This is a genomic window from Bradyrhizobium sp. SZCCHNR1098, assembly GCF_032489375.1.
Taxonomy (GTDB): Bacteria; Pseudomonadota; Alphaproteobacteria; order Rhizobiales; family Xanthobacteraceae; genus Bradyrhizobium.
On record NZ_JAUEXY010000009.1, the window covers coordinates 222,876 to 278,185 of the forward strand.

Here is a 55,310-nt window from a genome sequence, read left to right on the forward strand (position 1 = left end):
ATACCTATCCGTTCGGCCTTTAGATAGGGAGTGGCTCGATGAGCTTGGTGAAGATTCCACACAATGCCTTTGTGTTCGTGGGGGATGGCCGCAAGGCTCTCTTTCTGAGGAACGAAGGCGATGAAATGTATCCGAACCTGAAGACGGAAAATGTCTTCGAGGACGTCAATCCACCAACGCACGAGCAGGGAAGCGAACGGCCCGGACGCGTGAGCAAGGCGCAGCATTCGGGCCAACGCGGCGCGGTCGAGCCCGTCGACTGGCACGACATCGAAGAGCACCGCTTCGCCAAGCATGTCGCTGCCAAAATGGAGCAGGTAGTCCGTCAACGAAAGGTACCCGCTCTCGTCGTCGTGGCGCCGCCCAGAACACTTGCCGATCTCAGAAACGCCTTCCATTCCGACGTTCGGGCGCTCATCGTTGCCGAGATCAACAAGGATCTTACCAGGCACCCGATCGGTGAAATCGAGAGACACCTGACCGGCGCATCGGCCGCTTGATTGGGCTTGACGGAAGGCTGCCAGATCAGTGGCGCTTACTCATCGAGCAAGTCAAGGATGCGGCGGCGTTCTTGCCGGAGCTGAGCCAAGGTAGTGCGCATCGTGATGAGGGCGGCCTTCATCTCGGCGGTATCTTGGCCGCCTACCTCCATCTTCGTGATCAGATTTTCCTGACGCACAAGCTGGACTTCGCCATCAGCAATCTGCTGTTCGAATAGAAGCAGCTTTTGCAAGAGCGCATCTCGATCCATGCAGCGCTATTGGTTAGGGCTGCGAGTTTGCGGAGCAGCAGCGACAGGTGCCTCTCTGGCTTCTTCTTCTGCCAGGAGCTTTCTTATCGTCTCACGCTCGGCCTCGCCGGTATTTGGATCGGCAAGCTTTTGATTATAAAGCTTCAGGTTTTGATTGTGAATGAACCGTTCCATGGGACTGCCCTCCCGACGCAGGAGCAGTTTGTCTTCTACCACGGCGAGCAAGGGGATTTACGTATGTTGGTGAAATATATTGCTCACGTCGTCCTGTAACGGCCGCAGGCTCGCCGTCCGATTCTGAATGAATTGCAGAGGCTTACGCCTGGCGCCGGCTGAATTCCACTTGCCGAAGTTTGAGGGAAGGCAGACCAGCGTCCGCTAAGCCCCACATCCTTACATGCCCATTTCGGGCTCCGGCATCCGCTCCCTCTTTGGTTCGGGAATTTCCGTCATGGTCGCCTCGGTCAGCAGCAGTACGCTTGCGACCGAGACAGCGTTCTCAAGTGCAATCCTCACCACCTTGGCCGGGTCGACAATGCCTGCCTCGACGAGGTCGACATATTCCTTGCGCGAGGCGTCAAAGCCGACATTGCCCTCGCTGGCCAGCATGCGCGCGACCACCACGCCGCCGTCGGTCGCAGAGTTCTCCGCGATCTGGCGGGCAGGGGCCTCGAGCGCACGCTTGAGGATCTGGACTCCCGTCCTTTCGTCGCCTTCACTGGCCCCTTCTTCCTTGCTGACGGCATCCACGCATCTAAGCAGGGCAAGCCCGCCACCCGGCACGATGCCTTCGGCCACGGCGGCCTTGGTCGAGCTGATGGCGTCGTCCAGCGCCTCCTTCTTGGACTTCATTTCGGCTTCTGTCGGAGCGCCCACCCGGATTACCGCCACGCCTCCGGACATCTTTGCCAGCCGCTCCTCGAGCTTCTCCTTGTCATACTGGCTGGTGGTCTTCTCGATCTCGTGGCGTATCTGCTGCACGCGCGCCTTGATCTGGACGCTATCGCCTTTGCCGCCGATGATGGTGGTGTTTTCCTTGTCGGCAACGATGCGTGAGGCCTGGCCTAGCTGCGCCAACGTTGCGTTTTCCAGCTTCAGGCCGACATCGCCGGAGATCACCTGGCCACCGGTCAGGATCGCAATGTCCTCCAGCATGGACTTGCGCCGATCGCCGAAGCCTGGCGCTTTGACCGCGCATACCTTGAGGACGCCGCGCAGCCGGTTGACGATCAGCGTGGCAAGAGCCTCGCCTTCGATGTCCTCCGCAACGACCAGCAATGGCCGGCCTGCCTTCGCGATGTCTTCGAGCAGCGGGACGAGGTCTCGCAGCGCATTGACCTTCTGGTCGCACAGCAGAATGAGGGGATCCTCGAGAACCGACTCCATCCTTTCCGCATCGGTGACGAAGTAGGGTGACAGGAAGCCGCGGTCGAACTTCAGGCCTTCGACGACATCGAGCACGGTTTCGGTTGTCTTCGACTCCTCGACAGAGATGACGCCTTCGCCTCCCACCTTTTCCAGGGCGTCCGCAACCAGGCCACCGATGGACGGGTCGTTATGGGCCGAGATCGTGGCGACCTGCGCCTTTTCCGCCTTGGTCTTGACGGGCCGCGCCATCGCATGAAGTGCAGCCGTCGCCGCCCGCGCGCCGCGATCCAGGCCGCGCTTCAGATCGATCGCGCTAGCGCCGGCGACGACATTCCTGATGCCGTCCGCCAGCATGGCGTGCGCAAGAATGGTCGAGGTGCTGGTGCCGTCACCGACGACATCGCCGGTCTTTTCGGCCGCCTGCCTGAGCACTTGGGCGCCCAGGTTCTCCTCAGGATCCTTCAGATCGAATTCCTTCGCGATGGTGACACCATCGTTGCAGACGATCGGGGTACCCCAGCTCTTCTGAATCAGCACGGATTTGGACTTCGGGCCCAGCGTGACCCGCACGGCATCCGCGAGCAGGGTGGCCCCGCGCAAGACCTTTTCGCGTGCGGCGGAGTGAAACAGGACTTGCTTGTGAGGCATTGCTGGCGTCCCCCGGGAAAAAATGCGGCCCCGCCATCGAAGGACGGCGAGGCCGGTGCATGCACTACTTGGTCGTGATCGGGATAACCGTCTGCTTCTTCTTGGCTTCCTCGGATTTTGGGAGCTTCACGGTGAGAACGCCGCTCTTGTAAGTGGCCTCGATCTTGGCTGGATCGACGCTGGAGGGAAGTTGAAGGGAGCGGCGGAAGGAGCCGTAACGCCGCTCGGATACATATCGATCCTTGGTCTTCTCTTCTTTTTCTTCATTCTTCTCGCCTTTGATGGTCAGGACATCGTCCGAGAGGCTGAGCTCGATGTTCTTGGCGTCGAGTCCGGGGATCTCCGCGGTGAGTTCGAACGTAGTGTCCTTTTCGACGACGTCGACGGCCGGCGTCACCGGGAATCCGAGGTCACGGCGCCAGAATGTATCGATGTCGCGATAGAGCGGCGATTGCAGAAATCCGTGCTCGAAATCGCGGAACAGGCGGTCGACCTGATTTCGCAAGGTATCGAACGGCCGCCATTCCTGGACGCGCGTTGAGGGTGTCGTCTGAGACGGCTCGTTCTTCACCGGCAGCTTCGTTGCAGCTTCCGCCATCGGATATCTCCTTGTTGGAATGAATGGCGGGCGAAGAATAGAAGCGTGCTCGGATCGCCAATTGATTTTCATCAAACAACGCATCCCTGCCTGCCGATAGTTCTGCAACAACCGGTGGGCATTGAGACCAATCAACGACCGTCGGGTCGGCGGCGCGCTGATACTTGGGCTACGGATCGATGATGTCGCGCCAGCCTTGTTCCTGGTTAGGTCTGCCCTGCTTACATTTTCTCCATCCAGGGAAGCGCTTCCGGGACCCAGATCGGCACACGCACGTGCGGTGACGTGGAACCGATGCGCCGTGATCGGATGCGAAGCAGCGACAGGTTGACAAGCGCAAACGTCGTCAACGTGGCGAGTGAAGTTCCTTCTGCGAGCATTTCGATCTGAAAGGCGAGGGCAAGGAAAGCAACAGACAATAGTACGGCAATGGTAGCGGTCAATGGTGTGCCGGTTCGTGAATGAACTTCCGAGAAGTGTACGGGGAGATCGCCCTGCCGTGAGACTCAGCGGCGCTGAGGATGCGGCGAGCTCGCGTGACGGTACGATGGTCACGGATATGGCGGCTATCAGGACGTAGAGCACGGAGGTCAAGATAAGCGTCAGCGTCATCGCCCAGGAATGTTCCTGTGCGGGACTTTGGCTTCTTCCACTACATTGGCGAGGTCTTCAAAACCGACAAATGCGAAGAATGCGAGCAGGCTGGCAAAGCAGATGCCCGAAAGATTCCCCATGTCCAGCGGTGGGTGGATTGCTGGCCTACTCGGTGGACCTATCGGACGCGCTGCGGCAGATCGCGCGACAAATCGTCAGCATCTTCCACGGTACAAGACCTGGCGACATTCCCGTGTTCCAACCGACAAGATTCCAGCTCGTCGCCAACCTCAAGGCGGCAAAGCAATTCGATTGACGCCGCCGGCGACTCTGCTGTCCCGTGCAGACGAGGTTATCGAATGAGGCGGCGTGACCTCGGCATGTGGCCATAGCTGTCTTTGCGGCCAATCGGCCGGATGTCATCTTTACGTCGGCCGCTGGCCTGAGCCTATTTTGAACGCGGTAGGCAGGTTCAATCCATTGTCAGTCTTGTAGGCCCTGGCGCGACGCTCGAAGGCGGCTCGGATCGAGCTTTGAGTGGCCGAATCTTGCTGTCTGATAGCAGCGCCGGTTAGAACAAGACTTCCTAATTCGCCTCGCCAAAGGGTTTCCGTATCGGGGACAAAAAGAGTCGTGGTGTGCTCGGCAACTGCTACCTCGGTGAGCCCAGCCCCCTCCAGCAACCGTAGGAATTCTCCTGAATTGGAGAAGCGGAAAACGTTGTGGCCTTGTGGCAAGTCCAAAGCTACCGATGCGCCGATCTCGGCAATAGCTTCACGGAAAATGCCTTGGATTCGCTGGCGAGATGGATCATCCCACCAAGCGAATGCAATACGTCCACCGGGTAGTAAGGTTCGCACGCACTCTGCGACCGCAAGTTCTGGCCGGGGAAAATGTCCGAGGCCGAACGCGCAGACAACCGCATCAAACGTATGATTGGAAAATGGGAGATGCTCTACGTCTGCCTCGCAAAATTCGATGGCAGGGTATAGTCGCCGGGCAAGTTCTATCATCTTCGGCGATAGGTCAACGCCGACTTGCTACTTGAGGCGTAGTCAACTGTCCGCGACGTTTCGAACGCAGCGCATTCCGCATCGAATGGCTTGGTGATCCTGCTCGCTACCGCGGCGATGCCGAAAAGAAGCGAACTCACCGGCTCCATTGGTCCTTCCTGCTTTACGATGCTGCCGACATGGATGTCGTCGTAATGGCTCGGCCGAGTCTCTTGATTGGCGCCAACATCGCGGCGGCCGCAGGAGGGTGGGCCATGGCGAGCCATTTTTCATCAACCGAGCCGAGGTGCCCCTATTGTGCCCGAGCTTTTCTGGGGCACGGCTTTAGGGAATTGATTTGCTAAATCATTGATGTGACGGCTGAACTGGTGGACGCACAAGGGATCGAACCTTGGACCTCTCCCGTGAGAAGCATGCCCGCCGGGTAGCTGCGGCGCTCCAATAGGGCGAGCAACCATTTTGCCGGGACATTGTATGATGGTGGCGCCGAACGTGCGCCCCTTTCGAATTTCCGCGAATTTGCCCCTTTCGCCGGATACTGAGGTTCGCGGCCCTCCAAGCCACGTAGCTTAGAGCGTAAGAGCCGGGCTTGCTGCCGCCAACATGAACTGCCTCATGCAAAGGATTGGATGAGATATCGCAGGTTTGGTTGGTGTGGGGAAAGGCGGTAGCGGCCCCCCGCTACCACGCGTGACCCACTATTGTAGCGGGCCTCTGGGAACACATCTCCCCGAGCAATGCGGCCAGCTTTCCCTTGACTTCAATCTCAAAGCCCTCCCGGGGTCCCTTCGGGTGAACCGCGACGCCATGCACGAGGGCCCGGAAATCGTCGAACAGGGTGCCTCGGTCGTCGTCGGCACTGGCGTGGCCCGCCATCCTTTCCGCCAGCGCCGTCGACGGTCGCGACATGGCGATCCAAGGTTGCCGGATGCAGGGCCACAGGGATGGGGACTTCCTCAAGCGCGGCCCGTTCCGCCTCGACACGCTGTCGTCCCCCGTTCAGCTCTGCAATGCGTTGCCGGGCATCTTCCTCCGAACTGACATAGCTGATCACAAGATCGATGTTGCGCTGCCGCTCGCCCTCGATCCGATCGCGCTTCGCCTCCAGTCGCGTGCGCGTTGCGGCCGCGTCTCCGGCAAGCCGCTCTCTTTCACGATTGTAGTTGCGCACGTAGATTTCGATCAGCCGAGGATCCTTCAATCCTCGGCCATGCCGCTTAGGACCAGATTCTCGACGTCCCGAACGTACAAGATCCTGCGGTTCGAACAGCTGCCGCTTTCGCGCACGGCCGAACAGCGGACCCGGGTCTTAGCAATCGCGCGATTTCCGGGTACGAACCTCCTCCGTGCGCAACAGCGCACGGACGCAACGGCGTAGCGCTCCATGCGCGGCGTCCACACGCATTGCGTTGCGTCGCGCCCAATCCTCAAGCCCAAGGATCACGCACAATGTTGCTGCGCTGATTGTGGTTCTTGATGTGCAACTCATGCATTGCGTACGATGTACGAGATAAGTGACCTGTTACTTGGAGCGCGAACAAATTCAAACTTGCCACTCACCGCAGTGCCTTCGATGGACGTTAGCACCAATCGATGTCGATCTATTCGGTAGAGCACAGGCGTAGGAGATATCGTTCGCGATCGGCGATAGTGGGCATCGTTCTCAAATTGTAAGGCTTGGCCGCGTATCTTAAATTTAGAATGAGGCATATTCGACTTGATGAAACTGATTGAGGTCAAGTCAAGCATTCAAGACCGGTAAGCGGGCGCTGTGCTATTTCGAAAGAATGCGATCAGGCACCTCGGAGGCCGTTCCTGATCGGTCGACGGGGAGGCGCTTCGCGTCGATTGGGACGAACCCGATCGAAATGAAAGCCAGTAGCATCGTTGATCCAGATCAATAGCAGTCGGCTGTAACGGCGCGATCTTTTTACAAAAGAGGTGCACCATGTCCGTGCAGTCGCCTTTGACTGACTCACCGGGACCTTCGAGCCGAGACGAACGCACTCGCCAGATCGATTCAGCAGCCTGGGCGGTGTTCTTCATCTGGGTCGGTGTCGTCATGCTCGCCGACCTGCCCTGGGCTTGGTTCCTTGTAGGAGTCGGCGTCCTCATTGTAGGCGCGCAGATCGTGCGACAGCAACGGGGCCTGAAGGTCGAGATGTTTGGTGTAATCGTGGGGCTCATCATGCTCGCGGCCGGCATCTGGGATCTTGTTGCTCTGCCCTTGCCGCTTATGCCCATTATCTTGATCGTGCTCGGCGGCTATCTGCTTTGGAAGACGCTTTCGCGAAGGGCTGAATCTTCGTAGGCGCGTGGTAGTGCGCGGCGCAGGGAGGCCGGGATGACTTGGATGACCAAATTGGTCGTGCTGGGGTTGGCCGCAGTTGGCGGCGTGGTCGCGCTCCGGTGTCTTCCGGTCGAGCCGCGGCATCGCTTGACGCGCACAGCAGGTGATTGGGTGAACAAGAAGATGCTCGCCCACATGGGGCGGATAATGGCGAGCCTTCCGGAAGGCGCCCCACCCAAGCTGGTTATGTCTGTCCTGCCCAAGCTCCAGGCGCAGAATGAAGAGATACTCGAGCTGCTACGCGTGCAGAATGAGCTTCTTCGGCGAGGGCAGAACATCAGCGAGTTAAGTTTGGACGCCTGACGCTCCCTAAGCACCCGGAATGACAATATCCGCCGGTCCCCCCATTCGCGCTAACGTTTGTCGCGCAGGATTCTGGACCATGCTGGTCGTAGCCGCTGCCTTCGCCAGTGCGGCGGATGCGCGGCAGGCGCACCGGATGCCGATCTCCGGCCGGGGTGACGGTTACGACGGATATTGAAATGGTCTCATCATCACTGACGCCGGCACGTGCGATCGCACCTACAGCCTTCCCGTCCATATCGCAGGTGGACATGTGCTGTCCGGAGGAATGGCCGAGGTTGCTGGCAGTGTCCCTCGCAGCGGTGATCCCAGTCTCGCTGGTCCATCATTCGGTTCAGACGATGAGTGTCCTTTCGCCTACTTCATCTTTGGGTTCAGTCGAGAGTCCGCTAAACCATTGTGGGCGCAAGTTCCAGGCACATTGGGCCGGTCGTGACGATCGGCGTCTCGCACGCGACTATCTATGATACAGGCCGACCAGAGTGGCCTCGGCAAGGGTGACCTTGCGCGCCTCGCGTTCGACGTCGCGGCACGAAGCATTCGCCCGTAGATTCAGATGATCCGCCGAGAGCGCAAGGAGCCGGAAATGATAGTGGTGGACGCCACGTCCCGGCGGAGGACACGGTCCTCCATAGCCAATCTTCCGGAAATCGTTGGCGGCCTGCTTCAGCCCGGGCTTCTGTGCTGCGCCATCCACAAGGCCGGTTTGCGTGGGTGGGATGTCGTAGACCGCCCAATGATGCCAGGTGCCGCTTGGGGCATCGGGATCGTCACAGAGCAGGACATAACTGCGGGTTCCCTCGGGTGCGTTGGCCCACTGCAGGTGCGGGGACAGGTTTTCGCCGTCGCAGGTGAAGCGTCGCGGAATAGTCGATCGGTCGACAAAAGCGCCGGACAGGAGTTCCATGGTTCTCTCCTAGCTTGAGGTGGGGACAGGCGCTGGTGTGCGCAGATATCGCTCGAACCACTGGCTGGCATGGTCGATGACGGTGTTCATTGCGCCCGGCTCTGGAAACAGGTGCGTCGCGCCGGGAATGATTTCCAGTTCCGTTGGCCCGCCAAGCCGGGTGAGCGCCTCCTCGTTCAGCTCGATCACGCCGGAGTCGGCGCCGCCCACGATCAGCAGGGTTGGCGCATGGACATGAGGCAAGGCCTCGCCAGCCAAATCCGGACGGCCGCCGCGGGAGACTACGGCGGCAATTCGATGAGGCAATTGAGCCGCGGCAACAAGGGCGGCCGCGGCGCCGGTGCTGGCGCCGAACAATCCAACCGGGAGGCCGGCAATCGCCGGTTTAAGGCCTTGAAGCCAGTCGATGGCTGCGACCAGCCGCTTTCCAAGCATTCCGATATTGAAAACGTTCGAGCGGTCATGCTCTTCTTGCTGTGTGAGAAGATCGAATAGCAGCGTCGCAAAGCCGCGCTCATTCAGCCCCTGCGCGACCGCAATGTTCCGGATACTGAATCGGCTTGAGCCGCTGCCGTGTGCAAAGACGACCAGGCCGCGTGCATTTTCCGGCAGGGTCAGCGTTCCTGCCAGCCCGAATGGCGGAATGCGAACGTCGAACGTTTGATCGATCTTCATGACGCATCCGCAGCCCTTCTGGATCAGCCCTGGAGGTTTCTGAGTTGGGCCGGAAGATGGGCCATCAATTTCTCGAATTCGCCGGGATCCAGCTTTTCCCATAGCACTTCGTAGATTCCACGCGCGGCCGTGAGGGGATCGATGGGAAATTGCGGCGGAAGCTCTCGGCCAACATGCGCTACAAATTCGTCGATGTGCCGCTCCTTGGTCGGAGTCGCCGCCATATGCCAGCCCTCGTAGTAGATGCCGCGCACGATGATCGGTAGCTGCGCGCCGAGCTTGGCTGCGACCTCCGGCGGCAGACGGTCGCGCAGCGCGTGCAGGACGGCTCGCAACGCATTGTAGGCATGGTGGCGGCTTTCCAGGGCCAACTGCTCATCGATCGCTTTGAGCCAAACATTGGTTTCCTGAACCGAATGATCCAATGCAGTCACACCCGTTGTTGTGCTCATGGTCTCGCTCCCAGGACAGAGACAGATGGTCAATTAGTCGCAGCCTGTCCTCGGCCTGCTTTGACCTGCCGCAAAGTTCCCCGAAGGAGGGCAACAAAATGAGCGCCGCCGGGCGTTCTGGACCGGCGGCGAGTTACCTGGTTGAGGGCGTCGGGCCGGGTTGATTTCGCGCAAGGCCGTGCGCGGGCGGCGTGCTCAGATCGGTCGCCTTTTCTGAGGAGCAAGATCATGCAAACCCCGGCTCAAATCGAATTCGAGAATCTGACGCCGTCTCCTGAGCTGCAAGCTGCGATCAGCCAGCACATTTCCGAGCTGGAAAAGCGCTTCGGTCGAGCGACCGCAGGTCGCGTCATCGTGCGAGGCCCAGGCGAGCGTCACAAGACGGGCGGTCAGTACCAGGTAAACATCCGGCTCGTTCTTCCCGACGGGCGCGAAGTCAACGTGGGCCGGACGCCCAAGGAGGATGAAAGGTATGCCGACCCGACCTTTGCAGTGGACGACGCTTTCAAGCGGGCGCGGCGGCAACTGCAGGATCAGGTGCTTGTGATGCACCGCGAGACGAAGCACCACCAAGGAGAGCCGGTTGGCACCGTGCTACGGATCGATCCTAGCGGCGAATTCGGGTTCCTCGAGGCGGACGACGGCCACGAGGTTTATTTCAATTGCAACAGTGTTCTGGAAGGCCGCGCGAACATCGCCGTCGGCGCGCGTGTCGGCTATGTCGAGGAGCTCGGAGAAAAGGGGCCTCAGGCCAGCACGGTCAGGCTCCTGAGCAAACACGGCATGCGGACGTAGGTGGTTCCTCATCTCAATTGGTGGTGTGCTCACAATGGACAGTAGCTGGACGCCTCGTACCGCACGGACGCGGAGCGATCGGTTGCGCCTTTTTGCCTTGAATGGCAGCACGGAGCTGGGCGAGCGGATTGCGTCCTCATTGGGCTGCAAGCTGGCGGCCCACGAAGAGCGCAGCTTTGAAGACGGCGAGCACAAGGTCCGGCCACTCGATACGGTTGCCGGGTGCGATGTCTTTGTCGTTCACAGTCTTCATGGAGGTCCGATTGAGAGTCCGAACGACAAGCTTTGTCGTCTGTTGTTCATGATCGGCGCACTGAAAGACGCAGGTGCCACGAGCGTGACCGCAGTCACGCCATATCTTTGCTACGCGCGAAAGGATCGCAGAACGAAAGAGAATGACCCCGTGACGATCCGTTACCTGGCGTCGTTGTTCGAGGCGGTCGGCACGGCCAGGATGGTGACGCTCGATGTGCATAACGAGGCTGCCTTCGAGAATGCATTCCGCTGTCCTTCGATTGCACTCACCACGGCGCCGCTGCTGATCGGAAGGATAAAATCAATCGCCGGCGACAGGCCGATCAGCGTCGTCTCTCCCGATCTCGGTGGTGGCAAGCGGGCCGATCTGTTGCGGGAGGCATTGCAAAAGGCCTTGCAGAGACCCATAGGCAAGGCCTTCGTCGAGAAACATCGCAGCTCCGGCCGGGTGTCCGGCGACCTCTTTGCCGGCGACGTGGCTGATGCGTTCTGCGTCGTCGTCGACGATCTCATCAGCAGTGGCGGAACCCTGGTGCGTGCGGCGAAAGCGGCGCGCGCGCACGGCGCAGGAAGTGTCATTGCGTGCGTCGCTCACGGCCTGTTCATGCCGGGGGCGGAAACGGCACTTGCGGACGCGTCTATCGATCACATTATCGCGACGGACACCGTTCCGCCGTTTCGGCTGCGCCCGGGTCCGGTTCTTGCCAAGCTTGAGGTGATCTCGGCGGCTCCGCTGCTGGCAGAAGCCATCAGACGGCTGCATCAGAACGAGTCGCTGGCCGATTTGATGATGTATCAGGCCTGACGAAGCTTTGCTCGATCATCGGGCGAGCAGCCGTTCTAGCCGCTTTGCATCGGCTTCGGCCAGGGCGAGATAGTGGTGCGCGACGCGAGGCCATTTTTCCGGCGTGCGCGGCTGGGCATCGAGCAAATGCGCGATGGACAAGCGCGCCCGTAGCATCGCGCGACCAACTCGATAAAACAGGAATACGCCGCTTGCCGGATCATCGTGCAGCGTGCGTGCCAGCCCTTGTCGGATCGTGTCGCCGAACCATCGGCTGCCAAGCCGTTCGCATTCCAGGTGCAGAAACGCGATCTCGTCCAGTGCATCGCTGGCCCGCAAACGCGAATTGAACTCGAGACAGTCGATGATCGGATGGGCAGGCGTGAGCCAGATGTGCTCTGGTCTCAGGTCGCCGTGACCATCGACGATAAGCCTTTGCGAGACCCGATCGATGAGGATCCGGGCGTTCTGCTTGAGAAATCGTCGTTGAACGGATGCAACGCGCAAGATCGTGCCGTGCGGCAGGGCGAAGCGTCGATTCAGCAGGACTTGCAAATCGAGGACGGCGGCTTCGTACAACGAAGCCAAATAGGTCTCTGGGTCGATCAGGACCCGCGAAGCATGCGAATAGAACCCGGCGAGAACCGCTGCGAGCTGGTCGGCATCGGTCTGGCGAGCCGTGCCGTTGCGCAGCATGGCCTCGAGCGTTTCGTCCTCGTTCAGTCGGCGCATGACGACGAGCCAGTCAGCCACCGGACCGGAGCCGCCGATCGCGTACCCCGAAGCAGTCTCGGTCAGCGGAACGACGCCGAGATAGACGTCGGGTGCCAGCCGGTGGTTGAGGCTGGCTTCTGCCAGGCAGGCCGTCCTGCGGCGAGCCAGAGTCGAAAAATCGAGATAGGCAAAACGGACCGGCTTCTTGAGCTTGTAGACCCGCCCGCCATTCATGAAGACCCAGGACATGTGGGTCTCGCGCGTCTGAAGGCGGTCGGGAACGGGAGTGTAGCCCTCGGGGCGGCTCAGGAATGCGACCTTGCCGGAAAGGGCAGAAACGCTGACGTTCTCGGCACCGTCCGTCGTGAGCTCGTTCTGGCGGTCCAGCATGACAATCACTTGCCAAACGAAGACCGAGACAGTTTGACACCGATCAACGATCCCGGGCGCCGGAGCAATAATCTGGCAAAAATTCAAGCGGATCTGCGGACATGTTGTTTCAGGACCGGGAAGACGCCGGCCGTCAGCTGGCAAAAACCTTGCTGAAGTACAAGAGCCGCCATCCCGTGATTCTGGCGTTGCCTCGCGGCGGCGTTCCCGTGGCCGCTGAGGTGGCCGAACGGTTGGAAGCGCCGCTCGATCTGGTTCTGGTGCGCAAGATCGGCGCGCCCATGCAGCCGGAGCTCGCGATCGGGGCGGTGGTGGACGGAGACGATCCGATCATTGTTCGCAATCAGGACGTCATCGATCTGACCGGCGTGAGCGAGAAGACGTTCGACGCCATCTGCGCCGGTGAGCTTGCCGAGATCGACAGGCGGCGCGAACTTTATCTTGGCGGTCGCCTGCGGTCCGACGTCAAAGGGCAGGTCGCGATCATCGTCGACGACGGCATTGCGACGGGGGCGACGACGCTCGCAGCGATCCGCGCGCTGCGAAGGCGAGAGCCGAAGGAGTTGGTCCTAGCCGTCCCGGTCGCGCCGCTCGAGACCTTGCAGCGGTTGCACACGGAGGTCGATGCAGTCGTTTGCCTGGACACGCCGCGAGACTTTGGCGCGATCGGCTACTATTATCGTGACTTCGGCCAAGTCAGCGATGACGAGGTCATCGCAACCTTAAAGCGGTTCCCGGCGAAGACGACGACGACACCGGCCTCCTGATCTCGGGGTTGCTCATGAATACGTCGTCAAGCGCGCTCCTGACGGACCTGTACCAACTGAACATGGTGCAGGCGTATCTGGAAGCGGGCCAGACGCAGACCGCCGTCTTCGAATTCTTCGTCCGGAAGCTGCCGCCCCAGCGCAACTTCCTGGTGGCGGCCGGTCTGGAGCAGGCGCTCGAGTTCCTGCGAGGTCTGCGCTTTTCCGACGACGAACTGAGCTGGCTGGTACGAAGCGGCCGGTTCAGCGCGAGCCTGATCCGTTATATCGCGGATTTCCGCTTCAGCGGTGACGTCCACGCCATGCCGGAGGGCACGGTATTTTTCGCCAACGAACCTATCCTCCGCGTCACGGCGCCTCTCCCCGAGGCTCAGCTCGTCGAGACCCGCTTGATCAATCTGTTGCATTTCCAGTCGCTGATCGCGTCCAAGGCCGCCCGCATGGCGCTGCTCGCGCCGAACAAGCTGTTGGTCGATTTCGGGCTGCGCCGGGCTCATGGCGCGGAAGCCGGTCTTTTGGCAGCCCGCGCCAGCTATATCGGGGGCTTTGCCGGGACTGCGACCGTTCTCGCCGAGAAATGCTTTGGAATCCCTTCCTATGGCACGATGGCGCATTCGTTCGTCCAATCGTTCGATGACGAGACGGCAGCGTTTGAAGCTTTTGCGCGGGCAATACCGAAGGATCTCGTGCTGTTGATCGACACCTACGACACGGAGATGGCGGCCAGAAAGGTGGTGGCCTTGGCTCCCCGGCTGCGGGCCCTTGGCATTTCCATCCGTGGAGTACGGATCGACAGTGGTGACCTGGTGGCGCTCTCGAGAAGCGTCCGGCGGATCCTTGATGAGGGCGATCTCGAGGACGTGACCATTTTCGTCAGCGGCGGCATCGACGAAGAAGCACTGTTTTCCTTTGCTTGCGAAGCCGCCCCCATCGACGGTGTCGGGATCGGCACCAGCCTGGCGACATCCTCCGATGCCCCCGCCCTCGACTGCGCCTATAAGCTACAAGAGTATGCAGGCACGCCGCGGCGAAAGCGTTCGACCGGCAAAGCGACTTGGCCGGGCCGCAAGCAGGTGTGGCGTCGCTATGATCCCGACGGCCACATGGCATCCGACGTGCTCTCGACGGAAGATGATGTCCGAGAGGGAGAGGCCCTGATCGTCCCTGTCTTGCAACAAGGGCGTCCGGTCACGCATCAGCCCTCGCTCCAGGATATCCGCGCCTACGCCCGGACTCAATTGGGGCGACTGCCGAGAGCTCTTGAGGGACTCCAGGTCGGCTCGTCCTATCCGGTCCATGTGGCGGCACGGCTCCGAGAATTGGCCGCTGCTGTCGACTTGAAGACGAAGTAGGTTGCTGCGGCTAATTCTCGTCATCGGTATCAAGAGCGGAACGCCCGGTGTGCGCCTAGAAGGCGTGGAGAGCGCCTATGCCGGTTCAGAATGCCGAAATTGCCAAGATGTTCGACCAGGCCGCGGAGCTCCTGGAGATCAAGGGCCGTTCTCGCGCGTATCGTAACGCAGCCCGCCTGATCGAGTGCCTGCCCAAGAGCATCACCGGCCTGCTGAAGGCAGGCGAGGATCTCTCCGAGCTACCTGGGATCGGCAAGGACCTCGCGGGCAAGATCGAGGCCATCGTAGCGGCCTTGCCGTGTTTCCTTTGGTGCTGCTCTGGTTCGGAGGTCCGATCGTCTGGACTGCCCTGCGAACTGGGCGGCTGCTTGGTCGTGGCGCCGTCTACGATCGTGACGTGCAGCCCAAGATGTACTTTTTTGGCTTGGTGTTCTGGCTTTGCATATTTCTCGTTGTGGCAGGGAATAGCGTAATAGTGCTCATGCATGTCGACGATTGGCTGTTCAATTGAACGCCACCTGCGCCATTCCACCGCGCTATCGCGCTTCGCCCTGGAATGGCAGCGAGGGGCCGACAAAAAAACGGCGGCCGGGGGGCCGCCGTTGGAGTCGAGACCACGCGAAGCGCGGCGTGGTGCTCAGGAGGTTCGGAGCTGGACGCGCTGGATGTTGCCGACGATCAGCAAGTAGGCACACGCCGCGACCAGGGCGTTGAGGCCGACGAACACCAGCGCGCCGTTGAACGAGCCGGTGGCCGACAGGATGTAGCCGATCACGATCGGGGTGGTGATGCTGGAGAGGTTGCCGAAGGTGTTGAACAGGCCGCCGGAGATGCCGCCGGCTTCCTTCGGCGAGGTGTCGGAGACGACCGCCCAGCCGAGCGCGCCGATGCCCTTGCCGAAGAAGGCCAGCGCCATCAGGCCGACCACCAGCGCCTGGACGTCGACATAGTTGCAGCCGATGATCGCCATCGACAGCAGCATGCCGCCGACGATCGGGATCTTGCGGGCGAGCGTCAGCGATCCCGTCTTGCGCAGGATGGCGTCAGAGATGAAACCGCCGAGCACGCCGCCGATGAAGCCGCACAGCGCCGGCAGGGTGGCGATGAAGCCGGCCTGCAGGATCGACAGGCCGCGCTCCTTGACCAGATAGACCGGGAACCAGGTCAGGAAGAAATAGGTCAGCGTGTTGATGCAGTACTGGCCGATATAGACGCCGAGCATCATGCGGTTCGACAGCAACTGTCCGATGTGCGACCAGGTCGGACCACCGGAGGCGGCCTTGGCATCTTTCGCGCCCTCCATGTCGACCAGCGCGCCGCCGTCCTTGATGTAGTCGAGCTCGGCCTGGTTGACGCTCGCGTGCTCCTTCGGTCCGTACATGGTCCTGATCCAGATCAGGCCCATGAGGATGCCGAGCGCGCCCATCACGGTGAAGACGTGGCGCCAGCCGAACGCGTGCGCGATCCAGCCCATCAGCGGCGCGAAGATCACGGTCGCGAAATACTGCCCCGAGTTGAAGAAGGCCGACGCCGTGCCGCGTTCGCTGCTCGGAAACCAGGCGGCGACGATGCGGGCATTGGCCGGGAAGCTCGGTGCCTCGGCGAGACCGACCATGAAGCGCAGCGTGAACAGCGCGGTGACGGCGGCGGCGCCGGAGAAGAAGCCGATCCAGCCCTGCATCATGGTGAAGATCGACCAGATCACGATGCTGCAGGCATAGACCCAGCGCGAACCGAAGCGATCGAGCAGCCAGCCGCCCGGCACCTGCGCGAGCACATAGGACCAGCCGAAGGCGGAGAACACATAGCCCATCGCCACGGGATCGAGATGCAGCTCCTTGGACAGCGAAGGTCCTGCGATCGACAAGGTCGCGCGGTCGGCATAGTTCACGGTCGTGACCAGGAACAGCATGGTCACGATAAGCAGCCGCACGCGCGATCGGCGCAGTTCGGCCGTGGTTACGATTGCGCTCATGCGCGCCACCTCTCTTGTCACGTTCCTCGAGAACTGTCCTAGAGGAGAGGGAGGGCCGCGGTCCAAACCGAAGCCTGTATCGATCGATCCAAATTTTGGATCAATCCCGGGGTCTCCATGCCGGGCAAAGGCTTCTCTCCTGACCATACGCGCAGGAGCCGATCAGGATTGCCCGTCGAGTTTTTCAGATTTCGTGGCGCATTCCGACGGCCGTCGCGGCAACCGCCAGCATGGCGGGCGGATCTCTCCTCACATCCACCGCGCCTCACGCGCCGGATCGCCTGGATCCCGGCAAATTCGCTGCCGACAAGATGCGAAGCGCAGCGGTCCGTTCCGCCGGTTGGAAGCCGCCCACGGACCAATGGACGTACGAGCCATCTGTGCTTGTATCGGCTGCTACTGCGTGCACAATCGTCGGTGCAAGCGAACAGGAGCCATTGCGCGTGAAGGCCGTCTACACCGAGCTGCATCGCAGCCATGATCCGCAATTCTATCTGGTGCGCGGTGTCGTCAAGCGCACCACCGAGCAGCCCGAGCGGGCGGATCGTCTGCTTGCGGGATTGAAGGCCGGCCATCACGAGTTGGTCGCGCCGATTCATTTCGGCCAGGAAGCTCGCGCGCGCGTGCACAGTCCAGAATACCTCAGTTTCCTGGAAGAGGCATGGGACGCGTGGGCCGCGCTCGGCGATGCCGGTGCGGAGATGATTCCGAACATCCATCCCGTTCGCAATGCCGCCACCTATCCGACGCACATCGTCGGGCGGCTGGGCTGGCACACGACCGATACCTCGGCGCCGATCGGGCCGGGGACGTGGGAAGGCGCCTGCGCCGCGACCGACGTGGCTGCGACCGCGGCGCAACTGCTGCTCGATGGCGAGGATGCGGCGTATGCGCTGTGCCGGCCGCCGGGCCACCATGCCTATCGGGACATGGCCTCGGGCTTCTGCTTCATGAACAACTCCGCCATTGCAGCCGCGCATCTGCGTCAGCGCCACGAGCGGGTCGCCATCCTCGACGTCGACGTCCACCACGGCAACGGCACGCAGGGCATCTTCTACGAGCGGCCCGACGTGCTCACCATCTCGATCCACGCCGACCCCACGCATTACTACCCATTCGTCTGGGGCTATGCGCATGAGCGCGGCGCAGGCGCGGGCCTTGGCGCCAACCTCAACATTCCGCTGCCGCTGAAGAGCGGCGACGACACCTATCTCAAGGCGTTCGAGACCGCGGCCAAGACGATCCATGCGTTCGCGCCCGGCGCGCTCGTGGTCGCGCTCGGTCTCGATGCCTCCGAGCACGATCCGCTCAAGGGGCTCTCCGTGACGACGCCGGGTTTCCGCCGCATCGGCGGCGCGATCGCGCGGCTCGGCCTGCCCACGGTGTTCGTGCAGGAGGGGGGCTACCTCTCGGACATTCTCGGCCAGAACCTGACCGCAGTGCTCGGAGGTTTCGAAGCGGCGCGGTAAGCCTTCATCTCCTCCTCGTGATCTCTTCCTGGTGTGCGCCGAGAACGGCATCGCAAATCATTCGCATGGCTACGCTTGACGTGCGGAGGCGAGCCGCGACGCGGACGCTTCAGGCTCGACAGTGCGGGCGACTGTTCGAAACATTCAGGTCCGATTGCTGCACCATTTAACAAGTGCTAGGCTTTGCGAACTACCCTCGGCTGTAGTCGGCTCGGAGGGACGTGATGAAGCGGCGAATGATCGGCCTGGATACCCCGGTCGCGGGACCCGAAGAGGCGTTGGCCCGGCCGATGGCCAAACTGACCGGGCCGGAGCTCGGCTCTGCAGCCTTGGCCGGCCGGCCATCCCGCCGAAGGCTGCTGGCCTCAGCCGGCCTCGGCCTCGGCGCTGCGGCCGTATCGTTCTCAGCCGGCCCGGCGATCGCGCAACCACGTGACGGCGCAAGCCTCGGCCGGCCGGTGCGCGTCAGCAAGGACCGGCTCGATGCGCTCGCAGCGAAGCTCCACGCCGTCTTCAATGAGCACAATATCTTGCCGCCATTCTCGGCCGAGAAGCACGGGGCGCGGGTCGACGTCGAACTGCGCCGGCTGACGACCTACACGCGCGTCCCCGAGACCGGTGAGCGCGTCAAGGTCAGCGGCCTGCTCGCGCTGCCCGCCGATCACAAGGGCGCACTGCCGGTCGTGTCGTGGCAGCACGGCACCATCCTGTCGTTCGATCAGGTCCCGTCCAATCTCGTCAGACTGGCCGATCCGAACTACGAACCGCGCGACAATGTCGATTCGATCGAGACGCTGTTCAACGTCCAGCGCCTGGTCGGCAACGGCTTTGCATTGATCGCGGCCGACTATCTCGGCAAGGGACCGTATCGCCAGGGGCGAGGCGAGGCCTATGCGGTGAAGGACGCGACCGTGCAGTGCTGCCTGGACGTGCTGAACGCGGGCCTGCTCGCGCTCGATCATCTCGGCCTGCGAAAGACCGGGCTGTTCCTGAACGGCTGGTCGCAGGGTGCCTTGAACACGCAATGGCTGGGCCAGGAGCTGCAGCGGCGGCGCGTCGCGGTGGCGGCGAGCGCAACGCAAAGTCCGTTCAATAATCTTGCGGATTCGATGCGCTATTGGGTGTCGGCCGAACCGGGCAGCGCGTCGACTGACAGCAGCTATCCGAAGCAGCCGATTTGGATCACGCCGTGCGTCATCGTCCTCCTGGGCAGCTATCGCCAGTATTACCGGCTCGGCGACCTGTTCAAGACCGCGATCAAGCCGCAACACCTCGCGCTGGCCGAGAAATACTGGGCCGACTACAGCATGGACGAGACGTTCAGCAAGTCGGTGCCGCAGCCCTCGGACCTGCTGGTCGACGGCTTCTTCGAGCGCTTCACCCACGAGACCAACAGCCGCTTCCTCCGCCGCCTGGCCGGCAACAGCTCGACCTATTGGGATTATGACGCCCCGATGCGGTTCTACTACGGCCTTCTCGACGAGGCGCTGCCGCCGAGCCTGGTCAAGATGCCGCTGGCGGCCGACGGCCGCTTTGCGCAAGGCACAGCGGTCACCGGCGCCAGCCATCGCGGCACGTTCCTGGCAAGCCTCTATGGCGGCGGCGACGTCATGGGCGGCGCTTCGACCGTGCTGGACTTCTTCAAGACCAGCTCTTGAGCTTCGGCCATGATCAGCTCGCCAGCGCCTGCGGCGTGCGCGAGGCAAGCTCCCGCTCCGCAGTGCGGACGATCTCCATGGTGCGCACGACGCTCGCCGGATTGACGCTGATCGAATCGATACCGAGTTCGGCCAGATAGCGCGCCACTTCGGGATAGTTGGCCGGCGCCTCGCCGCAGATGCCGACATGGCGACGGTTGCGATGCGCGCCTTCGACCGCCATCCTCAGCATCGCCAGCATGCCGGGATCGCGCTCGTCGAAATCGAACGCGACGATGTCGGAATCGCGGTCGACGCCGAGCGTGAGCTGGGTGAGATCATTGGAGCCGATCGAGAAGCCGTCGAAATGTTTGGCGAACTCGTCGATCAGGATCACGTTGTTCGGGATCTCGCACATCATGTAGATCTCGAGCCCGTTCTCGCCACGCACCAAGCCGTGCCCGGCCATCGCCGCGATCACCTTGCGCGCCTCCTCGACGCGGCGGCAGAACGGGATCATGATCTTCAGATTGGCGAGCCCCATCGTGTCGCGCACGCGCTTCAACGCCGCGCATTCCAGCGCGAAGCCGGCGGCGTAGGCGGGATGCGCATAGCGCGAGGCGCCGCGGAAGCCGAGCATGGGGTTCTCTTCCTTCGGCTCGAAATCGGAGCCACCGATCAGGCTGGCATATTCGTTGGTCTTGAAGTCTGAGAGGCGCACGATCACCGGTCGTGGGTAGAACGCCGCGGCGATGGTGCCGACGCCTTCCGACAGCCGCTCGACGAAGAAGTCGGCGGGCTTCTTGTAGCGCGCAGTCAGGCGCTTGATCGTCGCGCGGTCCTTTGCCGCGGTCACCTTTGCGGGCGTCGCCAGCGCCATCGGGTGGATGCCGATCGCCTGGTTGATGATGAACTCCATGCGGGCGAGGCCGACGCCATCGTTCGGCAGCAGCGCGGTCTTGAAGGCCAGTTCGGGATTGCCGAGATTGACCATGATCTCCGTGCGCGGCTTCTCCAGGCTGTCGATCGCCAGGCGCTCGACATCGAACGGCAGTGCGCCGTCGTAGACATGGCCGGCATCGCCCTCCGCACAGCAGACGGTGACGGTCGTTCCGGTCTTCGCGCGCTTGCTGAAATCCTCCGTGCCGACCACGGCCGGCACGCCGAGCTCGCGGGCGATGATCGCGGCATGGCAGGTGCGGCCGCCATGATCGGTGACGATCGCCGCCGCGGTCTTCATCACCGGCTCCCAGTCCGGACTGGTCGATGCGGCGACCAGCACCTCGCCGGGGCGGAACGCGTTCAGATCCTTGGGAGTGCGGATCAGGCGGATCTTGCCGGTGGCGATCCTTTCGCCCACGGCGCGGCCGGTTGCCAGCGCCTTGCCGGTCTTCTTCAGAACGTAGGTCTCGATCGCCTCGGGCCGCCGCTGCGAGGCCACCGTCTCCGGCCGCGCCTGGATGATGTAGAGCGCGCCGTCGCGGCCGTCCTTGGCCCATTCGACGTCCATCGGTGTCGGCCTGCCGGCCTTCTGCGAGTAGTGCTCCTCGACGACGATGGTGGCCTGCGCGAGCTCCAGCACGTCGGCATCGCTGATGCAGAATTTCGCCCTGTCAGCCGGCGGCGTCGTCTCGGTGCGCGTCGTGGGGCCACGACTGCGCGCGCCGGGCTTTGCGCCGGCTTTGGCATAGACCATCCGTTTGTCCTTGGCGCCGAGCCGGCGCGACAGCACGCTGCGGAAGCCGGCCGCGAAGGTCGGCTTGTGGACGTAGAATTCGTCCGGATCGACCGTGCCCTGCACGATGGTCTCGCCGAGGCCGTAGACCCCGGTGATGAAGGCGACATCGCGAAAGCCGCTTTCGGTGTCGAGTGAGAACATCACGCCGCTCGCGGCGCGGTCCGAGCGCACCATCTTCATCACGGCGACCGACAACGCGACCTTGTCGTGGTCGAAGCCGTTGTCGATGCGGTAGGAGATCGCGCGGTCCGTATAGAGCGAGGCGAAACAGCGGCGGCACGCCTCGAACAGATCCTTCGCGCCGCGAATGTTGAGAAAGCTCTCGTGCTGGCCTGCGAAGCTCGCATTCGGCAGGTCCTCGGCGGTGGCCGAGCTGCGCACGGCAACCGCGACGCCGCGGCCATACTCCTGCTCCAACTGCTTGTAGGCCTCTGCGACCTCGTGGCGCAGGTCGTCACGGTCGGTCGCCGCGAACACGATCGCGCGGGCCTTCGCCGCGCGCTTGGCGAGGTCGGCAATGCGGCGCTTGTCGAGGCCGGCGAGCAGCTTCCGTAGCTCGTCGTCGGCTCCGGCCGCGCGCAGCGCATCGCGATAGGCGGCCGCCGTCAGTGCGAAGCCGTTGGGCACGCGCACGCCGTGCGACGCCAGCGCCGAATACAGCTCGCCGAGCGACGCCGTCTTGCCGCCGACGCCGGGCACGTCCTCGATGCGGAGATCCTTGAACCAGCGGATGTAGCTAGGTGCCGTCATCGGTCATCTCCCGCATCGCAGCGCGAACCTCAGTTTGTCGCGGCGGGCGGCGGCTGCCTTGCGCAAGATCAAGCAGGGCGCTCCGCGAGCTCCTTAAATCGCGGGATGACAACGGTTCCACCATAGGCGAGGATGTTTGCTAAAATCCATCGATCACCTCCATCCGGATCACCGATGATCTCCGACGACCAGAACGAGGACGGCAATCGCGAATGGTCGCGGTTTTGGCTCACGGCGCGGCAATTTTGGCTCGGATCGACGGCATGGCGGGTCTGGCTGCTCTGCGTCGCCCTGGTCGTCCTCGTGGTGCTCCAGCTCTACGTGCAGTTCCGCTTCAATTACTGGAACAGGGATTTCTTCGACGCGCTGGAGGGCCGCGATCCGACGCGGCTGCGGCAGCAGGCCGCCCTGCTCATTCCGCTTTGTCTGGCGAGCGTCGTGCTGGCGATCGTCTCGGTGTGGGGCCGCATGGTGATGCAACGCAGCTGGCGGCAATGGTTGAGCGCCAAGGTGATCAATTACTGGGTCGAGAACGACCGCTATGCGCGGCTCGCGACGGTGCAGGGCGATCTGAAGATTCCGGAGTATCGCATTGCCGAGGACGTCCGCATCGCCACCGATGCGCCGATCGACTTCGTGGTCAGTGTGATCTCCTCGCTGCTGACGGCGGTCGTGTTCGTCCAGGTGCTGTGGCAGGTCGGCGGATCCATCGGCTTCGTCGTGGGCGGGCAGCAGTTGTGGATTCCAGGCTACCTGGTGGTCAGCGTCGTCATCTATTCCGGGCTGGTGACCGGGGCCATGCTGTGGGTCGGTTCGCCGCTCACGCGCGTCATCCAGACCAAGAACCAGGCCGAGTCGGAGCTCATCACCGCGGCCCATCACTTGCGCGACATCGGCGAAGGCATCGCGCCCAAGCAGGAGGAACGCGGCGTCATTGCCGGGCTGTGGATGGCGCTCGACCGCACGATCCAGCAATGGAAGCGGCTGTGCTGGCAGCTGATGCGCAACACCCTGGTGTCTCATCTGAATACGCTGCTCGCGCCGATCATCGGCCTCGTGCTGTGCGCGCCGAAGTTCCTCGGCGATCAGATGACCCTGGGCGAACTCACCCAGGCAGCCGCTGCGTTCACGCTGGTGCAGGGGTCGTTCAATTGGATGGTGGACAATTTCAACCGCCTCGCCGAGTGGATGTCGTCGCTGGAGCGCGTCGGCGGGTTGCTGCTCTCGCTCGATCGGCTCAACGGTGATGCGGAGAGCGATGTCACGCCGTCTCGAGCCGCACGTCAGCCTGCAGACGGCTGACGTCGGCGGGATCGCACAGCGCGGTGCCGGTGCGCAGCAGCGCCGCAGCACCTGCGGCGACTGCAAAGCGAAACGCGTCGTCCAGCAACTCGCCAGCGGCGAGCTTCGCGACCAGCGCGCCGAGAAAGCTGTCGCCGGCGCCGACCGCGTTGACCGGCACCATCGTCAGCGGCTGAGCGCGCAGCACGCGGTCGCGGGTCACCAGCAGGGCGCCGAGATGACCCATGGTCAGCGCGACGGTGCCGGCCTTGCCGCTCGCGACCAGCGCGTGGGCGGCTTTCTCCCACGCCGCTGCATCGGGCAGCGTGCCGCCGGCCAGTTCTTGCATCTCGTGCAGCGACGGCTTCATCAGGTCGATGCCGCCGGCAACCGCCGCGGCCAAAGCTGGACCCGAGGTGTCGAGCACGAATTGCGCGCCGCGTGATCGTGCAAGCGTCGCAGCGCGCGCGTAGAAGTCGGTCGGGACGCCGCGCGGCAGGCTGCCGCTGCCGATGACGAAGCGGGGGAACGGATCCTGGGCTGCGAGCAAGGCAAGGCCGGCCTGCCATTCGGCCTCGGTCAGCGTCGGACCCGGCAGGATGAAGCGATAGGGCTGGCCGCTGACGCGCTCCTGGACGAAGAAGTCCTCACGCGTGTCCTCGGCCGTCGCCCAGGTGCGGCTGGCGACGCCTTCCTTCTCGACGAGCTGCTTCAGCAGCAGGCCGGTCGGACCGCCGACCGGATAGAGCGCGGTGACGTCGCCGCCGAGGCGGGCGATGACACGGGCGACGTTGATGCCGCCGCCGCCGGGATCTCGCTGTTGCGTCGTGCCGCGCAGCTTGGCCACCGGCACGATTTTCTCGACGGTCGTCGATACGTCGACGGCCGGGTTCGGCGTGATCGTGACGATGTCGCTCATTCGATCTCAGTTCGTCGGGGAGCCGCCGCTCGCGGTGATGCCGGCCTCGAAGAACGATTTGAGACCGAGGAAGCTGATGTCGGGCTTGGTGACGATGTGCACCGGGATCGGCCGCAGATAGCTGTCATAGCGTCCCTTGCTCTCGAACTGCCGGCGGAAATCGGATCGTGCAAAGTAGTCGGGAAACCGCGGCGGGATGCCGCCGGCGATGTAGACGCCGCCGCGGGCACAGAAGGTGAGCGTCAGGTTGCCGGCGACGGCGCCGAGCCAGGCGCAGAACATGTCGAGCGTGGCGCGGCTGGTGGCGCAGCCGCCGTCGAGCGCGGCGCTGGTGATGGCGGCGGCGTCGCGCTTCGGCACCGAGGCTCCGTCGACGGCCGCGATGGCATGATAGACGTTTTCGAGACCCCTGCCGGACAGCGCGCGCTCGATCGAGACATGGCCGAAGTGCTCGCGCATCTTGGCCAGCACTGCGGCCTCGCGCGCGGTGGTGGCCGGCAAGGTGGCGTGACCCGCCTCGGTGACGGCAACCGTGGGACGGCCGCCGCCCGGCAGATAGCAGGCCGCGCCAAACCCGGTGCCCGGGCCGATCACCAGCATCGGCGCGCCGGCGACCGCCGCGCTGCCGCCGAGCGGATACAGATCATCCGGCCGCAACGCCGGCAGCGACCAGCCGACGGCCTCGAAATCGTTCAGCAGCTTCGCCGAGCGGAGATTGAATTGCGCGGCCAGCTCGGCGCCGTCGATGGCCCAGGTGCTGTTGGTCAGCATGCCGCGATTGCGCTCGATCGGCCCGGCGATATCGAGCACGGCCGCGGAGGGGGCTCCGCCTTCTGCGTGCCGCGACAGGAACGCAGTAATCGCATCGGCAATGGTGGCGAAGTCCGCGACCTTCAGGTGTTCGACCTCGCCGACCACGCCATCGTCGAGCAGCGCGAAGCGCGCATTTGTGCCGCCGATATCGCCCAGAAGAACGCGATCGCTCATGCCTCAGTCTTCCGCCCGGTTGTACGGCCCGTCGGAGGTCCGGTGGGCCGCGATCATGTCCGCATACCATCGCGCAGACGCCTTGGGAATGCGACGCTGCGTGGTGTGGTCGACATAGACAATGCCGAAACGCTGCGAATAGCCCGCCCCCCATTCAAAATTATCCAGCAGCGACCACACGAAATAGCCGCGGACGTCGGCGCCTTCTTTCATCGCCTGTTCCATGGCGGCAGTGTAGGCCTTGAGATAGGCGATCCGGTCCACGTCATGAACCTGGCCATCATTGCCGAGGACGTCGGCAGCTGCGGTGCCGTTTTCAAGCACGTAGATCGGAAGCTGGAACCGCTGGTGGATATCCAGGAGCGTGTCGTGGAACGCACCGGGCACGACCGGCCAGCCGATCGCGCTGCGCGGCACGGTGTCGGGCGCCGGCCCGAAGCTCGCCCCGATCAGGTTGGTGTCAGCCCTCACGTAATGCGGCGAGTAGTGGTTGAGCCCGAACCAGTCGACGGGCCGTGCGATCTGCGCCATGTCGCCGGGCGCAACATATGGCGCGACGGCCTCCGCCAGCTCCGGCGGGTAGCTGGCAAACGCTTGCGGGAACGGGAAAGCGTCGTTCCAATAGGCTGCGAGCCGCAGCGCCGCTGCAGCGTCCGCCGGCTTGCTGGTGCAGGGATAGCAGGGCTGGCGGTTGTGGATCGCGCCGATCGAGGCGCCGGCGACGTCTTTGCGCAGCACGTCGACGGCGCGGCCATGGCTGAGATTGACGTGATGGATCGCCTTGTGCAGCGCCGTCTTGTCGGCCAAGCCAGGGGCATGCCAGCCGAGGCCGTAGCCGAACAGCGTGAACACGCAGGGCTCGTTGAAGGTGGCGAAGCGCTTGACCCGGTCGCCATAGCGCCGCGCGACCAGCGCGGTATAGTCGGCGAACCAGCCGGCGATGTCGCGGTTTTGCCAGCCGCCGAGCGCCTCCAGCGCCTGCGGCAGGTCCCAGTGGTAGAGACAGAGCCACGGCTCTATCTCAGCGGCAAGCAGGGCGTCGATCAGGCGGTCGTAGAAGGCGAGGCCGGCTTCGTTGGCCGCGCCGCGGCCTTGCGGCAGCACCCGCGGCCAGGAGATCGAGAAGCGATAGGCGTTGAGGCCGAGCTCTTGCATCAACGCCACGTCGCCGGCGTAGCGATGATAATGGTCGCATGCGGTCTCGGCCGTGTCGTTGGTCTTGGTGCGGCCCGGCGCGCGCAGAAAGACATCCCAGATGCTGTCGGCGCGGCCGTCGAGATGGGCTGCGCCCTCGATCTGGAAGGCCGAGGTCGAGGCACCCCAGAGAAAGCTCGGACGGATGGTCATGATCGAGAGGGGCCCTTGCGTTGTTGCGATCAGCCGCATGATGGCGGTCGCCGGCGCTCCGCCGTTGACTGGGATCAAGCCGACGATACCGTGGCCGGTGTGGCCTGCGAAGATGTCCTGCGCCGGGCAATGGCAATCATGCAGGCAACAGGCTTGCATCGGAGCCGAAAGCTGTGGAACGTGCGGCCGCCGAAAACTGGAGTCCCGGCGCGAATGAGCGTTTTTCTGCTGCGGCGCTGCCTGACCTTGCTGGCGACCCTCGTCGGCGCGTCGCTGATCATATTCCTGGTGCTCGACGCGCTCCCGGGCAACGCCGCCCAGATGCTGATGGGCGCGGATGCCTCGCCCGATGCGGTCAGGGCGCTGACGGTCAAGCTCGGGCTGGATCAGCCGCTGGCCTGGCGCTACCTGCACTGGATCGGCGGCATGCTGAGCGGCGATCTCGGCAACAGCTATGCCTATGGCACGCCGGTGGCCGAACTGATCCGCGAGCGGCTGGCGATGACGATTCCGCTCGCGATCCTGGCCATGGGACTCACGACCGTGCTGGCGCTCGCGGCCGGCATCTACACGGCCGCCAATCACAACCGCCTCGGCGATGTCGGCGTGATGTCCCTGACCCAGATCGGCATCGCCTTGCCGAACTTCTGGTTCGCGATCCTCCTGATCCTCCTGTTTGCGGTGAAGCTGCAATGGCTGTCGGCCGGCGGCTTCCCCGGCTGGGAGGACGGCATCTGGCCGGGGCTGCGCGCGCTGCTGTTGCCGGCTGTGGCGCTGGCGGTGGTGCAGGCCGCGATCCTGGCGCGGGTGACGCGCTCTGCGGTGCTCGACGTTCTGCGCGAGGATTTCGTCCGGACCGCGCGCGCCAAGGGCCTGACGAAGCGCGAGGTGCTGTGGCAGCACGTCTTGCGCAATGCGATGATCCCGGTGCTCACCGTGATGGGCCTGCAATTCGCAAACCTGCTGGCCGGCACCATCGTGATCGAGAACGTGTTCTATCTGCCGGGCCTGGGGCGTCTCATCTTCCAGTCGATCGCCAATCGCGATCTCATCGTCGTGCGCAATTGCGTCATGCTGCTGGCGGCGATGGTGATCGTCGTCAACTTCGTGGTCGACGTGCTGTATGCGGTGATCGATCCGCGCATCAAGGTGCACGAGCTGTGAGTTCGTCCGTGATCGTTCAAGCCGCAGCCGGCACGGCCCCCGCGCCAAGCGCGTTCTGGCGCCGCGCGCTGCGCCATCGCAGCTTCATCGTCGGCGCGCTGCTGTGTCTGCTGGTGCTCGGCGCTGCGCTGCTGTCGCTGGTGTGGACGCCGTGGTCGGCCTATGAGATCGACGTCGCCTCGAAGCTGCGGCCGCCGTCATCAGCGCATTGGCTCGGCACCGACGTGCTCGGCCGCGATATCGTCTCGCTGCTCTTGGTCGGCGCGCGAGCGACCATTCTGGTCGGCATCATCGCCGTCGGCATCGGTCTCACCTGCGGCGTCTGCCTCGGCCTGATCGCAGCCGCGCAGCGCGGCTGGACCGAGGAGCTGATCATGCGCTTCAGCGATTTCACCTTCGCCTTTCCGGCGGTGTTGTCGGCGATCATGCTGGCGGCTGTGATCGGCCCGGGCATGGTGACCTCGATCACCGCGATCGGCATCTTCCAGATCCCGGTGTTCGTGCGCGTCACTCGCGGCCAGGCCGGTGCTGTCTGGGCGCGCGAGTTCATCCTGGCGGCACGCGCTGCCGGCAAGGGCCGCTTCCGCATCACCATCGAGCACGTGCTGCCGAACATCCTGTCGGTCCTGATCGTGCAGGCGACGATCCAGTTTGCGCTGGCGATCCTGGCGGAGGCGGCGCTGTCTTATCTCGGCTTGGGCACCCAGCCGCCGCAGCCGTCCTGGGGGCGCATGCTGAACGACGCGCAGACCTTGCTGTTCCAGTCGCCGAGCCTCGCCGTGTACCCCGGCGCCGCCATCGCGCTCGCGGTGCTCGGCCTCAACCTGCTCGGCGACGGCCTGCGTGATCTGCTCGACCCTCGGCTGGCGAGGCAGCGATGATGGCGAGCGATCAACCTCTGCTCGATGTCAGCGGTCTCGGCATCCGGCTCAACACCAGCCGCGGCCCGGCGCAAGCGGTGCGCGAGGTGTCGTTCGCGCTCCGGCGCGGCGAGACCTTGGGCATCGTCGGCGAGTCCGGCTGCGGCAAGTCGATCACGGCGCTCGCTCTGCTCGGGCTTCTGCCTGACAGCGCTGTCGTCAGCGGCAGCATCAAGCTCGATGGCCGCGAGCTGGTCGGATTGCCCGATGCCGATTACTGCAAGCTGCGCGGCAACCGCATCAGCATGATCTTTCAGGAGCCGATGACCGCGCTCAACCCGATGCATACGATCGGCCACCAGGTGGCGGAGCCGCTGCTGCGACATACCGGCTGCTCGGCGACTGAAGCGAAACGCCAGGCGATCGCGCTGCTCGACCGCGTCGGTCTGCCGGACCCCACCCGACGCTACGACGCCTATCCGCACCAGTTTTCCGGCGGCCAGCGCCAGCGCGTCACCATCGCGATGGCGCTGGCCTGCAGGCCCGACGTGCTGATTGCCGACGAGCCGACCACCGCGCTCGACGTCACCATCCAGCGCCAGATCCTCGACCTCATCGCCGATCTCGTGGCGGAGCAGGGCATGGCGATGATCCTGATCTCGCATGATCTCGGCGTTATCGCCGAGAATGTGCAGCGTATGATCGTGATGTATGGCGGCACGGTGGTCGAGAGCGGCAGCACCGATGCGGTGTTCTCGCGCATGGGCCATCCCTACACGCAGGGCCTGTTCCGCGCGCGGCCGCGGCTCGGGGCCCGCAAGGGTACGCGGCTTGCGACCATCGCCGGTACCGTGCCGGAGCTCGCCGATCTGCCGGCCGGCTGTCCGTTCGCCGATCGCTGTGCGCTGGTCGTCGACGCCTGCCGCGCGGCGCTGCCGCCGGCGATCGAGATCGGCATCGGTCATGGCGTCCGTTGCATCCGGACCGATGTCGCGCTTGCGCGTGATCCGGTGGGAGTTGTCGCTTGAGCACGGCATCGCAAGGAGCTGGCGAGACGCCGCTGCTCGAGGTCAGGGATCTTGTGCAGCGCTATACGCTGCCGCGCGAGAGCCTGCTGCGGCCGCCGGGCCAGGTGCTCGCGCTCAACGGCGTGTCGCTGACGTTGATGCCGGGTAAGAGCCTCGGCATCGTCGGCGAGTCCGGCTCCGGCAAGTCGACCTTGGCGCGGCTGATCATGGCATTGGAGCGGCCGTCATCGGGATCGGTGCTGATGTCCGGGCGCGATCTCAACCGCCTCTCGGTGGATGAGCTGCGGCGGGCCCGTCGCGATTTCCAGATGGTGTTTCAGGACCCATATGGATCGCTCGATCCGCGCCAGATCATCGCGCGCATCGTCGCCGAGCCGCTGACCGCCTTGGAAAGCCCGGATCGCAACAGCCTGCGCACGCGCGTGGCAACGGTGCTGCGGCAGGTCGGATTGCGCGACGCCGACATGGACAAGTATCCGCACGAGTTCTCCGGCGGCCAGCGTCAGCGCATCGCGATCGCGCGGGCGCTGATCACGCAGCCGAAGCTGATCGTCGCCGACGAGCCCGTCAGCGCGCTCGACGTGTCGGTGCAGGCGCAGGTGCTCAATCTGATGCAGGACCTGCAGGAGCAGTTCGGCCTGAGCTACGTCCTGATCAGTCATGATCTGGCAGTCGTCGACTATCTCTGCGACGAGGTCGCCGTGATGTATCTCGGCCGCATCGTCGAGCGCGGACGGCCCGAGGATCTGTTCGGCCAGTGCGCGCACCCGTACACCCGGGCGCTGCTCGACGCCGTGCCGCGGGCGCAGGCCGGCGCGATCCGGCGCCGGCGCGAGAGCGTTGCGATCGCGTCGCAATCCCTCGGCGCGGCCGGATGCGCCTACGCGCCGCGCTGTCCACTCGCTGATGCCCAGTGCCGGGCGACGGCACCCTCCCTGCGGGCGCTCACGGGGCTGCACTCCGCTGCCTGCCACAAGGCGGAAAGCGTGATGGCGCTGCCGGTGCTCGTCGCTGCAGAACACCAGCCTCTTGTCTCGAAGCCGCTTTGACGCGTAACTTGGTTCCGTCCGGGAGAAACGAACAATGTTGAAAAGACTATCCATCGTCGCATTGGCCGCGCTCGTCGCGGCCACCGCTGTGCCGGCCTCGGCACAAAGCAAGAAGGACAGCGTCGTCGTCGGCATGACCTTGGAGCCGCCGGGGCTCGATCCGACCAGCGCGGCCGCCGCGGCCATCGCCGAGGTCACGCTCTACAACGTCTATGAGACGCTGACCAAGATCAACGAGGACGGCTCGGTGTCGCCGCTGCTGGCCTCGAGCTGGCAGGCCTCGTCGGATCTGAAGAGCTACACTTTCAAGCTCGTCAAGGGCGTGAAATTCCAGAACGGCGAGGCGTTCGATTCCGCCGCCGTGAAGTTCTCGTTCGAGCGCGCCGGCGCCGCGAACAGCACCAACAAGGACAAGGCGCTGTTCCAGGCGATGGAGGCGGTCAACGCGCCCGATGCCGAGACGATCGAGGTCAAGCTCAAATATTCCGAGCCCAACCTGCCGTTCCTGCTCGGACAGGCCACAGCCGCGATCGTCGAGCCGAAGAGCGCGCCGACCAACGCGACGCAGCCGGTCGGCACCGGGCCGTACACGCTGGGTAGCTGGGCCAAGGGCTCGTCCCTGAGCTTGAACAAATGGCCGGACTATCGCAACGCCGCAGCCGTCAAGCTGTCCAAGGTGACGATCCGCTTCATCTCCGATTCGGCGGCGCAGGTCGCGGCGCTGCTGTCGGGCGACGTCGATGCCTTTCCGCGCGGAACGTCGGCGCGCACGCTGCCGCAGTTCAAGTCCGACCCGCGCTTCACCGTGCTGATCGGCGGCTCCAAGGCGAAGACCATCGTCACGATCAACAACAAGAAGAAGCCGCTCGACGACGTCCGCGTCCGCCGTGCCATTCTCGCCGCCATCGACCGCAAGGCGATGATCGAGGGCGCCGTCGACGGGCTCGGCACGCCGATCGGCAGCTTCTACGTGCCGGGCTCGCTCGGCTATGTCGACACCACCGACATCAATCCCTACGATCCGGAGAAGGCCAAGAAGCTGCTGGCGGAAGCCGGCATCGCCACGCCGCTGCAGCTCTCGCTGCGGCTGCCGCCGCCGGCCTACGCGCGGCAGGGCGGCGAGGTGCTCGCGGCTCAATTGGCCAAGGTCGGCATCGTCGCCAAGATCGAGAACCTCGAATGGGCGGCATGGCTGTCGCAGGTGTTCAACGGCCCGCACGACTTCGACCTGACCATCGTCTCGCATGTCGAGCCGTTCGACCTCGTGAAGTTCACCGAGAAGAACTACTATTTCGGCTATCAGTCCGAGGCCTTCGACAAGCTGTATCAGAAGATCGTCGACACGCCGAACGAGGCGGAGCGCGCCAAGCTGCTCGGCGACGCCCAGCGCATGCTGGCAACGGATGCGGCCGCCGGCTTCCTGTTCCAGCCGCAGTGGATCACGGTGATCAACAAGAAGCTGAAGGGCGTCTGGAAGGACGTGCCTCAGTTCGAGAACGATTTCGCGAGCTGGTCGTGGGAATGATCGTGAGCCCGTTTTGCTTGGCTGCGAAATAATTCCTGCGCACTGCGGTGCCCTCTCCCCTTGTGGAAGAGGGCATCGCCGGTCCATCCATATGTGCGGTCGCGTGACGGGTATCTCTCCACGAACGACACCATTAATTCTACAGATCAGTTCGGCCATTCGATGGGCGTAAAGCGCATCTGCCGTCGTCGCATTTCAGCCTGAAGCTCCTGGGCGTATTGCTTGGCCCGGTCTCCGATGAGCCGATAGGGTCCCCCGATCCGACTATCAGCGGCAACTTGCTTCCGGACACTCTCATAATAGGCCAACAGACTTTCGTCGGTTGAATTCTCAAATCGCATCGATGCTCCCCGAAACGCAACCTTAGGTGTCAAATTTTGCCACTATCGCCGCTGCACAGCAGTGACATAGGTTAAGTTCCGTTGCCCAAAAAAAGTTCCTTGTGTGTTCCGGATTATGACCGAGCGAATTTTGCTCCGGAGCCCGGGGGGGGGAACTTGGGACCGCGGGCTGCGTAGAATTTGGGGTGTCGGCGTCGACCGAGCGCTCAGGAACCTGCGGTTCGGCAGCGGTCGCGCGCATGGGACGAACAACGGTTTCGCGGCAGACGCGGCCGAGCTGTCAAGAAGGGCGAGGGGCTGCGATGCGTACCGAAGTTCTCGTCGTCGGCGGCGGGCCGGCCGGCCTGATGGCCGCGATCTATCTGGCGCGGTTCCGACGGGACGTCGTGATCATCGACAGCGGCGCATCTCGGGCAGCCCTGATTCCCCGCAGTCATAATCTACCTGGCTTTCCTGACGGCATTTCGGGACATGAGCTGCTCGCGCGGATGGAGCATCAGGTGGAGGACCTCCGCGTTCCGATCATCCGCGGCACGGTGACATCGCTCGACAGGACCGGCGCCGACGTCGTCGCGACATATGCTGACGGCGCAATCGCCGCGCAGCGGGTGATTCTGGCGACGGGGATCGTCGACAGGCAGTTTCCTCTTCCCGACTGGATCGAGGCGGTTCGCCAGGGTGAGCTGCGCTACTGCCCTGTCTGCGATGGCTACGAGGCAGCCGACCGCAAGATCGGGATCGTCGGCGCACTCGGTCATGCTGCAGGCAAGGCGCTGTTCATGCGTGTCTACAGCGCCGACATCACGTTGATCCCGAGCGATGACGCGCAGAACGACGCAGCGCGGGAGGAGCTGGCCGCGGCCGGGGTTCGCGTGATGCCGCCAGCGAACGCTTCGAGGTCATCTATCCCGCGCTGGGGGCTGAGGTCCGCTCGGAGCTCGCCATCCGGATGGGCGCGCGACACACGGCCGAGGATTTTCTGGAGGTGGACGCCAAGCAGCGCTGCGGCGTCGACGGGCTTTATGGTATCGGCGACGTCGTCACCGACCTACACCAGATCTCGGTCGCGTTCGGCCATGCCGCGGTGGCCGCCTGCCACGCACATCATTCGCTGCCGATGCGCTATGTGTAACCTTCCGGCAGGACAGTCATGCGAAGTCGATCACAACCTCAGATCGCGCTATCCTATGTTAACGCGTTTGGTGTTGATCTGTCGGACCTTGGCGCATGGACAGGAAATCGGCATGTTTGGCGGCGGCGTCGAGCTGCCATGAGGAAGCCGCACGCGATCCGGCACGCCGCGACCTTTGGCTGCAGGAAGCATCGAAATGGACGGCGCTGGCGGGCGAGCCGGCTGGCAACGCGGTGATCATCTGCGAACAGGCCGCCTCTGCGACCAAGGAAGCCCGCGGCTGAGTGCAGCTATTGCAGCGTCGGGTCGAGCCGGTCACGCAGCCAGTCGCCGATCACGGACACCGCAAGCGTGGTCACGACGATGATGATCGCCGGCGCCAGCATGATCCACGGCGCGCGCGTGAGATATTCGCGGCCATAGCCGACCATGTTGCCGAGGCTCGTCATCGGCGGCTGCACGCCGAGCCCGAGGAACGAGAGGCCGGACTCCAGCAGGATGACTTCCGGAAACACCAGCGTCATCGACACGATCAGGGTCGAGGCGATGTTCGGCAGGATGTGCCTGAGATACACGCGCTGCGGCGTCGCGCCGAGCTGGCGGACGGCCGCGGCATAGCCCTGCGCATTGGCCGAGATGGCGAGCCCGCGCGCGATCCGCGCATAGCGCTCCCAGCCGAACAGGCCCATCAGCCCGATCAGCAGCGGCAGCGAGTTGCCGAAGAAGGCGAGCACGGCAAGCGCCAGGATCAGGAACGGCATGCTGGCCTGGAAGTCGGCGAGCATCAGCACGGCCTGCTCGACGAGGCCGCGGAAATGCGCGGCGAGAAAGCCCAGCGTGGTGCCGGCGATGGCGGAGATCGCGGTGGCGCCGAATGCGATCAGGAGCGAGATCCGGATCGAGACGATCAGACGCGACAGCACGTCACGGCCGAGTTCGTCGGTGCCGAGCCAATGCGCGGCGTTGCCGGGCAGCGCCAGGCGATTGCGCAGGTCGAACTTGGTGAAGCCATAAGGTGCGAACTGGTCGGCGAAGACGGCCAGCAGCAGCATTGCCGCGATCCAGCACGCGGCGATCGTGACGGAGACGGGAACGTCGGGCCAGCTCAGCCGCCGCGCGGCAGGTGCCTTCATCGCAACGTCGGTCATGCCTCCGCTCCCTTGCTGCGCAGCCGCGGATCGAGCAGGCCGTAGAGGAAATCGACGATCAGGTTCGACGTGACCATCGTCATCGCCACCAGCAGCAGGATGCATTGCACGACCGCGAGGTCGCGGTTGGCGACGGCGACGACGAGCAGCCGGCCGACGCCGGGCCATGAGAACACGCTTTCCACCACCACCGCGCCGGCGATCAGGCTGCCGACCATGAAGCCGAGGATGGTGACGGTCGGGATCGCGGCGTTCGGCAGCGCATGGTCGGTGATGACCCGGCGCCAGGGCACGCCCTTGGCTGATGCGGTCCGTATATAGGGCTGGCCGAGGATCTCGAGCATCGCGCTACGCGTGAACCGCGCCAGCACCGCAGCGCCGCCGAAGCCGAGCGTCACGATCGGCAGGATGGCATGACGCCAGGAGTCCTGCCCTCCCGACGGCAGCCAGCCGAGCTGGACGGCGAAGATCAGCACCAGAATCAGCGCCAGCACGAAGCTCGGCACCGTGAAGCCGGCCACCGCCGTGATCATCACGGCGCGGTCGATGGCCGAACCGCGGTGAAGCGCTGCATAGATGCCGGCGGGAATGCCGAGCAACACCTTCACTAGGAACGCCGGGATGGTCAGCGCCAGGGTCGCCGGGATGCGCTCGATGACGAGCTGGATCGCCGGCCGGCCGTCGCGCATCGAGCGTCCGAGCTCGCCCTGGCCGATTGCCTTGAAGTAGTCGAGATATTGCATCCAGATCGGATGATCGAGGCCCCACGCCTTGCGAAACGCGGCGATGACCTCGGGCGGCGCTTCCGGCCCCATGATCATCAGCGCGGGATCGCCCGACAGCCTGAGCACGATGAAGGCGAAGGTGACGACGAGTGCGATCGTCAGCAGCGCGCGCGACAGGCGGATCGCGAAATAGCGCAGCATCACGCGGCATCCTGGGTCTGTGACTGTGGCCCCGTCACGAGATGGCAAGCCACCTGGCGCTGTTGATCCAGCGCGGTGAGCGCGGGCACCTCATTGGCGCAGCGGGCGGTCGCGCGGCTGCAGCGCGGATGGAAGGCGCAGCCGGAGGGGCGCGCGGCCGGATTCGGCGGATCGCCCGTCAGGACGATGCGGTTGGTGCTGCGGCGTCCCGGAGCAGGGGAGGCCGAGACGAGCGCCTGCGTATAGGGATGCTGAGGCCGCGCGAACAGATCGTCGGCATCGCCATATTCGACGATGCGGCCAAGATACATCACCGCGACCTTGCTGCTGATCTGCCGGACGACGCGCAGATCATGGCTGATGAACAGCATGGTCAGCCCGAGCCGCGCCTGGAGTTCGATGAGCAGGTTGACCACCTGGGCCTGGATCGAGACGTCGAGCGCGCTGACCGGCTCGTCGCACACCAGGAAGTCGGGCTTGGTCGCGAGCGCGCGCGCGAGCACGATACGCTGGCGCTGGCCGCCAGACAGAGCGCCCGGATAGCGGCGGCCATGGCTGTCGTTGAGATCGACGGATTGCAGCAGCTCGTGCACGCGCGCGTCGCGCTCGGATGTCGTTCCGATACCGTGGATCTCGAGCGGCTCGCGAATCTGCGCGGCAACAGGGAGCCTGCGATCGAGCGCGCCGAGCGGATCCTGGAAGATCATCTGCATGCGCGCGCGCTGCGCGCGCCAGGCCGCCGAGCCTGGTGCTGCGATCGGCGCACCGCCGAAGCGCACGCTGCCCTGGTCGGGCGGCTCGAGCCCGAGCACCATGCGCCCGGTGGTGGATTTGCCGGAGCCGGATTCGCCGACGATGCCGAGCGTCTCGCCCTTCGCAATCGCAAAGCTCAAGCAGTCAACGGCGTGGACCGATGCAGGACGCCCGAACAGGCCGGACCTCATCCGGTAGGTGCGCGAGATCCCGTGGACCTCGACCAGCGGCGCGGTCATTCGGCGGCGAGCTCCACCGGCAGACGCTGCGGCCGCAGGCAGGCCACCGCGCGGTCCGGCTCGATCGGCGCCAGCGGCGGCACGCCGGCATGGCAGCCGTCGCCGGCAAAGGTACAGCGCGGTGCGAAGGCGCAGCCGCTCGGCAGCGCGCGCGGATCGGGCACCGTGCCGGGAATGGCCTGCAGCCGCCGCCTGATGCCATCGAGCGGCGGCAGCGCGCCGATCAGGCCCTGCGCGTAGGGGTGCCAGGGATCATCGAACAGCCTCGTCGCCGGGGCGCGCTCGACGATGCGGCCCGCATACATCACGCAGACGCGGTCGCAATTCTCGGCGACGACGCCGAGGTCGTGGCTGATCAGGACCATCGCCATGTTGAACTCGCGCCGGATGGCCGACAACAGATCGAGGATCTGCGCCTGGATCGTGGCGTCGAGCGCGGTGGTCGGCTCGTCGGCGATCAGGAGGTCGGGCTGGCCGGCGAGCGCCATCGCGATCATGATGCGCTGGACCTGGCCGCCGGAGAACTCGTGCGGATAAGCCGACAGCCGCCGCGCCGCATCGGGAATGCCGACGAGATTGAGCAGCCTGAGCGCCTCGGCCCGCGCGGCCTCGCCGCGCAGCCCGCGATGCAGCGCGAGGCTTTCGCACAACTGGCGGCGGATCGTGAGCACCGGATTGAGCGCGCTGGCGGGATCCTGGAAGATCATCGCGATGCGGCGGCCGCGCACCTGGTCGAGCACCTTGCCATCAGCACCCAGCAGCTCGCGGCCTTCGAGCTTGGCTGATCCGGACACTTTCGCCTTGACCGGCAACAGGCCGAGCGCCGCGAGCCACGTCACCGACTTGCCGGATCCGGACTCGCCGACGAGGCCGACGGCCTCGCCCTTGCGGATGTCGAGATCGATGCCATGCAGCACGGGCGTGCCGTCGAAGGCGACCCTGAGGCCGGAGATGCTGACCAGCGGCGCCACGGCATCACGCTCCGTAGTTGCCGGTGCGGAAGTCCATCGCGAAGGCCGGCGAGGCCTTCCACTTGATCGACTTCGGCTTGGCGGTGAAGGTCGCGTTCTGGTGCAGCACCGTGTAGGCCGGGTCCTCGCGCTCGGCGATCTCCAGCATCCGGCGGAACGCCTTCTTGCGGGCCTCGCGATCGGTCGAGGTTTCCAGGAACTCCGACAGCCGGTTGAGCTCGTCGTTGCTCCATTCGCCGACCTGCTGCTGCTGGCCGTTCGGACCGTGCTGGGCGACGAGCGACGACACCGGATCGTTGAACGCGGCCGAGTTCGACCAGTCGCGCACGGCGCGGGTGGGCGCGCGCTCCAGGATCTGCGACCAGTTCTCCTTGGTCTCGATCTGCACGTTCAGGCCGACCGCCTGCCACATCTCGACCAGCACCTGCGCGGTCGCGACCTGGTTGGTGTAGTAGTTGTTCAGCAGGCGATAGGGGATCGGGTCGCCCTTGTAGCCGGCCTGCTTCAGCAGGTCCTGCGCCAGCTTGGGATCGAATGCTGGCACGCTCCAATCGGCGACGAACATGTCGCCGTAGAACTCCCACTGCAGGCCCTTCGGCACGCGGGTGCGGCCGGCCCACAGGCTGTCGACGATGGCCTGGCGGTCGATCGCGTGGGTGAAGGCGCGCCGCACCAGGGGATTGGCGAGCTGCGGATGATTCTTGTCGAACACGGTCAGGCGGTGGTTGAGGATGGTGCCGCCCTGGACCTCGAACGCCGCATTCTTCTCGATGCCGGCGATCTGGTCCGGCGGGATGTCGCAGGCGAACTGATATTCGCCGGAGAGAAGCCCATTGATGCGGCTCGCGACCTCCGGCACTTCGAGGAAGCGGATGCGCTTCAGCGGCGGGCGGCCGCCCCAATATTCGTCGTGGGCCTCGAGCGTCAGCGACACGTCGGGCTTGAACTCGACGATCTTGTAGGGGCCGGTGGTGATCGGCTTGCGCGCCCAGTCGAGATAGCTCGCAGCTTCCTCCCAGCCGCGGCGGCTCATGATGTCGGAGCCGTAGCGCATCAGCCGGCCTTCGATGGTCACGTCGGGCGTCGCGTTGACGAAGCGCACGGTGTATTTGTCGATCGCATCGACGCGGACGAGATCCGGCCAGATGCGGCGGGCCACGCCGATGACGTCCGGCGGCAGCTCCTTGCCGGGGCGCGGCGCCGGGATCTTCTCGAATGCCTTGATGGTGCTGCGGCTCTTGGCCTCGCTGTCGCCGAACATGCGCTCGCGGCTGAACGAGAACACGACGTCCTCGGCCGTCATCTCGTCGCCATTGTGGAACTTGACGCCCTGGCGCAGCTTCAATTCGACGGTCTGGTCGTCGATGCGCTTCCACTCGGTGGCGAGGCCGGGAACGGCTTCGAGATTGCCGCGGAAGTTCTTGGAGATCAGGCCTTCCCACAGCGACGAGTAGAACACGCGCTCGCCGACATTGGACTGCTCGCGCAGCACGTCGAGCACGTTCGAGTTGGTCACCTTCTGCACGGCGATGGTGACCGAGGGACGGGTGTCGGCTTGCGCGATCGAGACGCGCGGCAGGATGAAGCTGCCGCCGATCGCGGCGCCGGCGCCGAGCAGGCCGCGGCGGGTGAGCTTGGTCATGGCAATATCTCTGTGGTCTGAGGTTGTCCGAGAAATGAGGATGCGTTGGCTTATTGAGCGAGCTCGAGCGAGGCGAGATACGCTGCGCCGGCCTTGACGTGATCATGATTGCGCAGTTCGAGGATCAGGCGCGGATTGGAATTCAGCTTCGCCAATGCGCGGAACACGGCGACCCAGCGGATATTGCCTTCGCCCGGCGCCCAGTGGCGGTCGGCGTAGCCGTCGGTGTCCTGCAGATGGACATGGGTCAGCATGTCGCCGGCAGAATCGACGTAGTAGTCGACGGGCGGCGCGCCGGTCGAATGGTGCGCGTAGTTGGCATGGCCGGTGTCGAGCGAGACCCGCACCTTGCTGCTGCCCAGCGCCTTCGCCAGTCCAACGCGATCCTGCGGGTTCTTGTCCTCGATGTTCTCGATCACGATCTCGCAGTTGGCCTGCTCGGCAGAGGCAATGACGTCGGTCAAGGTCGCCCGCACGCGCTCGATCAGCGCCTCGCGATTGTCCGGCAGCATGTCGATGTTGTTGGCATCCCAGGTCGTGTACGGCGAGTGGATCACCATCTGGGTGGCGCCGAGAAATTCGGCGACCTCGAGCCCCTGCAGCAGGCGTTTGGTCACGGCGCGGCGGATCATCGGGTCGTGACTGTCGATCTTGAAGCCCCAGAACGGGCCGTGGATGCCGAGCCGACCGGTGTGCCCGTCCAGCATCGACTTGATCTCCTTGGCGGTGCTGCGCCAGTCGCTGTCGAGAAGGTCCGCGCGGAAGAAGTCCTGGATCTCGAGATCGCGTTGACGTTCGAGCAGCCAGTCGCGATGAGCCGGAATGGACTTGACGGAGAGGGCGGCGCCGAGCACCGGCAGCGTGGTGGTCATGTCGAGGAAACCCTTTCGAGGAAGCCCTTGGCCTGCGTGAGACCCGGCAAGCGCTAGCGGAGTTCGATGACGCTCCCATGAAGGGCTGTGGAGGACGTCCGCGACATGTTGTGCCTTCGTGGGCACGAGGCCGGTCGGCCTCGCAATCCCTGGGGTAGTCGCACGTTCTTTGCTGCTACTTGACGTAGCCGCGGGAATTGCAACAATGCGGCGAAAACGGGGAATTGGGATGACGGTGCTGCGTACGATCGTTGGAACGATGCTTTCGCTCCTGGCGCTGGCGACAGCTGCGTTGAATGAGCCTGCGCATGCGAAGGGGCCTTACGGCTCCATCTCCGTCGCGGGCTGGTCGGGCGGCGCCTACACCGACGACAACACCGGAAAATTCTCGAGCTGCATCGCTTCCGCCAGCTACAAGAGCGGCATCAATTTCGGTGTTCTCGCGCTGCCGACCTTCAACTGGGCTCTCGCCTTCATCCATCCCGGCTGGTCGCTGTCGCAGGGACAGAAGTTTCCCATCGTGCTCAGCTTCGACGGGCGCAATTCCTACAATGTCGAGGGCTCGGTATGGTCGGCCAACATGGTCGTCGTGCCGATGCCGAACGACTCCAGCCTGATCAAGGCGTTCAGGGCGGCACGGACGATGTCGGCCTTCGCGCAGGGCAATCTGTTCCAGTTCGATCTGAACGGCACGTCCGTGCTGCTGCCGTCGCTGGCGAATTGCGTGCGCATGATCAATGCCGGCGGAATGGCGGCCGCGACGAATTTCACCGTGCAGCACGGCGCTCCCTCGGCGCAGCGTCAGGGAGCGCCGCCCGCCGCCACCGCGACGACGAGCACGCAGCCGGCGCGGGCGTCGGAGGACTCTCCCGAGTTGCAATTGGAAGCGATGCAGATCGCCTCCAACTTCATTCTCAAAGCCGCGCTGTCGCATCCGGCCATTCTGGGCGGGGGCGAACGGCCAGTGTGGTTGACATCGGGCGGGGTCGCCTGGAAGGCCGACAACGCCACCGGGTTCGTTCGGATCGTGCCGCCGCAGCGGAATGTCGACGGCCTCGAAGTCGCCGCCACGATCATCGGCAACGACGCGCGCGACTGCAAGGGCAAGTTCATCTCGGCGCGCAACAGCGAACTGGTCGACAGCGCCGTCGTGTTCCGCGGCATGTCCTCCTGCGAGGACAGCGAGAAGTCGGACATCGCCGAATACTTCATCTTCCCGCGCAAGGCCGGCGGCTTCGTCCTGTTCTCGGTGGTCACGCCGACCAAGCCGGTCGGTGGCGGCGGTGGCCAGCAGCTGCAGACCCGCGAGGAAGCCAACGCCAACTTCCGCAAGGCGGCCTATACGTCGATCGGGAAGTAGGGCTGCCTTCCCTTCGCTACGCCGTCCGCGGGTCGATTTGCCGGCTCACCCTCGCGACCGCTTCGGCCGCCTGACGGCGCGGACCTTGCCGCTGCCGCCGCCGCCGCAATACAGCGTTTCGTCGCCGTCGGATTCCATGCCGGAGACGCCGGTGCCGGCGGGCATGTCGAGCTGTTCGAGCACCTCGCCGGTCGCGGGATCGATGCGCCTGATGTCGCTGACGTCGTCTTCCCAGGTGCCATGCCAAAGCTCGCCATCGACCCAGGTGACGCCGGTGACGAAACGCGTGCACGGGATGCTGCGCAGGATTTGCCCGGTCGCGGGATCGATCTGGTGGATCTTGCGATCGCGATAGGCGCCGACCCAGAGCGATCCCTCGGCCCAGGCGAGCCCCGAGTCCCCGCCTCCCGACGGCGCCGGGATCGTCGCGAGCACGCGGCCATTATCGGGATCGACCTTGTGAATGCGATCTTCGGCAATCTGATAGAGGTGCCGGCCATCGAACGCCGTGCCGGCATGCGAGGGGATATCCAATGACTTCCGTACCGCGCCGTCGGCCGGATCGAACGCCTTGATGCTGTTGCCGGTCGCGATCCACACCTGCCGACCGTCATAGCTGACGCCGTTGACGCGCTCGGCGTCGTCGAACGGGCCGTACTCGCGAATGATCTCTGCGGTTGCTCGTGTCATGTCTGCCATCCCCTTTTTCCGATGGACCCACGCTAGTCGAGCGACGACCACGCCGGGAGTAACAACGCGGTCGCGAATTCCGGCACGACGGGGCAGGTCCAGCGTTGCGCGCGGCCCCGACCGAACGACTGGACCCTGCCGGACGACGCCAGTCCATCGAGGGCACGCTGCACGGTTCGCTGGCTCGCGCCTAGCGCCAGCGCAAGGCCGGAGCTTGACCATGCCTCACCGTCGGCGAGGCAAGCAAGCACGGTGGCATTGTCGTCCTCGATCGGCTGTGCGAGGACGACGACGTCGTGATCGCGACACGGCACCAGGGCAAAGCCGTCGCGCGTGGCATTGATATCGGCCAGGCCATGGAGGAGCTGGCGCAACCGTCCGATCTCGACGCGCAGGCGGGCGCGGTGCGACTCGTCGGCTTCCTTGCCGCGGAATGCATGCGCGATCAGTGCGGCCCGCGGCACATCATCGGGGACCCCCTCGGCCAGCCGCCGGGCGAGTGCAAACAGCACCGGGCGCCGCGCCAGCGACACGATCTGGCTCGCCCGGCGTACCGCCAATCGGCAGGCATCGATGATCAGCACATCCGACCGGAATAGCGATTCGACGTCGTCGAGCTGCAGCAGGCGTTCCTCGCCGCGCAGGATCATCCGCGCGGCCGGCGCCGACAGCGCCGACGAGGCCCGCTCGATCTCCGCCTGGAGCTCCGGAATGCGGGCCTGCCGCGCCGACCGCGTCGCGCGCTCGAAAGCCGATCGCGCGGTCTTCGTCTGTAGACGGCGCAAGGCCAGTCCGGCGACGATGAGCTCGTAGATCGTGCGCGCGGCCGGCAGAAGCGGCGAGGGATCGAGCTCGGCGAGGCTGCGCTCGGCGTCATCGAGGTGCCCGATCAGAATCATGCGCCTGATCTCTAGGCTGCGCGCATAGGCGGCATTGGCGCGGTCGCCCTGCTGCTCCAGGGTCTGGCGTGCGGCTGCGAGCGACTTGGTCGGCCAGCCGAGATCGCGCGCTGCGAGTGCGATCTCGGCCTCTGCGACGGTGCAGCGGGCGCGGGCCAGCACTGCCTTGGGGCCAAAGCTTCGTGCGGCCTGCCGCAGCAGCGCCTTCGCGCGCCCGAAATCGCCAAGCCGCGCCATCGCGATGCCGCGCAGCGCCAGCGCCGGGGGATCATCGCGCAACGCAACCCGGTTCAATGCGCCGAGCGGATCGCCCGCAGCGAGTGCCTGCGCCGCCGCTGAGATCAGCGAGTCCATGCAAATCCCGCCATACTTGTCACTCCCGGCCCCTCCCGTGCCGATCCTAGTCTGAGCTGCGGTCAACACGCAAAAGGATGACGATCATGACCATGCATATCACCGGGACGCGCGAAGATTGGTTGAAGGCCCGGCTCGACCTGCTGCAAGCCGAGAAGGAACTCACCCGCCGCAGCGACGAGTTGGCGGAGCGCCGCCAGGCCCTGCCATGGGTGCGCGTCGACAAGGCCTATCGCTTCGACACCGAAGACGGACCCGCCGCGCTGCCCGACCTGTTCAGGGGGCGCTCGCAGCTGCTGGTCTATCACTTCATGTTCGGACCCGACTTCCAGGCCGGCTGCCCGTCCTGCTCGATGATTGCCGACGGCTTCAACGGCTTCCAGGTCCATCTCGCCAATCATGATGTGATGCTATGGGCGGTGTCACGCGCGCCGCTGGCGAAGCTGAAGGCGTACAAGGCGCGGATGGGCTGGACCTTCCCGTGGGCGTCATCGGCGAGCAGCGACTTCAACTTCGACTTCAACGTCGCGATCACCGAGGAGCAGCAGCGCCGGGGCGGCACCGACTACAACTACCGCACCAGTCCTCCGCTCGGGGCTGGCGACGTGCCGGCGATGGTGGCGGAGATCGCCGCCGGCACCGGCACGGATGGCGCGACCTTCATGCGCGATCGGCCGGGCATGAGCGCCTTCATCCTTGAGGATGGTGCCGTCTATCACACCTATTCGGCCTATGCGCGCGGCCTCGACGGGCTATGGGGCGCCTATCAATGGCTCGATCGCGCACCCAAGGGGCGCAACGAGCAGGGCGTCTGGTGGCGTCGCCACGACGAATACGGCCAGCGCTGACCACGGAGCAGAGCCATGGCGTTCCTCCCGACCAGGATGCGCGCGATGCCCGACATCGCCAATGGTCTCCGCTTCGCTGCGGCGCCGACCTTCGCGCTGATGGCCGTGCTGAACGCCATGGCGCGTGACGGCCGGTCGGACGTGATCTGCTCCGCCATGCCGGCGGGCGCGCCGCTCGGCGACATGACGGTGATGTATCTGCTGATGAGCGCATTCCACCTCGTGCCATGGTTGAAGCGCATCGGCCGCTACGTTGCTATTCGAGCGAGCGGACGATGTGCTGCTTCAGCCGTTGCGCCGGCAGCGACAGACCCTTGACCTCGAGCAGCGCGATCTCGGTGTCCTTGAGATCCGGCAGGTCATGGCCGTCGAGCACGTGCAGGCCTGCCGGCACCATGTCCTTCGGCAGCACCGCGAGCCCGAGCCCGGCCTTGACCGCGGCATGCGCGCCGGACAAGGCGGCGCAAGTGTAGGAGATGCGCCACGGCTTCCTCGCTCTGTCGAGGGCCGTGGTGGCGCGCTTGCGGTAGACGCAGGGCGGCGGCGACACCACCAGCGGCACCTTCGCGCCGTGATGCAGGAAGTCGCGGCTGCCGGACACCCACACCAGCGGCTCGCGCCAGACGCGCAGGCCCTTGGCGCGCACCGACGGCTCCTGCTTGACCAGCACCAGATCGAAATCGCCGGCGCGGAAGCGGTCGACCAGGTTGAGCGTCAGGTCGCAGGTGACTTCGAGCGCGACGGACGGATAGGCCTGCGCGAATCGCGCGAGCACCTCGGGCAGATGGCGGGTCGCGAAATCCTCCGGCGTCCCCAGCCGCACCACGCCGGTCATCATCGGCTCGCCGAACCGCGCCACCGCCTCGTCGTTCAGGTCGAGCAGCTTCTGCGCGTAGTCCAGGAACCGCTTGCCCTCGGTGGTCATTGCCACCGCGCGCGGCGAGCGCTCCAGCAGCTTGGCGTTGACCGCGCTTTCGAGCCGCCCGATCTGCAGCGAGATCGTCGATTGCTGGCGTCCGAGCCGCTCGGCGGCCTGGGTGAAGCTGCCGAGCCGCGCGATGGTCGCGAAGGTGCGCACGAGGTCGATGTCGAGATTGGTCAACGTCTTCGGCATGGGGCGGTCATGATCGAGAAACACAATGGTAAAGCTTTCAATTATCAATTTTACAAATTATCGCCCTTTGCTGCAAGTGCGGCCGGCGCCCATTGGGGGCGCCCTTGGAGGGCGGAGGCCGGCACCAGAGGCCGTCCGCCCGATGCGGAGTAGCGCTTCATGGGGCTGACCGAACTTGCGTTTCAGAATCTGCTGTCGCCGATGGTGTTGTTCTTCGTGGTCGGCCTCGCCGCCGCGCTGGCGAAGTCCGATCTCACCGTGCCTGAGGCGGTGGCGAAGCTGCTGTCGCTCTATCTCCTGATGTCGATCGGCTTCCGCGGCGGTGTCGAGGTCGCGCATCACGGCATGAGCTGGGATCTGGTCGCCGCGATCTGCGCCGGCGTCCTGCTGTCATATTTCACGCCGATCCTGGCCTATCTGCTGCTGACGCGAATGAGCCGGCTGTCGCCGGTCGACGCCGCGGCCGTGGCCGGACACTACGGCTCGATCTCGGCGGTGACATTTGCCGCCGTCACCGGCGCGCTCAATCTCGTGTCGTTGCCGTTCGCGGGCTACATGGTCGCGGTCGCGGCTGCGATGGAGACGCCCGCGATCGTGTCAGCACTGCAGCTCGCGCGTCCGCATCGCAAGACTGAAACGGGGGACGGGCATTCGATGTGGCGCGAGGTGATGCTGAACGGCTCGGTGGTCACTCTGCTCGGCGCCTTCCTGGTCGGCATGATCACCGGCCCCAGGGGGCTCGCGACGGTGAAGCCGTTCCTGGTCGATCTCTTCCCAGGCTTCCTCTGCGTGTTCCTGCTCGACATGGGCTTGATCGCAGGCCGCGGCCTGCAGCACGGACGCAAATATCTCAGCGTGCCGCTGTGCAGCTTCGCCGTGCTGATGCCGCTGATCGGCGCAGCGCTGGGCGCTCTGCTCGCAAGTGCCATCGGGCTATCGGCCGGCTCGGCCGCCGTGCTGACGACGCTCGCGGCGTCGGCGTCCTACATCGCCGTGCCCGCCGCGCTGCGGCTGGCGCTGCCGGAGGCCAATGCGGCGATCCCGCTCACGCTCTCGCTCGGGATCACCTTTCCTTTCAACCTGCTGGTCGGCATTCCGCTCTATATCGGCGCTGCGACGATGCTCGCCGGCGCCGTGAAATGAGGGAGGAGACGATGAAGACATTCGCCAAGAAGCGCATCGATCTGATCATCGAGATGCCGCTGCTGCGCCGGGTCACCGAGCGCTTCGACCAAGCCGGCGTGACCGGCTACTCCGTGCTGCCGGTGATCGCCGGGCGCGGCCAGTCCGGCCCCTGGTCGGCCGGCGGGCAGGTCTCGGAGGTCGGCCAGATGGCGGCGATCATGTGCATCGTCGACGGTGGCCGCGTCGATGCTGTGGTCGATGCTGTCTTTGCCGTGGTCCAGCACCAGGTCGGGCTCGTCACGGTGTCCGATGTCGAGGTGGTCAGGCCCGAGCGGTTCTGATCGGGCGCGGCGGGGATTACGCCTCCGCCGCGACCTTCAGCGCCTCGGCGCGGATCTCCTCGACCAGCCGCTCCTTGAGCGCCACGAATTCCGGCGAGGTCTTGACCTTGTAGGAGCGCGGGTGCGGCAGCTCGATCTTGATGTCGGCCTTGATGCGGCCGGGCCGCGCGCTCATCACCAGCACCCGGCTGCCGAGGAAGATCGCCTCCTCGATGTCGTGGGTGACGAACAGCACCGTCTTCTGGTCGCGCTCCCAGATGCCGAGCAGCATCTCCTGCATCAGCACCCGCGTCTGGTTGTCGAGCGCGCCGAACGGCTCGTCGAGCAACAGGATCTTCGGATCGTTGGCGAGCGCGCGCGCGATCGCGCAGCGCTGCTGCATGCCGCCGGAGAGCTGCTTGGGCCAGTGGTTCTCGAAGCCCTTGAGGCCGATCTGCTGGATGAAGCGGTCGGCGATGGCATTGCGCGCGGCCTCCGCCACGCCGCGCTCACGCAGGCCGAAGGCGATGTTCTCGCGCACGCTGAGCCAGGGGAACAGCGTGTAGGACTGGAACACCATGCCGCGATCGGCGCCGGGGCCGGTCACCTCGTTGCCGTCGAGCAGTACCTTGCCGCTGGTCGGATGGTCGAGGCCGGCGACGATGCGCAGCAAGGTCGACTTGCCGCAGCCGGAGGGGCCGAGGATGGTGACGAAGTCGTTGTTGCCGATGGTGAGGTCGACCGGCTCCAGCGCGCGCGTCGGCGCATGACCCTGGCGGGCCGGAAAGGTGCGCGTGACGTTGTTGATGACGAGCGTGGTCATGCGAGCTTCCACGGGAACAGCCAGGCGTTGAACGCCTTGAACAGGAAGTCCGAGATCAGCCCGATCAGGCCGATGACGATGATGCCGAAGATGATCTGTCCGGTGTTGAGCAACGCCTGGCTGTCGGTGATCATGTGGCCGATGCCGGAGGAGGAGCCGATCAGCTCGGCGACGATGACGTAGGTCCAGGCCCAGCCGAGCACGAGGCGCAGGACCTCGGCGATATCAGGCGCAGCGGACGGCAGCAGCACCCGGCCGATGATGCCGCGGTCGCTGGCGCCCAGCGTATACGCAGCCTCGACGAGATCGCGCCTGGTATTGCCGACAGTCACGGTGATCATCAGGATGATCTGGAACACCGAGCCGATGAAGATGATCAGAAGCTTCTGGAGCTCGCCGATGCCGGCCCACAGGATCAACAGCGGAATGAAAGCGGAGGCGGGCAGATAGCGCGCGAAGGACACGAACGGCTCGAGGAACGCCTCGACCGGCTTGTAGGCGCCCATCAGTAGGCCGAGCGGGACGGCGATGGCAGCCGCGAGCACGAACCCGCCGACGACACGCCAGACGGTCATGCCGATGTCATAGAGGAAGCCGAACTTGGTCAGCAGATCCCAGCCCTCGCGCACCATCGTCAGCGGATCGGCAAGGAAGGTCTTCGACACGTAGCCGCCGAACGTCGCCAGGGACCACGCCGCGACGAAGACGACGAAGAAGGCGAGGCCGAGCGCTGTTCTTGACCTGGCGCTGACGGGATCGAGAGGTCGGATCACGGAGAAAGGCTTTCGTGGTGGAGGCGGTACGCCCGGTGTCGCGGGCTGCTGGTGGTCGGTTCGAATAAATTCACGAGGGCATGATCTCTCCACATCGTCATTGCGAGGAGCGAAGCGACGAAGCAATCCAGAGTCGCACCCCGCCCTGGATTGCTTCGCTACGCTCGCAATGACGGATCACTCAGAGCTTAGCTCCGAGCTACTTGATGAAGCTCGCGTCGTAGAGGTCGTCGATTTTCGGGATCTGCTTGACGATGCCGACCTCGAGCAGGAGCTCAGCGGCCTCCTTGTTGAAGGTCTTGAACTCGGTCTCGAAGAACTTCTGGCTCGCGGCCTTGTCCTGCCAGCGCAGATATTTGGCGGAGTTGCCGAACTGCTCAGCCGTCTGCTTCACGTCCGCGCCCATGATCTCATAGGCCTTGGCTTGGTCCTTGGCGATCATGTCCAGCGCCTCGAAATAGCTGTCGGCAAGCGCCTTGGCGGCCTTCGGGTTCTCGGACAGGAACTTCGGTGTGCAGCCGAACGTGTCCATCACCATCGGATAATCGAGGGTGGTGGCGATGATCTTGCCCTTGTCGGGAGCGGCGCGCACCGTCGACAGATACGGCTCGTAGGTCATCGCCGCGTCGTTCTGACCGGCGACGAAGGCCTGCGCTGCGGCGGCCGGCTCCAAGTTCACGATGGTGACGTCCTTCACCGTGAGGCCGTTCTTCTTGAGCATCCAGGCCAACCCGAAATAGGGCGAGGTGCCGGGTGCAGACGCGGCGACGGTCTTGCCCTTCAGGTCCTTGATGGAAGCGATGTCGTTGCGCACGGCCATGCCGTCGGCGCCGTAGCTCTTGTCGAGCTGGAAGATCTGCTTGGTGGCGACGCCGTTGGCGTTCCAGGAGATCCAGGTCTCGACCGTAGTTGCCGCGCACTGCACGTCGCCGGCGGCGATCGCGAGGTGGCGATCCTTCTGCGGGATCTTCTTGATGGTGACGTCGAGGCCGTTCTTCTTGAAGATGCCGGCTTCCTTCGCCAGCGTCAGCGGCGCGAAGCCGGTCCAGCCGGAAATGCCGATGCCGACCTTGACGTCATCGGCGTAGGCGGTCGTCGAAGTCAGGAGCGCGGCCGTTACTGCAAGTAGCCCGAATCTGCGCATCGTCATCGTCCTTTGCGGTGGGAGGAAACTGGTCGCGCGGCTCGCGCGCCGTCAAGGCTGCGCGGTCCGCCTGCGTCTGCAAGCGTGCTTGCAAATCTCGTGCTCAGGCCGGGCGCGCTTGATCGTTTCATTCGCTGCCCCTGAACCGCGCCACAAGCCGATGCTGCTCGCCGGGATAGACCAGCCGCACCGCTGTGAGCGGCTGGTTCTGGCGCCAGGTGTGCCGCTCGATCACGAGGCAGGGTGCGCCGATCGCGATGTCGAGCCCATCGGCGATCGCCTCGTCGGCGACGATGGCGCTGATCGCATGCTCCGCTTCGGTCCATGGCACGTGATGTAGCAGCCAGGAGCCGGGCGGATCGACCTTGAAATTGGCCTTGGCCGCGTCGGGGACGGCATCGAGGTCGATCAGGCGATCCTCGATCGCGAATGGCAAATTGTCGGCGCTGTGCCGGCAGCGGATCGCGATCACCTTGCATGGCGTCTTGACGCCGAGGCGCTCGCGATCGGCCGCGTTGGCGGTGCGGCGCGTCGATGAGATCAGCTCGTAGCCATAGGCGCGGCCGAGCGCGCCGATCTCGGCGCGGATGTCGGGGATCTTCAGCACGGCCGACAGGAATTGCGGTCGCCGCACGAAAGTGCCGGCGCGCCGCCGCCGCTCGATCAGGTCGGCCTGGGCAAGCTCCGACAGCGCCTTGTTCACGGTCATGCGCGAGCAACCATAGTGCTCCATGATCTCGTGCTCGAACGGGATGCGATGGCCCGGCGGCCATTCGCCGGTGAGGATGCGGCGCTCGATGTCCTGCCGGATCGTCTTGTAGAGCGTGCCGGTTGCCTGCTTGGCGCTGTCATCGGCGAGGCTCATGCGAGCAGCCTCCGCACGGCCCTGTTGAAGCCGCGCCGGGCCGTGTCGCGCGAACGATGGTGGCCGCCCTGGACGACCTTGGCGCCGCCGGCCCAGACGCAGTCGATCGCGTCGTTCGACGTCGCGAAGATCCAGCCGTCGAGCAGCGCATCTTGCGTCCGCCCCGCGAGCGAAGGATGCGTCAGATCGAACGTGACGATGTCGGCACGGCCGCCCACCTGCAGCCCGGCGAGAGATTGCGCCAGCGCCTGCGCGCCGCCGGCGAGCGCGGCATCGAGAAGCGTGCGGCCCGTCGACGCATCCGGACTTGACGTCAGCACGTTGCGCTCGCGATGCGTCAGCCGCTGGCCGTATTCGAGCTGGCGCAACTCATCGCTAACGCCGACCAGCACGTTCGAGTCGGTGCCTACGCCGATGCGTCCACGCGCGCGCAAGAAGTCGCGCGCCGGGAAGATGCCGTCGCCGAGGCTGGCTTCGGTGATGGGGCAAAGGCCGGCCGTCGCGCCGCTGCTCGCGAGTGCCGCCGTTTCATCCGGCGTCATGTGCGTCGCGTGGATCAGGCACCAGCGAGCATCGACGGCATGATGATCGAGCAGCCATTGCACGGGACGCTGCGCCGACCAGGCCAGGCAGTCCTCGACCTCCTTGACCTGCTCGGCGGCGTGAATGTGGATCGGGCCGCCGTCCGCAAGCGGCAACAGCGTGCTCAGCTCATCCGGCGCGACGGCGCGCAGGCTGTGCGGCGCGATGCCGAGATTGGCGCCGGCAAGAGTGCTGATAGCCCTGCGCGACGCCGCGAGCAGCCTCTCGAAGCGATCGACATCGCAGATGAAGCGCCGCTGTCCCTCATGCGGCGCGGCGCCGCCGAACCCGCCATGCGCATAGAAGCTCGGCAGCAGCGTCAGGCCGATGCCGGATGATTGAGCTGCACCGGCGATGCGCACCGCCATCTCGGCGATGTCGGCGTAAGGCGTGCCATCGCGATCATGATGCAGATAATGGAATTCGCCGACCCGCGTAAAACCGCGCTCCAGCATCTCGACATAGAGCAGCGTCGCGACCGCCTCGACATCGTCAGGGCTCATCGCCAGCGCGAAGCGATACATCGTCTCGCGCCAGGTCCAGAACGTGTCGGTGGAAGGACCGCTGATCTCGGCAACCCCTGCCATGCCGCGCTGGAACGCGTGACTGTGCAGGCTGGCGATGCCGGGGATCGCGACCTCATGTTGCTCGTCGGCGGAGGTCGGAGGCACGCCCGCGGTGACCGACGCGATTGTGCCGTTGCTGATGACGACCTGCACGTCCTCGGCCCAACCCTTGGGCAGAAGCGCGGATGCGAAGTGCAGTGACGCCATGATCGATAAGCCCGCTGGACAGGACGGCGGAAGCGAGTTTATGTATAGACATATCGCCCGTCAAGCTTTCGTGAAGTTGGGAGGCAGCAGCATGGCCGAGCGCTTCGATCGGATCTGGCACAATGCGCGGCTCGCGATGCTGCGCGAGGGGCAGCCGGGCCTCGGCGTGATCGAGCAGGGCGTGGTGGCCGCGCGCGGCGGCCGCATCGCCTTTGCCGGCCCGCAGTCCGATTTTCCAGCCAATGCGGATGCGCCCGAGCGCATCGATTGCGAGGGCCGCTGGATCACGCCGGGCCTCGTCGATTGTCACACCCATCTCGTCTACGGCGGCGACCGCGCCCATGAGTTCGAGCTGCGCTTGGCGGGCGCGAGCTATGAGGAGATCGCCCGCGCTGGCGGCGGCATCGTCTCGACCGTCGCTGCAACGCGCGCCGCCAGCGAGGAGGCGCTGGTTGCAAGCGCTCTGCCGCGGCTCGATGCACTGCTCGCCGAGGGCGTCACCACGATCGAGATCAAGTCCGGCTATGGGCTGGAAACCGCAACCGAGCTGCGGCAATTGTCCGCAGCCCGCGCGCTCGGCAGCCGGCGGCCGGTCGGCGTGCGCACCAGCTTTCTCGGCGCCCACGCGCTGCCGGTGGAGGCTGGCGGCGACAAGGACCGCTACATCGATCTCGTCTGCAATGAGATGCTGCCGGCGGTCGCAAGGTCGGGCCTCGCCGATGCCGTCGATGCGTTCATGGAAAACATCGCCTTCTCTCACGCGCAAACGTCGCGGGTATTTGCTGCGGCGAAAGCGCTCGGCCTGCCGGTCAAGCTGCATGCCGACCAGCTCTCCAATCTCGGCGGCGCGGCGCTTGCGGCCCAGTTCGGCGCGCTCTCGGCTGATCATCTCGAGCACACCGACGAAGCCGGCGCGGCCGCGATGGCGCGAGGTGGAACGGTCGCAGTGCTGCTGCCCGGCGCCTACTACTTCATCCGCGAGACGCAGAAGCCGCCGGTCGAGCTGTTCCGCAAACATGGCGTGAGGCTCGCGCTCGCCACCGACTGCAATCCAGGCTCGTCGCCTTTGACCTCGCTGCTGCTCACGATGAACATGGCCGCGACCTTGTTTCGCATGACCGTCGACGAGTGTCTTGCCGCAGTGACGCGCGAAGGCGCCCGCGCACTCGGTCTGTCGGCTGAGACCGGCACGCTCGACGTCGGCAAATGGTGCGATCTCGCGGTCTGGGACATCGGCCGCCCGGCGGAGCTGGTTTACCGCATGGGCTTCAATCCGCTGCATCAGCGTGTCTGGAGGGGCCAGTGAGCACGATCATTGCGGCGCCCGGCCGCGTCGGCCTCGACGATCTGGCGCAGATCTATGCGGGAGCTGCGGTCGTGCTCGAGCCTTCCTATTGGCCTGATGTCGATGCGGCGGCCGCGATCGTCGCCAGGGCGGCGCAAGGCGCCGAGCCGGTCTATGGCATCAACACCGGCTTCGGCAAGCTGGCCTCGAAACGCATCCCGCCCGATCAGACCGCGCAGCTCCAGCGCAACCTCATCCTCTCGCATTGCTGCGGCGTCGGCCCTGCGACGCCCGAGCCGGTCGTGCGGCTGATGATGGCGCTGAAGATCATCTCGCTCGGCCGCGGCGCCTCGGGCGTGCGGCGCGAGATCATCGAGCAGCTCCAGGCGATGCTGGCGCACGGCGTGTCTCCGTTCGTGCCGCAGCAGGGCTCCGTCGGCGCCTCCGGCGATCTGGCGCCGCTCGCGCACATGACGGCGGTCATGATCGGCGAGGGCCAGGCCTTCCACGATGGCCGGCTGGTGCCCGGGCGCGAGGCGCTGGCGCACGCCGGCCTGACGCCGGTCACGCTCGGGCCGAAAGAAGGCCTCGCGCTGATCAACGGGACGCAGTTCTCGACGGCCTATGCGCTCGCTGGCCTGTTGCGCGCGCATGATCTGCTCAACGCCGCGCTGGCGGCCGGCGCGCTGTCGGTCGATGCCGCGATGGCCTCGACTGCGCCGTTCCGCCCTGAGATCCAGGCGCTGCGCGGTCATCCCGGTCAGATCGAAGCTGGCCGCGTGCTGACGGAGCTGCTCGACGGCAGCGCCATCCGACTGTCACATCTGGAAGGCGACGAACGCGTGCAGGATCCGTATTGCCTGCGCTGCCAGCCGCAGGTCGCAGGCGCCGCGCTCGATCTGTTGACGCAGGCGGCGCGCACACTGGTGACCGAAGCCAATGCCGTCACCGACAATCCGCTGGTGCTGGTCGGGACCGGCGAGATCATCTCCGGCGGCAACTTCCATGCCGAGCCGGTGGCGTTCGCTGCGGACCAGATCGCGCTGGCGCTGTCCGAGCTCGGCGCGATCAGCGAGCGGCGCATCGCCACGCTGGTCGATCCCGCGCTGAATTTCGGCCTGCCGCCGTTCCTCACGCCGGAGCCGGGACTGAACTCCGGCTTCATGATCGCCGAGGTGACGGCGGCGGCTTTGTTCGCCGAGAACAAGCAGCGCGCGCTGCCATGCTCGATCGACTCCACGCCGACCAGCGCCAACCAGGAAGATCATGTGTCGATGGCCGCGCATGCGGCGCGGCGGCTGCACGACATGGCCGACAATCTCGCTGCTATCATCGGCATCGAGCTGCTCGTCGCCGCCCAAGGCATCGAGCTGCGAGCGCCGCACGACACCAGCGCGGCGCTGTCGGCCGTCATCGGTGCGCTGCGCGTGCACGTGCCGGCGCTGGAGAACGACCGCTACATGGCCGACGATCTCGCCAAGGCGGCCGCGCTCGTCGGTGGCGGTGTGTTGGCCACGGTTGCAACGCATGCACTCGGACGCGATCCGTTTCCCAAGCTTGGATGAGAGGGACCCATGAACCGACGCCTGGACAATGCGCGGGTGATCCGCGCCCCCATTGGCAGCGACATCAGCGCCAAGAGCTGGCTCACCGAAGCGCCCTTGCGCATGCTGATGAACAATCTCGATCCTGATGTGGCCGAGAAGCCGAGCGAACTGATCGTCTATGGCGGCATCGGCCGCGCCGCGCGCGACTGGGACAGTTTTGATCGCATCGTCGAATCCTTGCGCAAGCTGGAGGCGGATCAGACACTGGTCGTGCAATCCGGCAAGCCGGTCGGCATCTTCCGCACCCATCCGGATGCGCCGCGCGTCCTGATCGCCAAC

The 55,310-nt window shown here is 64.9% G+C and carries 56 protein-coding genes and 2 pseudogenes (2 of these 58 cut by a window edge); 29 read left to right on the top strand and 29 right to left on the bottom strand.

What is annotated here, in order from left to right:
* Both QX135_RS20480 and QX135_RS20485 read left to right on the top strand, forming a co-directional pair.
* Positions 1–23, top strand: partial view of a protein-L-isoaspartate(D-aspartate) O-methyltransferase gene (locus QX135_RS20480; protein ID WP_316179791.1) — the final stretch only. Its footprint begins 2,017 nt before the window's first position; the window shows 23 of its 2,040 coding nt (coding positions 2,018–2,040); the start codon falls outside the window, past its left edge; it ends in the stop codon at positions 21–23.
* A 21-nt stretch (positions 24–44) separates the two neighbouring features.
* Complete coding sequence (locus QX135_RS20485) at positions 45–500, top strand: host attachment family protein (protein ID WP_316180002.1); 456 nt, start codon at positions 45–47, stop codon at positions 498–500.
* 35 nt (positions 501–535) lie between these two features.
* On the opposite strand, the gene QX135_RS20490 is transcribed toward QX135_RS20485, so the two are convergent.
* The 4 genes from QX135_RS20490 to QX135_RS20505 all read right to left on the bottom strand — a co-directional run bounded on the left by QX135_RS20490 (position 536) and on the right by QX135_RS20505 (position 3,500).
* The gene (locus tag QX135_RS20490; RefSeq protein ID WP_316179790.1) at positions 536–733 is read right to left on the bottom strand and encodes a hypothetical protein; all 198 of its coding nucleotides are present in this window, start codon (positions 731–733) and stop codon (positions 536–538) included.
* A gap of 24 nt (positions 734–757) precedes the next feature.
* Positions 758–925: a hypothetical protein gene (locus QX135_RS20495; RefSeq protein WP_316179788.1), complete on the bottom strand. Its 168-nt coding sequence runs from the start codon at positions 923–925 to the stop codon at positions 758–760.
* A gap of 219 nt (positions 926–1,144) precedes the next feature.
* On the bottom strand, positions 1,145–2,767 hold the full coding sequence (gene groL, locus QX135_RS20500) for a chaperonin GroEL (protein ID WP_316179787.1): 1,623 nt from the start codon (positions 2,765–2,767) through the stop codon (positions 1,145–1,147).
* 64 nt (positions 2,768–2,831) lie between these two features.
* Positions 2,832–3,500, bottom strand: coding sequence for an Hsp20/alpha crystallin family protein (locus QX135_RS20505; protein WP_316179785.1), 669 nt, complete (start codon positions 3,498–3,500; stop codon positions 2,832–2,834).
* Between the two features lie 616 nt (positions 3,501–4,116).
* Here QX135_RS20505 and QX135_RS20510 point away from each other — a divergent pair.
* Complete coding sequence (locus QX135_RS20510) at positions 4,117–4,275, top strand: hypothetical protein (protein ID WP_316179783.1); 159 nt, start codon at positions 4,117–4,119, stop codon at positions 4,273–4,275.
* Between the two features lie 109 nt (positions 4,276–4,384).
* On the opposite strand, the pseudogene QX135_RS20515 reads toward QX135_RS20510, so the two are convergent.
* Positions 4,385–4,984: pseudogene (locus QX135_RS20515) on the bottom strand (class I SAM-dependent methyltransferase); the annotation flags it as partial.
* An 895-nt stretch (positions 4,985–5,879) separates the two neighbouring features.
* Here QX135_RS20515 and QX135_RS20520 point away from each other — a divergent pair.
* The 3 genes from QX135_RS20520 to QX135_RS20530 all read left to right on the top strand — a co-directional run bounded on the left by QX135_RS20520 (position 5,880) and on the right by QX135_RS20530 (position 7,625).
* Positions 5,880–6,350 (top strand): hypothetical protein, encoded by a 471-nt coding sequence (locus QX135_RS20520; RefSeq protein ID WP_316179781.1) that lies wholly within the window; start codon positions 5,880–5,882, stop codon positions 6,348–6,350.
* A 570-nt stretch (positions 6,351–6,920) separates the two neighbouring features.
* Complete coding sequence (locus QX135_RS20525) at positions 6,921–7,283, top strand: hypothetical protein (protein ID WP_315785461.1); 363 nt, start codon at positions 6,921–6,923, stop codon at positions 7,281–7,283.
* 42 nt (positions 7,284–7,325) lie between these two features.
* Complete coding sequence (locus QX135_RS20530; RefSeq protein ID WP_315757278.1) at positions 7,326–7,625, top strand: hypothetical protein; 300 nt, start codon at positions 7,326–7,328, stop codon at positions 7,623–7,625.
* 457 nt (positions 7,626–8,082) lie between these two features.
* Here the strand turns inward: QX135_RS20530 and QX135_RS20535 are convergent, their stop codons facing one another.
* The 3 genes from QX135_RS20535 to QX135_RS20545 are packed head-to-tail and all read right to left on the bottom strand — an operon-like array spanning position 8,083 to position 9,659.
* Positions 8,083–8,532, bottom strand: coding sequence for a YbhB/YbcL family Raf kinase inhibitor-like protein (locus QX135_RS20535; protein ID WP_315798184.1), 450 nt, complete (start codon positions 8,530–8,532; stop codon positions 8,083–8,085).
* Between the two features lie 9 nt (positions 8,533–8,541).
* A complete protein-coding gene (locus QX135_RS20540; protein ID WP_316179779.1) occupies positions 8,542–9,207 on the bottom strand; it encodes a dienelactone hydrolase family protein in 666 nt (221 codons plus the stop codon).
* A 23-nt stretch (positions 9,208–9,230) separates the two neighbouring features.
* Positions 9,231–9,659 carry a DUF2267 domain-containing protein gene (locus QX135_RS20545; RefSeq protein ID WP_315733835.1) on the bottom strand — a complete coding sequence of 143 codons (429 nt, stop codon included), beginning with the start codon at positions 9,657–9,659 and terminating at the stop codon, positions 9,231–9,233.
* A 228-nt stretch (positions 9,660–9,887) separates the two neighbouring features.
* On the opposite strand from QX135_RS20545, the gene QX135_RS20550 reads away from it, so the two are divergent.
* On the top strand, positions 9,888–10,454 hold the full coding sequence (locus QX135_RS20550) for an HPF/RaiA family ribosome-associated protein (RefSeq protein ID WP_315778083.1): 567 nt from the start codon (positions 9,888–9,890) through the stop codon (positions 10,452–10,454).
* Between the two features lie 82 nt (positions 10,455–10,536).
* Positions 10,537–11,514, top strand: coding sequence for a ribose-phosphate diphosphokinase (locus tag QX135_RS20555; RefSeq protein WP_315733831.1), 978 nt, complete (start codon positions 10,537–10,539; stop codon positions 11,512–11,514).
* Between the two features lie 15 nt (positions 11,515–11,529).
* On the opposite strand, the gene QX135_RS20560 is transcribed toward QX135_RS20555, so the two are convergent.
* Positions 11,530–12,597 carry a hypothetical protein gene (locus tag QX135_RS20560; protein ID WP_316179776.1) on the bottom strand — a complete coding sequence of 356 codons (1,068 nt, stop codon included), beginning with the start codon at positions 12,595–12,597 and terminating at the stop codon, positions 11,530–11,532.
* A gap of 101 nt (positions 12,598–12,698) precedes the next feature.
* On the opposite strand from QX135_RS20560, the gene QX135_RS20565 reads away from it, so the two are divergent.
* The 3 genes from QX135_RS20565 to QX135_RS20575 all read left to right on the top strand — a co-directional run bounded on the left by QX135_RS20565 (position 12,699) and on the right by QX135_RS20575 (position 15,189).
* Positions 12,699–13,364, top strand: coding sequence for a phosphoribosyltransferase (locus QX135_RS20565; RefSeq protein WP_315733827.1), 666 nt, complete (start codon positions 12,699–12,701; stop codon positions 13,362–13,364).
* 14 nt (positions 13,365–13,378) lie between these two features.
* Positions 13,379–14,716: a nicotinate phosphoribosyltransferase gene (locus tag QX135_RS20570; RefSeq protein ID WP_316179775.1), complete on the top strand. Its 1,338-nt coding sequence runs from the start codon at positions 13,379–13,381 to the stop codon at positions 14,714–14,716.
* A 77-nt stretch (positions 14,717–14,793) separates the two neighbouring features.
* Positions 14,794–15,189, top strand: a complete 396-nt coding sequence (locus QX135_RS20575) for a helix-hairpin-helix domain-containing protein (protein ID WP_316179773.1) — start codon at positions 14,794–14,796, stop codon at positions 15,187–15,189.
* A gap of 164 nt (positions 15,190–15,353) precedes the next feature.
* Here the strand turns inward: QX135_RS20575 and QX135_RS20580 are convergent, their stop codons facing one another.
* Positions 15,354–16,691, bottom strand: a complete 1,338-nt coding sequence (locus tag QX135_RS20580; protein ID WP_316179771.1) for an MFS transporter — start codon at positions 16,689–16,691, stop codon at positions 15,354–15,356.
* Positions 16,692–17,134: 443 nt separating this feature from the next.
* Here QX135_RS20580 and QX135_RS20585 point away from each other — a divergent pair, with 443 nt between their 5' ends.
* Positions 17,135–18,160: a histone deacetylase family protein gene (locus QX135_RS20585; protein WP_315785474.1), complete on the top strand. Its 1,026-nt coding sequence runs from the start codon at positions 17,135–17,137 to the stop codon at positions 18,158–18,160.
* A gap of 224 nt (positions 18,161–18,384) precedes the next feature.
* A complete protein-coding gene (locus tag QX135_RS20590; protein WP_316179770.1) occupies positions 18,385–19,818 on the top strand; it encodes a lysophospholipase in 1,434 nt (477 codons plus the stop codon).
* A 13-nt stretch (positions 19,819–19,831) separates the two neighbouring features.
* Here the strand turns inward: QX135_RS20590 and ppsA are convergent, their stop codons facing one another.
* Entirely contained in the window at positions 19,832–22,285 is a 2,454-nt protein-coding gene (ppsA, locus tag QX135_RS20595; protein WP_316179768.1) for a phosphoenolpyruvate synthase, read from the bottom strand.
* Positions 22,286–22,459: 174 nt separating this feature from the next.
* Between ppsA and QX135_RS20600 the strand changes: the two genes are divergently transcribed.
* Positions 22,460–23,587, top strand: coding sequence for an SbmA/BacA-like family transporter (locus QX135_RS20600; RefSeq protein WP_316179766.1), 1,128 nt, complete (start codon positions 22,460–22,462; stop codon positions 23,585–23,587).
* Here QX135_RS20600 and QX135_RS20605 read toward each other — a convergent pair.
* Genes QX135_RS20605 through QX135_RS20615 form a run of 3 tightly spaced genes read right to left on the bottom strand, consistent with a single transcriptional unit; the run spans position 23,547 to position 26,819 of the window.
* On the bottom strand, positions 23,547–24,485 hold the full coding sequence (locus QX135_RS20605) for a 1-phosphofructokinase family hexose kinase (RefSeq protein ID WP_315785479.1): 939 nt from the start codon (positions 24,483–24,485) through the stop codon (positions 23,547–23,549). The two genes, QX135_RS20600 and QX135_RS20605, sit on opposite strands and share 41 nt — an antisense overlap.
* A gap of 6 nt (positions 24,486–24,491) precedes the next feature.
* Positions 24,492–25,472 (bottom strand): glucokinase, encoded by a 981-nt coding sequence (glk, locus tag QX135_RS20610; protein WP_316179764.1) that lies wholly within the window; start codon positions 25,470–25,472, stop codon positions 24,492–24,494.
* A gap of 3 nt (positions 25,473–25,475) precedes the next feature.
* Complete coding sequence (locus tag QX135_RS20615; protein WP_315785601.1) at positions 25,476–26,819, bottom strand: GH1 family beta-glucosidase; 1,344 nt, start codon at positions 26,817–26,819, stop codon at positions 25,476–25,478.
* A 213-nt stretch (positions 26,820–27,032) separates the two neighbouring features.
* Here QX135_RS20615 and QX135_RS20620 point away from each other — a divergent pair, with 213 nt between their 5' ends.
* The 5 genes from QX135_RS20620 to QX135_RS20640 are packed head-to-tail and all read left to right on the top strand — an operon-like array spanning position 27,033 to position 32,445.
* A complete protein-coding gene (locus QX135_RS20620; RefSeq protein ID WP_315778097.1) occupies positions 27,033–27,983 on the top strand; it encodes an ABC transporter permease in 951 nt (316 codons plus the stop codon).
* An 8-nt stretch (positions 27,984–27,991) separates the two neighbouring features.
* The gene (locus QX135_RS20625) at positions 27,992–28,864 is read left to right on the top strand and encodes an ABC transporter permease (protein WP_410052043.1); all 873 of its coding nucleotides are present in this window, start codon (positions 27,992–27,994) and stop codon (positions 28,862–28,864) included.
* A complete protein-coding gene (locus tag QX135_RS20630) occupies positions 28,861–29,871 on the top strand; it encodes an ABC transporter ATP-binding protein (protein ID WP_315813143.1) in 1,011 nt (336 codons plus the stop codon). Before QX135_RS20625 ends, QX135_RS20630 begins: the two co-directional genes overlap by 4 nt.
* Positions 29,868–30,920, top strand: a complete 1,053-nt coding sequence (locus tag QX135_RS20635; RefSeq protein WP_316179761.1) for an oligopeptide/dipeptide ABC transporter ATP-binding protein — start codon at positions 29,868–29,870, stop codon at positions 30,918–30,920. The genes QX135_RS20630 and QX135_RS20635 overlap by 4 nt, the downstream gene beginning before the upstream one ends.
* A gap of 34 nt (positions 30,921–30,954) precedes the next feature.
* Positions 30,955–32,445, top strand: a complete 1,491-nt coding sequence (locus tag QX135_RS20640) for an ABC transporter substrate-binding protein (protein ID WP_316179760.1) — start codon at positions 30,955–30,957, stop codon at positions 32,443–32,445.
* 146 nt (positions 32,446–32,591) lie between these two features.
* Here the strand turns inward: QX135_RS20640 and QX135_RS20645 are convergent, their stop codons facing one another.
* Positions 32,592–32,786, bottom strand: coding sequence for a hypothetical protein (locus QX135_RS20645; protein WP_315755179.1), 195 nt, complete (start codon positions 32,784–32,786; stop codon positions 32,592–32,594).
* A gap of 302 nt (positions 32,787–33,088) precedes the next feature.
* On the opposite strand from QX135_RS20645, the pseudogene QX135_RS20650 reads away from it, so the two are divergent.
* Positions 33,089–33,918: pseudogene (locus QX135_RS20650) on the top strand (NAD(P)/FAD-dependent oxidoreductase).
* A gap of 116 nt (positions 33,919–34,034) precedes the next feature.
* Positions 34,035–34,202, top strand: coding sequence for a hypothetical protein (locus QX135_RS20655; RefSeq protein WP_315733792.1), 168 nt, complete (start codon positions 34,035–34,037; stop codon positions 34,200–34,202).
* Between the two features lie 6 nt (positions 34,203–34,208).
* On the opposite strand, the gene QX135_RS20660 is transcribed toward QX135_RS20655, so the two are convergent.
* The 6 genes from QX135_RS20660 to QX135_RS20685 are packed head-to-tail and all read right to left on the bottom strand — an operon-like array spanning position 34,209 to position 40,469.
* Entirely contained in the window at positions 34,209–35,051 is an 843-nt protein-coding gene (locus QX135_RS20660; protein ID WP_410052049.1) for an ABC transporter permease, read from the bottom strand.
* An 11-nt stretch (positions 35,052–35,062) separates the two neighbouring features.
* Positions 35,063–35,992: an ABC transporter permease gene (locus tag QX135_RS20665; RefSeq protein WP_315785493.1), complete on the bottom strand. Its 930-nt coding sequence runs from the start codon at positions 35,990–35,992 to the stop codon at positions 35,063–35,065.
* Positions 35,992–36,984 (bottom strand): ABC transporter ATP-binding protein, encoded by a 993-nt coding sequence (locus QX135_RS20670; protein WP_316179756.1) that lies wholly within the window; start codon positions 36,982–36,984, stop codon positions 35,992–35,994. The genes QX135_RS20665 and QX135_RS20670 overlap by 1 nt, the downstream gene beginning before the upstream one ends.
* Entirely contained in the window at positions 36,981–37,955 is a 975-nt protein-coding gene (locus QX135_RS20675) for an ABC transporter ATP-binding protein (RefSeq protein ID WP_315778103.1), read from the bottom strand. Before QX135_RS20675 ends, QX135_RS20670 begins: the two co-directional genes overlap by 4 nt.
* Before the next feature lie 4 nt (positions 37,956–37,959).
* Positions 37,960–39,597 (bottom strand): ABC transporter substrate-binding protein, encoded by a 1,638-nt coding sequence (locus QX135_RS20680; protein ID WP_315798207.1) that lies wholly within the window; start codon positions 39,595–39,597, stop codon positions 37,960–37,962.
* A 50-nt stretch (positions 39,598–39,647) separates the two neighbouring features.
* Entirely contained in the window at positions 39,648–40,469 is an 822-nt protein-coding gene (locus tag QX135_RS20685; RefSeq protein WP_315798208.1) for a sugar phosphate isomerase/epimerase family protein, read from the bottom strand.
* Between the two features lie 229 nt (positions 40,470–40,698).
* Here QX135_RS20685 and QX135_RS20690 point away from each other — a divergent pair, with 229 nt between their 5' ends.
* Positions 40,699–41,829, top strand: a complete 1,131-nt coding sequence (locus QX135_RS20690) for a hypothetical protein (protein WP_316179753.1) — start codon at positions 40,699–40,701, stop codon at positions 41,827–41,829.
* A gap of 45 nt (positions 41,830–41,874) precedes the next feature.
* Here QX135_RS20690 and QX135_RS20695 read toward each other — a convergent pair whose 3' ends face one another.
* Positions 41,875–42,519: a PQQ-binding-like beta-propeller repeat protein gene (locus QX135_RS20695; RefSeq protein WP_316179751.1), complete on the bottom strand. Its 645-nt coding sequence runs from the start codon at positions 42,517–42,519 to the stop codon at positions 41,875–41,877.
* 32 nt (positions 42,520–42,551) lie between these two features.
* Positions 42,552–43,772 (bottom strand): helix-turn-helix domain-containing protein, encoded by a 1,221-nt coding sequence (locus QX135_RS20700; RefSeq protein WP_316179750.1) that lies wholly within the window; start codon positions 43,770–43,772, stop codon positions 42,552–42,554.
* Positions 43,773–43,858: 86 nt separating this feature from the next.
* On the opposite strand from QX135_RS20700, the gene QX135_RS20705 reads away from it, so the two are divergent.
* Together QX135_RS20705 and QX135_RS20710 are read left to right on the top strand one after the other, a co-directional pair.
* Positions 43,859–44,620: a DUF899 domain-containing protein gene (locus QX135_RS20705; protein ID WP_315778108.1), complete on the top strand. Its 762-nt coding sequence runs from the start codon at positions 43,859–43,861 to the stop codon at positions 44,618–44,620.
* Positions 44,621–44,635: 15 nt separating this feature from the next.
* Positions 44,636–44,938 carry a hypothetical protein gene (locus tag QX135_RS20710; protein WP_315778109.1) on the top strand — a complete coding sequence of 101 codons (303 nt, stop codon included), beginning with the start codon at positions 44,636–44,638 and terminating at the stop codon, positions 44,936–44,938.
* Here QX135_RS20710 and QX135_RS20715 read toward each other — a convergent pair.
* A complete protein-coding gene (locus tag QX135_RS20715; protein WP_316179747.1) occupies positions 44,877–45,734 on the bottom strand; it encodes a LysR substrate-binding domain-containing protein in 858 nt (285 codons plus the stop codon). The two genes, QX135_RS20710 and QX135_RS20715, sit on opposite strands and share 62 nt — an antisense overlap.
* Positions 45,735–45,893: 159 nt before the next feature.
* Here QX135_RS20715 and QX135_RS20720 point away from each other — a divergent pair, with 159 nt between their 5' ends.
* Entirely contained in the window at positions 45,894–46,877 is a 984-nt protein-coding gene (locus QX135_RS20720; protein WP_316179746.1) for a sodium-dependent bicarbonate transport family permease, read from the top strand.
* An 11-nt stretch (positions 46,878–46,888) separates the two neighbouring features.
* Positions 46,889–47,200 carry a DUF190 domain-containing protein gene (locus QX135_RS20725; RefSeq protein WP_315778111.1) on the top strand — a complete coding sequence of 104 codons (312 nt, stop codon included), beginning with the start codon at positions 46,889–46,891 and terminating at the stop codon, positions 47,198–47,200.
* A 16-nt stretch (positions 47,201–47,216) separates the two neighbouring features.
* Here QX135_RS20725 and QX135_RS20730 read toward each other — a convergent pair whose 3' ends face one another.
* From QX135_RS20730 to QX135_RS20750, 5 genes are all read right to left on the bottom strand, one after another.
* The gene (locus QX135_RS20730; protein WP_316179744.1) at positions 47,217–48,002 is read right to left on the bottom strand and encodes an ABC transporter ATP-binding protein; all 786 of its coding nucleotides are present in this window, start codon (positions 48,000–48,002) and stop codon (positions 47,217–47,219) included.
* Positions 47,999–48,772 carry an ABC transporter permease gene (locus QX135_RS20735; protein ID WP_315755491.1) on the bottom strand — a complete coding sequence of 258 codons (774 nt, stop codon included), beginning with the start codon at positions 48,770–48,772 and terminating at the stop codon, positions 47,999–48,001. The genes QX135_RS20730 and QX135_RS20735 overlap by 4 nt, the downstream gene beginning before the upstream one ends.
* Positions 48,773–48,974: 202 nt before the next feature.
* On the bottom strand, positions 48,975–49,919 hold the full coding sequence (locus QX135_RS20740; RefSeq protein WP_315733759.1) for an ABC transporter substrate-binding protein: 945 nt from the start codon (positions 49,917–49,919) through the stop codon (positions 48,975–48,977).
* Positions 49,920–50,046: 127 nt separating this feature from the next.
* Complete coding sequence (gene hutC, locus QX135_RS20745) at positions 50,047–50,784, bottom strand: histidine utilization repressor (protein WP_315785525.1); 738 nt, start codon at positions 50,782–50,784, stop codon at positions 50,047–50,049.
* The gene (locus QX135_RS20750; RefSeq protein ID WP_315733755.1) at positions 50,781–52,139 is read right to left on the bottom strand and encodes a formimidoylglutamate deiminase; all 1,359 of its coding nucleotides are present in this window, start codon (positions 52,137–52,139) and stop codon (positions 50,781–50,783) included. The genes hutC and QX135_RS20750 overlap by 4 nt, the downstream gene beginning before the upstream one ends.
* Positions 52,140–52,230: 91 nt before the next feature.
* Here QX135_RS20750 and hutI point away from each other — a divergent pair, with 91 nt between their 5' ends.
* The 3 genes in view from hutI to hutU are tightly spaced (at most 9 nt apart) and all read left to right on the top strand, a layout consistent with a single transcriptional unit that may run on beyond the window.
* Positions 52,231–53,445 carry an imidazolonepropionase gene (hutI, locus tag QX135_RS20755; RefSeq protein WP_316179741.1) on the top strand — a complete coding sequence of 405 codons (1,215 nt, stop codon included), beginning with the start codon at positions 52,231–52,233 and terminating at the stop codon, positions 53,443–53,445.
* Entirely contained in the window at positions 53,442–54,989 is a 1,548-nt protein-coding gene (gene hutH / locus QX135_RS20760) for a histidine ammonia-lyase (RefSeq protein WP_316179738.1), read from the top strand. Before hutI ends, hutH begins: the two co-directional genes overlap by 4 nt.
* A gap of 9 nt (positions 54,990–54,998) precedes the next feature.
* Positions 54,999–55,310: the 5' portion of a urocanate hydratase gene (hutU, locus tag QX135_RS20765; protein ID WP_316179736.1), read on the top strand. It continues 1,359 nt past the right edge of the window; the window shows 312 of its 1,671 coding nt (coding positions 1–312); its start codon is at positions 54,999–55,001; its stop codon lies beyond the right edge, outside the window.

What these genes read in the sequence shown, in the direction of transcription:
- QX135_RS20495 (WP_316179788.1), bottom strand. Translation starts at nt 925, where the DNA reads ATGGAACGGTTCATTCACAATCAAAACCTGAAGCTTTATAATCAAAAG.
- groL (WP_316179787.1), bottom strand. Translation starts at nt 2,767, where the DNA reads ATGCCTCACAAGCAAGTCCTGTTTCACTCCGCCGCACGCGAAAAGGTC.
- QX135_RS20520 (WP_316179781.1), top strand. Translation starts at nt 5,880, where the DNA reads ATGGCGATCCAAGGTTGCCGGATGCAGGGCCACAGGGATGGGGACTTC.
- QX135_RS20525 (WP_315785461.1), top strand. Translation starts at nt 6,921, where the DNA reads ATGTCCGTGCAGTCGCCTTTGACTGACTCACCGGGACCTTCGAGCCGA.
- QX135_RS20530 (WP_315757278.1), top strand. Translation starts at nt 7,326, where the DNA reads ATGACCAAATTGGTCGTGCTGGGGTTGGCCGCAGTTGGCGGCGTGGTC.
- QX135_RS20535 (WP_315798184.1), bottom strand. Translation starts at nt 8,532, where the DNA reads ATGGAACTCCTGTCCGGCGCTTTTGTCGACCGATCGACTATTCCGCGA.
- QX135_RS20540 (WP_316179779.1), bottom strand. Translation starts at nt 9,207, where the DNA reads ATGAAGATCGATCAAACGTTCGACGTTCGCATTCCGCCATTCGGGCTG.
- QX135_RS20545 (WP_315733835.1), bottom strand. Translation starts at nt 9,659, where the DNA reads ATGAGCACAACAACGGGTGTGACTGCATTGGATCATTCGGTTCAGGAA.
- QX135_RS20550 (WP_315778083.1), top strand. Translation starts at nt 9,888, where the DNA reads ATGCAAACCCCGGCTCAAATCGAATTCGAGAATCTGACGCCGTCTCCT.
- QX135_RS20560 (WP_316179776.1), bottom strand. Translation starts at nt 12,597, where the DNA reads ATGCTGGACCGCCAGAACGAGCTCACGACGGACGGTGCCGAGAACGTC.
- QX135_RS20565 (WP_315733827.1), top strand. Translation starts at nt 12,699, where the DNA reads ATGTTGTTTCAGGACCGGGAAGACGCCGGCCGTCAGCTGGCAAAAACC.
- QX135_RS20570 (WP_316179775.1), top strand. Translation starts at nt 13,379, where the DNA reads ATGAATACGTCGTCAAGCGCGCTCCTGACGGACCTGTACCAACTGAAC.
- QX135_RS20575 (WP_316179773.1), top strand. Translation starts at nt 14,794, where the DNA reads ATGCCGGTTCAGAATGCCGAAATTGCCAAGATGTTCGACCAGGCCGCG.
- QX135_RS20580 (WP_316179771.1), bottom strand. Translation starts at nt 16,691, where the DNA reads ATGAGCGCAATCGTAACCACGGCCGAACTGCGCCGATCGCGCGTGCGG.
- QX135_RS20590 (WP_316179770.1), top strand. Translation starts at nt 18,385, where the DNA reads ATGAAGCGGCGAATGATCGGCCTGGATACCCCGGTCGCGGGACCCGAA.
- ppsA (WP_316179768.1), bottom strand. Translation starts at nt 22,285, where the DNA reads ATGACGGCACCTAGCTACATCCGCTGGTTCAAGGATCTCCGCATCGAG.
- QX135_RS20600 (WP_316179766.1), top strand. Translation starts at nt 22,460, where the DNA reads ATGATCTCCGACGACCAGAACGAGGACGGCAATCGCGAATGGTCGCGG.
- QX135_RS20605 (WP_315785479.1), bottom strand. Translation starts at nt 24,485, where the DNA reads ATGAGCGACATCGTCACGATCACGCCGAACCCGGCCGTCGACGTATCG.
- glk (WP_316179764.1), bottom strand. Translation starts at nt 25,472, where the DNA reads ATGAGCGATCGCGTTCTTCTGGGCGATATCGGCGGCACAAATGCGCGC.
- QX135_RS20615 (WP_315785601.1), bottom strand. Translation starts at nt 26,819, where the DNA reads ATGACCATCCGTCCGAGCTTTCTCTGGGGTGCCTCGACCTCGGCCTTC.
- QX135_RS20620 (WP_315778097.1), top strand. Translation starts at nt 27,033, where the DNA reads ATGAGCGTTTTTCTGCTGCGGCGCTGCCTGACCTTGCTGGCGACCCTC.
- QX135_RS20630 (WP_315813143.1), top strand. Translation starts at nt 28,861, where the DNA reads ATGATGGCGAGCGATCAACCTCTGCTCGATGTCAGCGGTCTCGGCATC.
- QX135_RS20640 (WP_316179760.1), top strand. Translation starts at nt 30,955, where the DNA reads ATGTTGAAAAGACTATCCATCGTCGCATTGGCCGCGCTCGTCGCGGCC.
- QX135_RS20645 (WP_315755179.1), bottom strand. Translation starts at nt 32,786, where the DNA reads ATGCGATTTGAGAATTCAACCGACGAAAGTCTGTTGGCCTATTATGAG.
- QX135_RS20660 (WP_410052049.1), bottom strand. Translation starts at nt 35,051, where the DNA reads ATGAAGGCACCTGCCGCGCGGCGGCTGAGCTGGCCCGACGTTCCCGTC.
- QX135_RS20665 (WP_315785493.1), bottom strand. Translation starts at nt 35,992, where the DNA reads ATGCTGCGCTATTTCGCGATCCGCCTGTCGCGCGCGCTGCTGACGATC.
- QX135_RS20670 (WP_316179756.1), bottom strand. Translation starts at nt 36,984, where the DNA reads ATGACCGCGCCGCTGGTCGAGGTCCACGGGATCTCGCGCACCTACCGG.
- QX135_RS20680 (WP_315798207.1), bottom strand. Translation starts at nt 39,597, where the DNA reads ATGACCAAGCTCACCCGCCGCGGCCTGCTCGGCGCCGGCGCCGCGATC.
- QX135_RS20685 (WP_315798208.1), bottom strand. Translation starts at nt 40,469, where the DNA reads ATGACCACCACGCTGCCGGTGCTCGGCGCCGCCCTCTCCGTCAAGTCC.
- QX135_RS20690 (WP_316179753.1), top strand. Translation starts at nt 40,699, where the DNA reads ATGACGGTGCTGCGTACGATCGTTGGAACGATGCTTTCGCTCCTGGCG.
- QX135_RS20695 (WP_316179751.1), bottom strand. Translation starts at nt 42,519, where the DNA reads ATGACACGAGCAACCGCAGAGATCATTCGCGAGTACGGCCCGTTCGAC.
- QX135_RS20700 (WP_316179750.1), bottom strand. Translation starts at nt 43,772, where the DNA reads ATGGACTCGCTGATCTCAGCGGCGGCGCAGGCACTCGCTGCGGGCGAT.
- QX135_RS20705 (WP_315778108.1), top strand. Translation starts at nt 43,859, where the DNA reads ATGACCATGCATATCACCGGGACGCGCGAAGATTGGTTGAAGGCCCGG.
- QX135_RS20710 (WP_315778109.1), top strand. Translation starts at nt 44,636, where the DNA reads ATGGCGTTCCTCCCGACCAGGATGCGCGCGATGCCCGACATCGCCAAT.
- QX135_RS20715 (WP_316179747.1), bottom strand. Translation starts at nt 45,734, where the DNA reads ATGCCGAAGACGTTGACCAATCTCGACATCGACCTCGTGCGCACCTTC.
- QX135_RS20720 (WP_316179746.1), top strand. Translation starts at nt 45,894, where the DNA reads ATGGGGCTGACCGAACTTGCGTTTCAGAATCTGCTGTCGCCGATGGTG.
- QX135_RS20725 (WP_315778111.1), top strand. Translation starts at nt 46,889, where the DNA reads ATGAAGACATTCGCCAAGAAGCGCATCGATCTGATCATCGAGATGCCG.
- QX135_RS20730 (WP_316179744.1), bottom strand. Translation starts at nt 48,002, where the DNA reads ATGACCACGCTCGTCATCAACAACGTCACGCGCACCTTTCCGGCCCGC.
- QX135_RS20740 (WP_315733759.1), bottom strand. Translation starts at nt 49,919, where the DNA reads ATGCGCAGATTCGGGCTACTTGCAGTAACGGCCGCGCTCCTGACTTCG.
- hutC (WP_315785525.1), bottom strand. Translation starts at nt 50,784, where the DNA reads ATGAGCCTCGCCGATGACAGCGCCAAGCAGGCAACCGGCACGCTCTAC.
- QX135_RS20750 (WP_315733755.1), bottom strand. Translation starts at nt 52,139, where the DNA reads ATGGCGTCACTGCACTTCGCATCCGCGCTTCTGCCCAAGGGTTGGGCC.
- hutI (WP_316179741.1), top strand. Translation starts at nt 52,231, where the DNA reads ATGGCCGAGCGCTTCGATCGGATCTGGCACAATGCGCGGCTCGCGATG.